At 67.8% G+C, this 57,671-nt stretch carries 53 protein-coding genes (2 of these 53 cut by a window edge); 33 read left to right on the forward strand and 20 right to left on the reverse strand.

All coding sequences use genetic code 11. The annotated features are described in order from the left end of the window. Positions 1-937, reverse strand: the 5' portion of a protein-coding gene (aceA, locus tag RHA1_RS10355; protein ID WP_009474796.1) for an isocitrate lyase. Its footprint begins 353 nt before the window's first position; the window shows 937 of its 1,290 coding nt (coding positions 1-937); its start codon is at positions 935-937; its stop codon lies beyond the left edge, outside the window. A gap of 332 nt (positions 938-1,269) precedes the next feature. On the opposite strand from aceA, the gene RHA1_RS10360 reads away from it, so the two are divergent. The 14 genes from RHA1_RS10360 (at position 1,270) to atzF (ending at position 18,697) form a co-directional block, all read left to right on the forward strand. Then, positions 1,270-1,629, forward strand: coding sequence for an FmdB family zinc ribbon protein (locus RHA1_RS10360; protein ID WP_041811331.1), 360 nt, complete (start codon positions 1,270-1,272; stop codon positions 1,627-1,629). Positions 1,630-1,650: 21 nt separating this feature from the next. Further along, positions 1,651-2,910 (forward strand): formamidase, encoded by a 1,260-nt coding sequence (gene fmdA / locus RHA1_RS10365; protein WP_011594946.1) that lies wholly within the window; start codon positions 1,651-1,653, stop codon positions 2,908-2,910. Between the two features lie 139 nt (positions 2,911-3,049). Further along, entirely contained in the window at positions 3,050-4,462 is a 1,413-nt protein-coding gene (ramB, locus tag RHA1_RS10370; RefSeq protein ID WP_007301354.1) for an acetate metabolism transcriptional regulator RamB, read from the forward strand. Positions 4,463-4,733: 271 nt separating this feature from the next. Continuing rightward, positions 4,734-5,987, forward strand: coding sequence for an urea ABC transporter substrate-binding protein (gene urtA, locus RHA1_RS10375; protein WP_005563339.1), 1,254 nt, complete (start codon positions 4,734-4,736; stop codon positions 5,985-5,987). Positions 5,988-6,031: 44 nt separating this feature from the next. Beyond that, positions 6,032-6,916 (forward strand): urea ABC transporter permease subunit UrtB, encoded by an 885-nt coding sequence (gene urtB / locus RHA1_RS10380; RefSeq protein ID WP_005251836.1) that lies wholly within the window; start codon positions 6,032-6,034, stop codon positions 6,914-6,916. Further along, a complete protein-coding gene (urtC, locus tag RHA1_RS10385) occupies positions 6,913-8,031 on the forward strand; it encodes an urea ABC transporter permease subunit UrtC (RefSeq protein ID WP_005261082.1) in 1,119 nt (372 codons plus the stop codon). Before urtB ends, urtC begins: the two co-directional genes overlap by 4 nt. Next, a complete protein-coding gene (urtD, locus tag RHA1_RS10390; protein WP_009474801.1) occupies positions 8,028-8,873 on the forward strand; it encodes an urea ABC transporter ATP-binding protein UrtD in 846 nt (281 codons plus the stop codon). Before urtC ends, urtD begins: the two co-directional genes overlap by 4 nt. Beyond that, entirely contained in the window at positions 8,860-9,573 is a 714-nt protein-coding gene (gene urtE, locus RHA1_RS10395) for an urea ABC transporter ATP-binding subunit UrtE (protein ID WP_011594948.1), read from the forward strand. The genes urtD and urtE overlap by 14 nt, the downstream gene beginning before the upstream one ends. Beyond that, positions 9,573-10,271, forward strand: coding sequence for a GntR family transcriptional regulator (locus RHA1_RS10400; RefSeq protein ID WP_011594949.1), 699 nt, complete (start codon positions 9,573-9,575; stop codon positions 10,269-10,271). Before urtE ends, RHA1_RS10400 begins: the two co-directional genes overlap by 1 nt. 99 nt (positions 10,272-10,370) lie before the next feature. Next, positions 10,371-11,207 (forward strand): SDR family NAD(P)-dependent oxidoreductase, encoded by an 837-nt coding sequence (locus RHA1_RS10405; RefSeq protein WP_011594950.1) that lies wholly within the window; start codon positions 10,371-10,373, stop codon positions 11,205-11,207. After that, positions 11,204-11,737 carry a carboxymuconolactone decarboxylase family protein gene (locus RHA1_RS10410; protein ID WP_009474805.1) on the forward strand — a complete coding sequence of 178 codons (534 nt, stop codon included), beginning with the start codon at positions 11,204-11,206 and terminating at the stop codon, positions 11,735-11,737. Before RHA1_RS10405 ends, RHA1_RS10410 begins: the two co-directional genes overlap by 4 nt. A gap of 33 nt (positions 11,738-11,770) precedes the next feature. Next, entirely contained in the window at positions 11,771-13,210 is a 1,440-nt protein-coding gene (locus RHA1_RS10415; RefSeq protein WP_009474806.1) for a short-chain fatty acid transporter, read from the forward strand. A gap of 91 nt (positions 13,211-13,301) precedes the next feature. Next, positions 13,302-16,952, forward strand: coding sequence for an urea carboxylase (uca, locus tag RHA1_RS10420; protein ID WP_011594951.1), 3,651 nt, complete (start codon positions 13,302-13,304; stop codon positions 16,950-16,952). Then, positions 16,952-18,697 (forward strand): allophanate hydrolase, encoded by a 1,746-nt coding sequence (atzF, locus tag RHA1_RS10425; RefSeq protein ID WP_011594952.1) that lies wholly within the window; start codon positions 16,952-16,954, stop codon positions 18,695-18,697. Before uca ends, atzF begins: the two co-directional genes overlap by 1 nt. Here atzF and RHA1_RS10430 read toward each other — a convergent pair. Then, on the reverse strand, positions 18,694-19,551 hold the full coding sequence (locus tag RHA1_RS10430; RefSeq protein ID WP_011594953.1) for an SDR family oxidoreductase: 858 nt from the start codon (positions 19,549-19,551) through the stop codon (positions 18,694-18,696). The two genes, atzF and RHA1_RS10430, sit on opposite strands and share 4 nt — an antisense overlap. Before the next feature lie 124 nt (positions 19,552-19,675). Between RHA1_RS10430 and RHA1_RS10435 the strand changes: the two genes are divergently transcribed. Then, positions 19,676-20,086 carry a winged helix-turn-helix transcriptional regulator gene (locus tag RHA1_RS10435; protein ID WP_011594954.1) on the forward strand — a complete coding sequence of 137 codons (411 nt, stop codon included), beginning with the start codon at positions 19,676-19,678 and terminating at the stop codon, positions 20,084-20,086. Here the strand turns inward: RHA1_RS10435 and RHA1_RS10440 are convergent. Further along, positions 20,079-20,528, reverse strand: a complete 450-nt coding sequence (locus RHA1_RS10440; protein WP_016882725.1) for a DUF5709 domain-containing protein — start codon at positions 20,526-20,528, stop codon at positions 20,079-20,081. The two genes, RHA1_RS10435 and RHA1_RS10440, sit on opposite strands and share 8 nt — an antisense overlap. 112 nt (positions 20,529-20,640) lie before the next feature. Then, positions 20,641-22,041, reverse strand: coding sequence for a dihydrolipoyl dehydrogenase (lpdA, locus tag RHA1_RS10445; protein WP_011594956.1), 1,401 nt, complete (start codon positions 22,039-22,041; stop codon positions 20,641-20,643). Between the two features lie 55 nt (positions 22,042-22,096). Between lpdA and RHA1_RS10450 the strand changes: the two genes are divergently transcribed. Further along, entirely contained in the window at positions 22,097-24,187 is a 2,091-nt protein-coding gene (locus RHA1_RS10450; protein ID WP_011594957.1) for a prolyl oligopeptidase family serine peptidase, read from the forward strand. Between the two features lie 8 nt (positions 24,188-24,195). Here RHA1_RS10450 and RHA1_RS10455 read toward each other — a convergent pair whose 3' ends face one another. After that, entirely contained in the window at positions 24,196-25,029 is an 834-nt protein-coding gene (locus RHA1_RS10455) for an alpha/beta hydrolase family protein (protein WP_029539301.1), read from the reverse strand. 73 nt (positions 25,030-25,102) lie between these two features. Beyond that, positions 25,103-26,146 carry an alpha/beta hydrolase gene (locus tag RHA1_RS10460; protein ID WP_009474815.1) on the reverse strand — a complete coding sequence of 348 codons (1,044 nt, stop codon included), beginning with the start codon at positions 26,144-26,146 and terminating at the stop codon, positions 25,103-25,105. 780 nt (positions 26,147-26,926) lie between these two features. Between RHA1_RS10460 and RHA1_RS10470 the strand changes: the two genes are divergently transcribed. Continuing rightward, a complete protein-coding gene (locus tag RHA1_RS10470; RefSeq protein ID WP_005251806.1) occupies positions 26,927-27,133 on the forward strand; it encodes a PspC domain-containing protein in 207 nt (68 codons plus the stop codon). A 178-nt stretch (positions 27,134-27,311) separates the two neighbouring features. Here RHA1_RS10470 and groL read toward each other — a convergent pair whose 3' ends face one another. The 5 genes from groL to RHA1_RS10495 form a co-directional block, all read right to left on the reverse strand. Beyond that, entirely contained in the window at positions 27,312-28,937 is a 1,626-nt protein-coding gene (groL, locus tag RHA1_RS10475) for a chaperonin GroEL (RefSeq protein WP_005263938.1), read from the reverse strand. 229 nt (positions 28,938-29,166) lie between these two features. Next, a complete protein-coding gene (locus RHA1_RS10480) occupies positions 29,167-29,721 on the reverse strand; it encodes a DUF6764 family protein (protein ID WP_011594960.1) in 555 nt (184 codons plus the stop codon). An 80-nt stretch (positions 29,722-29,801) separates the two neighbouring features. Then, positions 29,802-30,581 carry an HAD-IIA family hydrolase gene (locus tag RHA1_RS10485; RefSeq protein WP_011594961.1) on the reverse strand — a complete coding sequence of 260 codons (780 nt, stop codon included), beginning with the start codon at positions 30,579-30,581 and terminating at the stop codon, positions 29,802-29,804. A 59-nt stretch (positions 30,582-30,640) separates the two neighbouring features. Then, positions 30,641-31,534, reverse strand: a complete 894-nt coding sequence (locus RHA1_RS10490) for a universal stress protein (protein WP_011594962.1) — start codon at positions 31,532-31,534, stop codon at positions 30,641-30,643. A gap of 12 nt (positions 31,535-31,546) precedes the next feature. After that, positions 31,547-32,548: a zinc-binding alcohol dehydrogenase family protein gene (locus RHA1_RS10495; protein WP_193384947.1), complete on the reverse strand. Its 1,002-nt coding sequence runs from the start codon at positions 32,546-32,548 to the stop codon at positions 31,547-31,549. A 147-nt stretch (positions 32,549-32,695) separates the two neighbouring features. Between RHA1_RS10495 and RHA1_RS10500 the strand changes: the two genes are divergently transcribed. Together RHA1_RS10500 and RHA1_RS10505 are read left to right on the forward strand one after the other, a co-directional pair. Next, positions 32,696-33,859 (forward strand): helix-turn-helix domain-containing protein, encoded by a 1,164-nt coding sequence (locus tag RHA1_RS10500; RefSeq protein WP_029539299.1) that lies wholly within the window; start codon positions 32,696-32,698, stop codon positions 33,857-33,859. An 85-nt stretch (positions 33,860-33,944) separates the two neighbouring features. After that, positions 33,945-35,201, forward strand: coding sequence for an NAD(P)/FAD-dependent oxidoreductase (locus RHA1_RS10505; RefSeq protein WP_050787279.1), 1,257 nt, complete (start codon positions 33,945-33,947; stop codon positions 35,199-35,201). A 7-nt stretch (positions 35,202-35,208) separates the two neighbouring features. Here the strand turns inward: RHA1_RS10505 and RHA1_RS10510 are convergent, their stop codons facing one another. Together RHA1_RS10510 and hutH are read right to left on the reverse strand one after the other, a co-directional pair. Next, the gene (locus RHA1_RS10510; protein WP_011594966.1) at positions 35,209-36,072 is read right to left on the reverse strand and encodes an alpha/beta fold hydrolase; all 864 of its coding nucleotides are present in this window, start codon (positions 36,070-36,072) and stop codon (positions 35,209-35,211) included. Positions 36,073-36,143: 71 nt separating this feature from the next. Beyond that, on the reverse strand, positions 36,144-37,691 hold the full coding sequence (gene hutH / locus RHA1_RS10515; protein ID WP_011594967.1) for a histidine ammonia-lyase: 1,548 nt from the start codon (positions 37,689-37,691) through the stop codon (positions 36,144-36,146). Between the two features lie 475 nt (positions 37,692-38,166). On the opposite strand from hutH, the gene RHA1_RS10520 reads away from it, so the two are divergent. The 6 genes from RHA1_RS10520 (at position 38,167) to RHA1_RS10545 (ending at position 44,040) form a co-directional block, all read left to right on the forward strand. After that, entirely contained in the window at positions 38,167-38,622 is a 456-nt protein-coding gene (locus RHA1_RS10520; protein ID WP_009474827.1) for an SRPBCC family protein, read from the forward strand. A gap of 34 nt (positions 38,623-38,656) precedes the next feature. Next, complete coding sequence (locus RHA1_RS10525) at positions 38,657-39,181, forward strand: tetratricopeptide repeat protein (RefSeq protein WP_011594969.1); 525 nt, start codon at positions 38,657-38,659, stop codon at positions 39,179-39,181. Beyond that, complete coding sequence (locus RHA1_RS10530; RefSeq protein ID WP_050787280.1) at positions 39,156-40,193, forward strand: DNA polymerase III subunit beta family protein; 1,038 nt, start codon at positions 39,156-39,158, stop codon at positions 40,191-40,193. The genes RHA1_RS10525 and RHA1_RS10530 overlap by 26 nt, the downstream gene beginning before the upstream one ends. Positions 40,194-40,255: 62 nt before the next feature. Beyond that, positions 40,256-40,969: a phosphatidylserine decarboxylase gene (locus RHA1_RS10535; protein WP_050787281.1), complete on the forward strand. Its 714-nt coding sequence runs from the start codon at positions 40,256-40,258 to the stop codon at positions 40,967-40,969. Then, the gene (gene pssA, locus RHA1_RS10540) at positions 40,966-41,829 is read left to right on the forward strand and encodes a CDP-diacylglycerol--serine O-phosphatidyltransferase (protein WP_005251763.1); all 864 of its coding nucleotides are present in this window, start codon (positions 40,966-40,968) and stop codon (positions 41,827-41,829) included. Before RHA1_RS10535 ends, pssA begins: the two co-directional genes overlap by 4 nt. Positions 41,830-41,856: 27 nt before the next feature. Beyond that, on the forward strand, positions 41,857-44,040 hold the full coding sequence (locus RHA1_RS10545; protein ID WP_009474831.1) for an AAA family ATPase: 2,184 nt from the start codon (positions 41,857-41,859) through the stop codon (positions 44,038-44,040). 39 nt (positions 44,041-44,079) lie between these two features. Here the strand turns inward: RHA1_RS10545 and RHA1_RS10550 are convergent, their stop codons facing one another. After that, positions 44,080-44,832 carry an isocitrate lyase/PEP mutase family protein gene (locus RHA1_RS10550; protein WP_009474832.1) on the reverse strand — a complete coding sequence of 251 codons (753 nt, stop codon included), beginning with the start codon at positions 44,830-44,832 and terminating at the stop codon, positions 44,080-44,082. Positions 44,833-44,944: 112 nt separating this feature from the next. Here RHA1_RS10550 and RHA1_RS10555 point away from each other — a divergent pair, with 112 nt between their 5' ends. Next, positions 44,945-46,285, forward strand: coding sequence for a hypothetical protein (locus RHA1_RS10555; RefSeq protein ID WP_009474833.1), 1,341 nt, complete (start codon positions 44,945-44,947; stop codon positions 46,283-46,285). On the opposite strand, the gene RHA1_RS10560 is transcribed toward RHA1_RS10555, so the two are convergent. Continuing rightward, the gene (locus RHA1_RS10560) at positions 46,282-46,698 is read right to left on the reverse strand and encodes an NUDIX hydrolase (RefSeq protein ID WP_009474834.1); all 417 of its coding nucleotides are present in this window, start codon (positions 46,696-46,698) and stop codon (positions 46,282-46,284) included. The two genes, RHA1_RS10555 and RHA1_RS10560, sit on opposite strands and share 4 nt — an antisense overlap. A 196-nt stretch (positions 46,699-46,894) precedes the next feature. Between RHA1_RS10560 and RHA1_RS10565 the strand changes: the two genes are divergently transcribed. From RHA1_RS10565 to mnhG, 6 genes are read left to right on the forward strand one after another with little or no spacing between them, the layout of a single operon-like run. Continuing rightward, positions 46,895-49,729 carry a Na+/H+ antiporter subunit A gene (locus RHA1_RS10565; RefSeq protein WP_011594973.1) on the forward strand — a complete coding sequence of 945 codons (2,835 nt, stop codon included), beginning with the start codon at positions 46,895-46,897 and terminating at the stop codon, positions 49,727-49,729. Further along, on the forward strand, positions 49,726-50,295 hold the full coding sequence (locus tag RHA1_RS10570; protein ID WP_007301319.1) for a Na(+)/H(+) antiporter subunit C: 570 nt from the start codon (positions 49,726-49,728) through the stop codon (positions 50,293-50,295). Before RHA1_RS10565 ends, RHA1_RS10570 begins: the two co-directional genes overlap by 4 nt. Continuing rightward, positions 50,292-51,914 (forward strand): Na+/H+ antiporter subunit D, encoded by a 1,623-nt coding sequence (locus tag RHA1_RS10575; protein WP_009474836.1) that lies wholly within the window; start codon positions 50,292-50,294, stop codon positions 51,912-51,914. The genes RHA1_RS10570 and RHA1_RS10575 overlap by 4 nt, the downstream gene beginning before the upstream one ends. Further along, positions 51,911-52,483, forward strand: a complete 573-nt coding sequence (locus tag RHA1_RS10580) for a Na+/H+ antiporter subunit E (protein WP_009474837.1) — start codon at positions 51,911-51,913, stop codon at positions 52,481-52,483. Before RHA1_RS10575 ends, RHA1_RS10580 begins: the two co-directional genes overlap by 4 nt. Next, the gene (locus RHA1_RS10585; protein WP_005264390.1) at positions 52,480-52,740 is read left to right on the forward strand and encodes a monovalent cation/H+ antiporter complex subunit F; all 261 of its coding nucleotides are present in this window, start codon (positions 52,480-52,482) and stop codon (positions 52,738-52,740) included. The genes RHA1_RS10580 and RHA1_RS10585 overlap by 4 nt, the downstream gene beginning before the upstream one ends. Next, positions 52,737-53,075 (forward strand): monovalent cation/H(+) antiporter subunit G, encoded by a 339-nt coding sequence (mnhG, locus tag RHA1_RS10590; RefSeq protein ID WP_005251747.1) that lies wholly within the window; start codon positions 52,737-52,739, stop codon positions 53,073-53,075. Before RHA1_RS10585 ends, mnhG begins: the two co-directional genes overlap by 4 nt. Here mnhG and RHA1_RS10595 read toward each other — a convergent pair. From RHA1_RS10595 to napA, 5 genes are all read right to left on the reverse strand, one after another. Then, positions 53,044-54,327: a phosphatase PAP2 family protein gene (locus tag RHA1_RS10595; RefSeq protein ID WP_011594974.1), complete on the reverse strand. Its 1,284-nt coding sequence runs from the start codon at positions 54,325-54,327 to the stop codon at positions 53,044-53,046. The two genes, mnhG and RHA1_RS10595, sit on opposite strands and share 32 nt — an antisense overlap. A 118-nt stretch (positions 54,328-54,445) precedes the next feature. Then, a complete protein-coding gene (locus tag RHA1_RS10600; RefSeq protein WP_007301315.1) occupies positions 54,446-55,570 on the reverse strand; it encodes a glutamate--cysteine ligase in 1,125 nt (374 codons plus the stop codon). Positions 55,571-55,645: 75 nt separating this feature from the next. Then, on the reverse strand, positions 55,646-56,347 hold the full coding sequence (gene sodC, locus RHA1_RS10605) for a superoxide dismutase[Cu-Zn] (RefSeq protein ID WP_011594975.1): 702 nt from the start codon (positions 56,345-56,347) through the stop codon (positions 55,646-55,648). A 73-nt stretch (positions 56,348-56,420) separates the two neighbouring features. Continuing rightward, entirely contained in the window at positions 56,421-56,972 is a 552-nt protein-coding gene (locus tag RHA1_RS10610) for a LytR C-terminal domain-containing protein (RefSeq protein ID WP_011594976.1), read from the reverse strand. Between the two features lie 24 nt (positions 56,973-56,996). Then, positions 56,997-57,335, reverse strand: coding sequence for a nucleoid-associated protein NapA (gene napA / locus RHA1_RS10615; protein ID WP_011594977.1), 339 nt, complete (start codon positions 57,333-57,335; stop codon positions 56,997-56,999). A 178-nt stretch (positions 57,336-57,513) separates the two neighbouring features. Here napA and RHA1_RS10620 point away from each other — a divergent pair, with 178 nt between their 5' ends. Continuing rightward, positions 57,514-57,671, forward strand: the beginning of a protein-coding gene (locus tag RHA1_RS10620; protein ID WP_011594978.1) for a peptide deformylase. It continues 433 nt past the right edge of the window; the window shows 158 of its 591 coding nt (coding positions 1-158); the start codon lies at positions 57,514-57,516; its stop codon lies off the right edge, out of view.

Raw genomic sequence — 57,671 nt, forward strand, 5'->3', positions numbered from 1 at the left:
TGTACGCGAGCAGCTGGTCCGGGAACTCGCTGCGAACCGACTCGGCGAACTTCTTGGCGACCTCGAGGTCCGGCACGCCGGTCTCCATCCAGATGAGGTCGGCGTACGGGGCGTAGGCCTTGGCGCGCGCGATGCAGGGCTCGATGCCGTTCTTGATACCGAAGAAGCCCTCGGCGGTGCGGGTTCCGTCCAGGAACTGCTGGTCGCGCTCGTCGACGTCGGACGTGATGAGGGTCGCGGCCTCGGCATCGGTGCGGGCGATGACCACGGTGGGAACGTCCGCGACGTCGGCGGCGAGGCGAGCCGAGGTCAGGGTGCGGATGTGCTGCTGCGTGGGGACGAGGACCTTGCCACCGAGGTGGCCACACTTCTTCTCCGACGCGAGCTGGTCTTCCCAGTGCGAACCGGCGACGCCGGCCGCGATCATGGCCTTCTGCAGCTCGTAGACGTTGAGCGCGCCACCGAAGCCTGCTTCTCCGTCGGCGACGATCGGGGCGAGCCAGTTGTCGACGGAGGTGTCGCCCTCGACCTTGGCGATCTCGTCGGCACGCAGCAGCGCATTGTTGATGCGGCGCACGACCTGCGGGACCGAGTTGGCCGGGTAGAGGCTCTGGTCGGGGTAGGTATGTCCGGACAGGTTCGCGTCACCGGCGACCTGCCAACCGGACAGGTAGATGGCCTTGAGGCCTGCACGGACCTGCTGAACGGCCTGGTTGCCGGTCAGCGCGCCCAGCGAGTTGATGTAGTCCTCGTTGTTCACGAGGTCCCAGAGGATCTCGGAACCACGGCGTGCGAGGGTCTGCTCTTCGACAACGGTGCCCTGGAGCTTGGTGACCTGCTCCGCCGTGTAGTTGCGGGTTACTCCCTTCCAGCGCGGGTTGGTGTCCCAATCCTGCTGGATTTCAGCTGCGGTCTTCGGGGTGCCGGTGGTCGACATCAAGACTCCACTCTCTTCGATCTGCTGGTCCGGTACGGATGTACTGCTTCACATCCTTGCCAGGCCCTTCGTATGTACTTACCGAGAATGACACACGCAAAAAGTGCCGTCTACCTGTTGCTAATGCCAATCTTGGCTAGCTTTTCACAGAGCTTTGCAAAGACTGTTAAGAAAGTTCGGTGCCATACCTGCCCGATCGGAGAGGAAAAATACTCGCCAGTAGCAAAAAGCCGCAGGTGGTGAACCAAATGCACGCAACTGGCCGTACACAGATATTTCCGCCCCAGCGACCCTCGCCTTCCCGCCGCGGCACACCCCGCGACGCGCCCGTTGTGACTGCAATCACCAATCAGGTCGGTTACCGTGACCTCGAATGGTCTCCTCCGGCGAAGGGCACCACGTTGCCGCTGTACGAATTCCGATGCGCCGCCGACTGCGGCCCGTTCGAGCGGTCGTTCCCGATGGCCGACGTACCCGGCACCACCCGCTGCCCCCGGTGCGATCGCGACGCCGTCCGGCGTGTGTCCCCGCCGCGGCTCGGACACGGGTCGTCGTCCGCGATGAACCTCCTCGACCGCACGAAGAGGTCGGCTCACGAACCGGACGTCATAACCGGTCCGCCGCCCCCGGCCACGGCCGGACGTTCATCCGTCACGAGCAATCCGCTGCACCGCCGACTTCCTCGTCCCTGACCGGCCACCGAAGGAGCGCACATGCCCGAACTGCTGTTTCCGCTCGATTCCTCGAAGAAGTTCACCGATCAGGCGATCGTCGGCCACAACCGCTGGCACCCCGACATCCCGCCCGCGGTCACGGTGAAACCGGGCGACTCCTTCCGCGTCCACTGCCGCGAATGGTTCGACGGCGCCATCCACAACGACGACTCCGCCGACGACATCCTGAACGCGCCCCTCACCACGGTCCACACGTTGTCCGGGCCGTTCGCCGTGGAGGGCGCGAAGCCCGGCGACCTGCTGATCGTCGACATCCTGGACGTCGGACCCATCCCCCAGGAGGATTCCGGCCCGCTGGCCGGCCAGGGATGGGGATACACGGGGATCTTCTCCCGCCACAACGGCGGCGGATTCCTCACCGAGCAGTTCCCCGACGCCTACAAGGCCGTCTGGGACTTCTCCGGTCAGACCGCCACGTCGCGGCACGTCCCGCACGTCTCGTTCACCGGCATCGTCCACCCCGGACTGATGGGCACCGCGCCGTCGGCCGCCCTTCTGTCGAAGTGGAACGCGAGGGAGGGCGCGCTCATCGCCACCGACCCGGGCCGGGTTCCCCCACTCGCCCTGCCGCCCGAACCGCAGGACGCCGTCCTCGGGTCCCTGTCGGGCGCCGACTTCGACCGCGTCGCCGGCGAGGCCGCCCGCACCGCGCCCCCACGCGAGAACGGCGGCAACCAGGACATCAAGAACCTCACCAAGGGCAGCCGCGTCTTCTACCCCGTGTTCGTCGACGGCGCGAACCTGTCCGTCGGCGATCTGCACTTCTCCCAGGGCGACGGCGAGATCACGTTCTGCGGCGCCATCGAGATGGGCGGCTTCATCGACCTGCGTGTCGACATCATCAAGGGCGGCATGGACACGTATGGCGTGTCCGAGAACGCGATCTTCATGCCCGGTAACACCGATCCGCAGTATTCGGAGTGGCTCGCGTTCTCCGGAACGTCCGTCACCCTCGACGGGGAACAGAAGTACCTCGACTCGCACCTGTCGTATCAGCGGGCGTGTCTCCACGCGATCGACTACCTCACCAAGTTCGGGTACAGCCCCGAGCAGGCCTACCTCCTGCTCGGCGCCGCCCCGATCGAGGGCCGGTTGTCGGGGGTGGTGGACATTCCGAACTCCTGCTCGACGGTGTACCTGCCGACGGCGATGTTCGACTTCCCCGTCGCACCGTCCGCGTCGGGTCCGTTCCGGATCGACCCGGGCGTCGGCGCGCCGCGCTCGGAGAACAAGGCCTGAGCTGCGGGCGAATGTACCTTTCAGCGCCTCCAGTGCGCCCAGAGGTACATTCGCCTCGCGTCACCGCGTCCCGACCCGCGCGAGTAAATCTTGCGAAGGTTCCGTTCGCACATCTGACCTGCGCCGGTACCATTGCCGTATGTCCAAGACCTTCGTCGGCACCCGGTTGCGTCAGCTCCGAACCGAGCGTGGACTGAGCCAGGCGGCGCTGGCGAAGACGCTGGAGATCTCCGCCAGCTACCTCAATCAGATCGAGCACGACGTGCGGCCACTGACGGTGCCGGTGCTGCTGCGGATCAGCGAGGTGTTCGGCGTCGACACCACGTTCTTCTCGTCCCAGGACGACACGCGCCTGATCGCGGAGATGCGCGAGGTGGCGCTGGATCAGGAGATGGGCATCGACGCGGACGCCCAGGAGATCGCCGAGATGGTGGCGTCGCATCCGGGCCTGGCGAAGGCGATGGTCAACATGCACCGCCGCTTCCGCAACACCACCGCGCAGCTGGCGCTCGCCACGGAGGACCGCTACAGCGACGGCAGCGGTAGCGGCTCGATCACGATGCCGCACGAAGAGGTCCGCGACTACTTCTATCAGCGGCAGAACTATCTGCACGAACTGGACACGGCGGCGGAGGAACTGACCGCGCGCATGCGATTCCACCGCGGCGACGTCGGCGGTGAGATCGCCCGCAGGTTGCAGACCGTGCACGACGTGCAGATCGTCAAGCGCATCGACCTGGGCGAGAACGTCCTGCACCGGTACGACCCCGAATCCCGGCTGCTGGAGATTTCGCCGCACCTGTCGGGCGGCCAGCAGGTGTTCAAGTTCGCGACCGAGCTGGCGTTCCTCGAATACGGCGACCTGCTCGACAAGCTGGTCGCGGAGGGTGGCTTCACGAGCGACGAGTCCGTCGCGCTCGCCCGGCTCGGGCTGGCCAACTACTTCGCTGCGGCCACGGTGCTGCCGTACGGCCAGTTCCACGACGTGGCCGAGGATTTCCGGTACGACATCGAGCGGCTGTCCGCGTTCTACTCGGTGAGCTACGAGACGATCTGTCACCGTCTCTCGACGCTGCAGCGTCCGAAGCTGCGCGGTGTGCCATTCATGTTCGTCCGTGTCGACCGGGCCGGGAACATGTCGAAGCGGCAGTCCGCCACGGGGTTCCACTTCTCCACCAGCGGCGGCACGTGCCCACTGTGGAACGTGTACGAGACGTTCGCATACCCCGGCAAGATCATGAACCAGATCGCACAGATGCCGGACGGCCGCCGGTACCTGTGGATCGCCCGGACCGTCGAACGTCGCGCCCAGCGCTACGGCCAGCCGGCCAAGATCTTCGCGATCGGGCTCGGCTGCGAGATCCGGCACGCCCACCGCCTCGTCTACGGCGACGGTCTCGACCTCGACGATTCCAACCCGGGCACTCCGATCGGCGCCGGTTGCCGGGTGTGCGAGCGTGTCAACTGCCCGCAGCGCGCATTCCCGCCGCTCGGCAAGCAACTCGATATCAGTGAGCACCAGAGTTCGGTCTCCCCGTACCTGATCCGCTGACTCCTCATGGTTCGTCCGATGTCATATCGCTTCAATCCGACTGAACCGGTGTGACGTTGGCCGCAGCGGCAACAGCATCCGGCCCCGCCGGGAGCGCTGTGAGCGCTTGTTCACGTAACCGTAATTCGCGTCACGAACACGTCACCGACAGACATTCAGGCGCAACAACGGCCGCTTAATGTTCGCCCCACGAATACACCTCTGTATACGTGGGGCGGATACATGTCCCGGGTTGCGGAGGTCCCAAGTCCTCCGACGGAAAGGCCCGTACATGCGCACCTTCTCCAAGCGCGCCCTCGCTGCACCGACCGCGCTCGCCGCCATCGGGCTCGTGCTGACCGGTTGTGGCAGCAAGGCGTCCGACACGGCAGGCGAGTCCACCGCGGCGTCCTGTGTGGACACCTCCGGGGACACGATCAAGGTCGGGTCGCTGAACTCGCTGTCGGGCACGATGGCCATCAGCGAGGTGACCGTCCGGGATTCGATCGCGCTCGCGGTCGACGAGATCAACAACTCGGGCGGCGTGCTCGGCAAGAAGATCCAGATCGTCGCGGAGGACGGGGCCTCGGAGCCCACCGTGTTCGCCGAGAAGGCGGAGAAGCTGATCAGCAGTGACTGCGTCGCAGCCGTGTTCGGTGGTTGGACGTCGTCGAGCCGCAAGGCGATGCTGCCCGTGTTCGAGGACAACAACTCGCTGCTCTACTACCCCGTGCAGTACGAGGGCCTCGAGGATTCGAAGAACATCTTCTACACCGGGGCGACCACCAACCAGCAGATCGTGCCCGCCCTCGACTACCTGAAGGAGAAGGGCGTCAAGTCGCTGTACCTGGTGGGCAGCGACTACGTGTTCCCGCAGACCGCCAACCGCATCATCAAGGCGTACGCGGAGGCCAACGGCATCGAGATCAAGGGTGAGGACTACACCCCGCTCGGCTCCACCGACTTCTCGACCATCGTCAACAAGGTCCGGTCCGCCGATGCGGACGCCGTCTTCAACACCCTCAACGGCGACTCCAACGTCGCGTTCTTCCGCGAGTACGCGAACGTCGGCCTGAAGCCCGCCGACATGCCCGTCGTGTCCGTGTCGATCGCCGAGGAAGAGGTCGGCGGTATCGGCGTCCAGAACATCGAGGGCCAGCTGACCGCCTGGAACTACTACCAGACAATCGACACGCCGGAGAACAAGAAGTTCGTCGACGCGTACAAGGCCCGGTACGGCGCGAACAAGCCGACGTCCGACCCGATGGAAGCCGCCTACACGTCCGTGTACCTGTGGAAGAACACCGTCGAGAAGGCGAACTCCTTCGCCACCAAGGACATCCAGGACAACGCGGACGGCGTCACGTTCGCCGCGCCGGAGGGACTGGTCACCATCGACGGGTCCAACCATCACATCACCAAGACCGCGCGCATCGGTGAGATCCGGAACGACGGCCTGATCTACACGGTCTGGGATTCGGGCACCCCGATCCAGCCCGACCCGTACCTGAAGTCCTACCCGTGGGCCGAGTCGCTGGGTAGCTAGAACACGGTCCGACGAGCACGAGGGAAGAGAGAGGACACACATCGATGGATGTAGTGATCGGACAGCTGTTCACCGGGTTGAGTATCGGATCGATCCTGTTGCTCGCGGCGCTGGGGCTGTCGTTGACGTTCGGCCAGATGGGCGTCATCAACATGGCCCACGGCGAATTCATCATGGCCGGCTCGTACACGGCCTACGTGGTGCAGCAGGTGGTGTCGAGCGCCACCGGTTCTCTGTTCATCTCTCTGCTCGTCGGCTTCGTGGTCGGTGGCGCGATGGGTGTCCTCCTCGAGGTCACCCTCGTCAAGCGGATGTACCACCGGCCGCTGGACACGCTGCTGGTGACGTTCGGTGTGGGATTGATCCTGCAGCAGCTGGCGCGGGACGTCTTCGGTGCGCCCGCCGTCAACGTCGCCGCACCGGAGTGGCTCTCCGGTGGTGTGGAGATCCTGGGCGCGGTGGTGCCGAAGACGCGCCTGTTCATCCTGGTTCTGGCCGTCGTTGCCGTCGTCGCGCTGTCGCTGGCGATGCAGAAGTCCCCGATGGGACGCCGTATCCGCGCCGTCGTGCAGAACCGTGACCTCGCGGAGACCAGCGGGATCTCCAGTCGCCGAACCGATGTGACGACGTTCTTCATCGGTTCCGGTCTGGCGGGTGTCGCGGGTGTGGCGCTCACCCTGATCGGCTCGACGAGCCCGACCATCGGGCAGAGCTACCTCATCGACGCGTTCCTGGTGGTCGTGGTCGGCGGCCTGGGGCAGATGAAGGGCGCGGTGATCGCCGCGTTCGCACTCGGCATCCTCAATTCGTTCGTCGAGTACTCGACCACGGCGTCGATCGCCAAGGTCATCGTGTTCGTGGTCATCGTGGTGTTCCTCCAGGTTCGGCCGCAGGGCCTGTTCGCCGTCAAGACGAGGAGTCTCGTATGAGCATCCTGACGAGTGGCCGCTACCGCGCGTGGGCGGGATTCGCACTGGCCGCACTGCTTCTGTTCGTCGTCGCCCCCGCGGTTCTCAGCGACTTCCGGCTGAGTCTGCTCGGCAAGTTCCTGTGCTTCGCGATCGTCGCGGTCGGTATCGGCCTGGCGTGGGGCCGCGGCGGCATGCTCACCCTCGGCCAGGGTGTCTTCTTCGGGCTGGGCGCCTACATGATGGCGATGCATCTGAAGATCGCCGACGCCGAACTCCGCGGCGACACGGTGCCCGACTTCATGCAGATCGCGGGCATCCGGGAGCTGCCGGGCTACTGGGTGCCGTTCACGTCGCCGATCGTGACGATCCTGGGAATCCTGCTGATCCCGGCGCTGGTGGCGTTCGTCCTCGGGCTCGGGGTGTTCAAGCGCCGCGTCAAGGGCGCGTACTTCGCGATCCTCAGCCAGGCGCTCGCAGCCGCGTTCGCGATCCTGCTGGTCGGTCAGCAGAGCACCGGAGGAAGCAACGGCCTCAACCGGTTCCGCACGTTCTTCGGTTTCAACCTGAACGATCCGGCCAACAAGCAGATGCTGTTCTTCATCGCCGCCGGCGTGCTGCTGGCCGTGGTCGCGATCACGCGGCAGTTGATGAACAGCCGCTACGGCGAACTGCTCGTCGCCGTCCGGGATCAGGAGGAGCGCGTCCGCTTCCTCGGGTACGACCCGGCGAACATCAAACTCGTCGCCTACGTGACGGCCGCGTTCTTCGCGGGCCTCGCCGGCGCGCTGTTCGTGCCGATCGTCGGCATCATCTCCCCCGCCGACGTCGGGATCGTCCCGTCGATCGCGTTCCTGATCGGGGTGGCCATCGGCGGACGTTCCACGCTCCTCGGCCCGGTGCTCGGCGCCATCGGGGTGGCGTGGGCGCAGAGCGCGTTCTCGGAGTCGTTCCCGTCCGGCTGGACGTACGCGCAGGGCCTGCTGTTCATCGTGGTCGTCGGATTCTTCCCGGCCGGTGTCGCGGGACTGTTCGCGCTGCTGAAGCGGAAGAAGAAGGCCTCCTCCGACGAACCTGCCCCGCCCGGACCGGAAGACGAGACCGAGCCGACGGAACGAATGGAGATGGCCCGATGACGATTCCCACCACGGCCAAGGTGCCGGTGCTCGGCGGCAACGCCGGAATGTCCAGCGAGTATCTCGAGGTCCGGGACCTTCGGGTCAGCTTCGACGGCTTCAAGGCGGTCGACGGCGTCGACCTCACCCTGATGCAGGGCGATCTGCGGTTCCTCATCGGTCCCAACGGCGCCGGCAAGACCACTCTCGTCGATGCCATCACCGGGCTCGTCCCCGCGACGGGATCGGTCACGAAATCCGGTGTCGAGTTGATCGGCAAGAAGGTGCACCGCATCGCCCGGCTCGGTGTGGGCCGCACGTTCCAGACCGCGAGCGTGTTCGAGGAGCTGACGGTTCTCCAGAACCTCGACATCGCGGCGGGCGCGGGCCGGTCCGCACTCACACTGCTGCGCCGACGCAAGACGGTGCTCCCCGTCATCGAGGAGGCGCTCGACGTCACGGGTCTCGGCACGCTGCGCGACACCCCGGCGGGAATCCTCGCGCACGGACAGAAGCAGTGGCTGGAGATCGGAATGCTGCTGGTGCAGAACTGCTCCGTCCTCCTGCTCGACGAGCCGGTGGCCGGCATGAGCCACGAGGAACGCGACGAGACGGGAAACCTGCTGCGCCGCATCGGCGGTGAGCGGACCGTCGTGGTGGTCGAGCACGACATGGACTTCATGCGCGCGTTCGCGACGTCAGTGACCGTGCTGCACGCCGGGAAGGTGCTGAGCGAGGGAACCGTGGAGCAGGTGCAGGCCGATCCACGGGTGCAGGAGGTGTACCTCGGGACCGCCGCGGCCGGTGCCGCCCCCGAACTGCAGCCCGAGGTTTCGAAGGAGGACAGCGATGCTCGAGCTTGAGAACATCCGGGCCGGGTACGGCCGAACCGAAGTGATCCACGGAGTCTCGCTGACGGTCCCGTCGGACGGTGTGGCCGCGGTGATGGGACACAACGGCGCGGGCAAGACGACGCTTCTGCGGGCCGCGGTCGGACTGATCAAGGTCGACTCCGGGCGGGTGCTGTTCGACGGCGAGGACGTCACGGCGCTGCGGCCGAGCGCCCGGGTGGCGCGCGGCCTCGCCTACGTGCCGCAGGGCCAGCAGTCGTTCGGTCAGCTGACCACCGCCGAGAATCTTCAGGTGGTGGCAGACGGCCGCAAGCGCGGAAAAGAACTCGTCGGCGAGGTGCTGGATCTGTTCCCGGCTCTGCGCGGCCTGCTCGACCGGCGTGCCGGTCTCCTCTCCGGCGGGCAGCGTCAGCAACTCGCCATCGCGCGGGCCCTGATCACGGAACCGAAGATGCTGATCCTCGACGAACCCACGGAAGGCATTCAGCCGTCCGTCGTGGCCGAGATCGAGCGCACCATCATGGAACTCACCCGCCGCGGCGGACTCGGAGTCCTGTTGGTGGAACAGCACATCGGGTTCGCTCTCGAATCCGCCGAGAGCTACCACGTCCTCGAGTCGGGGCGGGTCACCTCCTCCGGCGCCGGTGGCGCCGCACCCGGCTCCGACGTCCGTACCGCGGTCTCCGACGTCCGCGCGGCGATGGCCATCTGATGGCACGCCGAGAACCGGCCGGCTCCCTCAGCGATCACGTGTATCTGTCGCTGCGCACCGACCTGATGAGCGGCCGGATCCCACCGGGACAGCGTCTCGGCGAGGAGCGTCTCGCCGACACCTACGGGGTGTCGCGGACGCCGGTGCGGGAGGCCCTGGCCCGGCTCCTCGCCGACGGACTCGTCCAGCGCGACGTGGGCGGGTTGTTTCCGTACCGCCCCCGCATCGACGAGCTGGCCGGACTGTACGAACTGCGCATCACGCTCGAGCTCCAGGGAATCGCCCGGGTCCGCGCCGACGAGTCGCTGTCGCACGACCCGGACGTTCTGGGACCCGAGCTCGACCGGTGGTACGCGTTGCGGAAGGAGAACCCCGAGCCGGACGCCGGGTTCGTGGCGCTCGACGAGCAGTTCCACACCGTTCTGCTGCGGTCCGCAGGGAACCGGGCGCTGTCGGATGCGCTCGTCAACGTGAACGCGAAGGTGCGGCCGGTCCGGATGTTCGACTACCTCACCCCCGACCGCATGAGCGCGACCGTCGACGAGCACATCTCGGTGGCCGAGCTCGCCCTCGACGGCAAGCTGGATTCCGCGTACGACACGCTGCTCGCGCACATCAGCGAGTCGCGTGAGGTGGTCATCGAGCGTGCTGAGCAGGCACTTTCCCTCGCACGGATGGCGTGGGCGATCCGGGATTGAGACAGTTGTCCAACTCTGGTGGACATTTTTCCCACCAATGAACCGAGCGGGTGCTAGCGTCTTGCTACCGCTCGGTAACACAGGTTGGGAACTCGCTTCATGTCACGCACTCTCGAAGAGAATCTGGTCGGACGCCGCGTCCTGATCACCGGCGCAGCCCGGGGTATCGGCGCCGGACTCGCCAGAAGACTTCACGAGCGGGGCGCCCGTGTCGGGCTGCTCGGCCTCGAACCCGAACTCCTCGAACAGACCGCCACCACGTGCGGCCGGGCGCCGTGGCGTCGCTGCGACACCCGCGACCGGCGAGCCGTCGAGGACTCGTTCGACTACCTCACCGACCGGCTCGGCGGCCTCGACGTCGTCGTCGCCAACGCGGGCGTGACGCCCCCGGCGCACATCGTCGAGGGTGATCCGGAGGTGATGCGGTATGCCATCGAGGTGAACGTGTTGGGGACGTACCACACGTTGCGGGCCGCGGGACCGTACATCGGGCACCGCAACGGGTACGCGCTCGTCGTGGCGTCGTCGACGACGTTCAGCCCGCTGCGCGGTGTCCACGGCGCCACGAGAGGCGGTGCCGAGGAACTCGGCGAGGCCCTGCGGGACGAGATGAAATCGCTGGGGACCCGGGTCGGCATCGCCCGCCTCGGCGAGATCGACACCGACCGGACCCTGATCGATTTCGACGGCGTCGCGGTTCCTCCACCCCGCGGCAGCGCACTGACCCGGACCTCCTCGATCACGGTGGCGGTCGACGCACTCGAGCGGGCAATCGCGGGACGGAAGAATCGGATATACGCGCCGTCCCGGGTACCCGGGACGGATTCTGTGCGTATGCTCGCACTTCGGGCCACGGAGATGACCCGTTCGATCGAACTACGCGCGCACGCAGCCGTTCCCACGAGGGGACGAGTAGAAGGAGAGGGGGCGGCGTGACCGCACGCATTCCACCCGGACGCCTGAAGGAACTCGGCCCCGTCAACTGGGTGTTGTGGCGAATCATCTCCCGTGTCGCCGGTGTGCCGGACGCACATCTGTTCAGCACGGTGGGCCGCACGAGGGGCCTCTTCCGTGCGTGGCTGCAGTACTCCGGCAAGCTGATGCCGGGCGGGCAGATCTCCCGGTACGAGACCGAACTGATCATCCTTCGCGTGGCACACCTGCGGAAGTGCGGCTACGAGATGGATCACCATGTGCGCCTCGGACGCCGGGCAGGCGTCACCCCGGCGCTCCTCGAACAGGTGCTGGAAGGTCCGGGTGCGGAGGGCTGGGACGCGCGCCGCCGCGCCATCCTCACCGCCGTCGACCAACTCGTCACCACCGACAACCTGGACGATGCCGCGTGGTCGGCGCTGAGCATCCACTTCGACGACCGCCGGATGATCGAATTCTGCTTTCTGGTGACCCAGTACGACGCCCTGGCCACCACCATCGGGACTCTGAGGATCGAACGCGACTATTCGTAGGTTCCGCATCGCGTAGAGAAGAGGAACGGCCGCATGACATCCGCTACCGAAGAAGTCCGTTCCGAGAAGGGACTGGCGCGGGTCGCGCAGTCGCTGGCCGGCTGGACGGAGAAGTGGTTTCCGGACGCCTACGTCTTCGCGCTCGTCGGCGTCTTCGTCGTCTCGGTGGCCGCACTGGCCAACGGTTCGTCTCCGCAGACGGTCGTGGACGCGTTCGGTGACGGTTTCTGGGATCTGACGGCGTTCACCCTGCAGATGGCGATGGTGGTGCTGACCGGATACGTCGTCGCCACGTCCCCGCCGGTCGCCCGGCTGATCGATCGCCTGGCACTGGTGCCTCAGTCGGCGCGCACCGCAGTCAGTTTCGTCGCGTTCCTGTCCATGTCGGTCTCCTTCCTGAACTGGGGGCTCAGTCTGGTGTTCGGCGGGCTGCTCGCCCGGGCGATCGCCCGCCGATCCGACCTGCGAGTGGATTACCGTGCGCTCGGCGCGGCGGCCTTCATGGGTCTGGGCGCCGTGTGGGCGCTCGGCATGTCCTCGTCCGCCGCGCAACTGCAGGCCACCGCCGCGTCCCTGCCGCCGGCGCTGCTGGAGATCACCGGCGTCCTCGACTTCGGGACCACCATCTTCACCTGGCAGTCGCTGCTGATGTGCGTGATCATCATCGCCCTGACCGTGGTCATCGCCCACTTCTCCGCGCCGAGGGGTGCGGCCGTCACCACCGCACAGGATCTGGACGTCGACCTCGACGACCGGCCGAAGGAGGTGGCACCCCGAACGCGACCGGGAGAGTGGCTCGAGTACAGCCGGATCCTGCCGGCGCTGGCCGGTCTTATGACGTTGGGGTGGCTGATCTCCCAGCTGGTGACCAAACCCGTGCTCACCGTCGTCAGTAGCCTGAACGCCTATCTGCTGGTCTTCCTCATGCTGGGATTGGTGCTGCACGGGACGCCGCGCAAGTTCCTGCAAGCCGTCGCGCTGGCCGTCCCCGCCACTGCGGGCATCCTGGTCCAGTTCCCGCTGTACGCCGCGATGGCCGCGATCCTCACGAAGGCCGAGGGCAGAAACGGCCTCACCATCTCCGAGCACCTGGCCGAGTTCTTCACGAACATCGGCAGCGGCGGAGGCTTCACCGTCGTCATCGCCCTCTACACGGTGGTGCTGGGTCTCTTCGTGCCGTCCGGAGGCGGAAAATGGCTGGTCGAGGCGCCCTACGTCATGCAGTCGGCCACCGACGTCGGGATGAACCTGGGCTGGACGGTCCAGGTGTACAACGTCGCCGAGGCGCTGCCGAACCTGATCAACCCGTTCTTCATGCTGCCCCTCCTCGCGGTGCTGGGGCTCAAGGCGCGCGACCTGGTGGGATTCACGTTCCTGCAGTTCATGTTCCACCTGCCGGTGGTCCTGCTCCTGGTGTGGTTGCTCGGGACGACGTTCGAGTTCGTGCCCCCGGTGCAGCCCTCCTCACCGTGACCCGGTTCGCGCGGCCCGTGAGAGGTCTTACTAACCCACGCTTTACCTCGAGAAATCTCGGTGAAACACCCCGTCCTTAGCGTATACAACCATGTCCACAGGGATGAATACGCCGCCGATCGAGTACTCCTTCGACACTCTGCTCGTCGCGAACCGGGGCGAAATCGCCTGCCGCATCATGCGATCCGCGCACATCCTCGGGCTGAAGACGGTCGCGGTGTACTCCGACGCCGATTCGGCGGCCGCGCACGTCGAGATGGCCGACGTCGCCGTCCGGCTGGGCCCGGCTCCCGCCCACGAGTCGTATCTGCGCGCCGACGCCGTCGTGGAAGCCGCCCTGGCGACGGGCGCGGGCGCGATTCATCCCGGATACGGCTTCCTCTCGGAGAACGACACGTTCGCCGCGGCGACCGAATCCGCCGGGATCGCGTTCGTCGGCCCCACCCCCGCACAGCTCCGCACGTTCGGGAACAAGCACACGGCGCGCGAGGCCGCCCGCGCCGTCGGCGTCCCGCTCGTCGCGGGCAGCGGACTCCTCGACTCCGTCGACGCCGCCCTGTCCGTGGCCTCCGACGTCGGCTATCCGGTGATGATCAAGGCGGTCGGTGGCGGCGGGGGCATCGGGATGCAGGCGTGCTTCGACGCCGCCGAACTCCGCGAAGCCTACGATCGCGTCCAGCGCCTCGCCCAGGCCAACTTCTCCTCGTCCGGGGTGTTCCTGGAGCGCTTCGTCGCCCGCGCCCGGCACATCGAGGTACAGGTGTTCGGCGACGGGCTCGGCCGCACGCTGAGCCTCGGCACCCGCGACTGCTCACTACAGCGCCGCAATCAGAAGGTGGTCGAGGAGGCCCCGGCGCCCGGGCTCTCCGACGACGTGGTGGAACAACTGCTCAGCTCATCCCGCAGCCTCGCGTCGTCGGTGCACTACCGGTCCGCGGGAACCGTCGAGTTCGTCTACGACGTGGACCGCGGTGAGGCGTCGTTCCTCGAGATGAACACGCGACTGCAGGTCGAGCACCCGGTGACCGAGGAGGTCACCGGGGTGGACCTCGTCGAGTGGATGCTCAGGCTCGCCCGCGGGGACGGTTCCATGCTCGACGGGCTCCCCGACTCCGGACCCGAGATCAGGGGCACCGCCGTCGAGGCCCGTATCTACGCCGAGGACCCCGGCCACGACTACCGTCCCAGCGCCGGACGACTCACGGGGGTCGAGTTCCCGGCTCACACGCGGGTCGAGACGTGGGTCGACACGGGCACCGAGGTGAGTGCCTACTACGACCCGATGCTGGCGAAGGTGATCACCCGCGGGCACCGGCGCAGGGCGGCGTTCGCCGCCCTCGCGGAGGCACTCGCCGACACGCACATCTACGGGGTCCAGACGAACCTGCCCCAGCTGCGGCGGATCTGCGTCGCCGACACGGTTCTGGGCGCCGAGCACACCACGCAGTCGCTGGCCGATCTGCGGCCCACCGGCCGCCGCGTCGACGTGCTCCGCGCCGGGACGATGACCACCGTGCAGGACCATCCCGGCCGAATCGGACTGTGGGAGGTCGGAATTCCGCCGTCGGGACCGATGGACGACCTGTCGTTCCAGTTGGTCAACACCGCGGTCGGCAATCCGGTCGGCGCACCGGGGCTCGAATGCACTCTGCAGGGGCCGCGACTCGTGTTCTCGGATGCCACCGTGATCTGTGTGGGTGGCGCGGACACCCCGGTCACTCTCGACGGCGAACCGGTCGCCCTGTGGGAACCGGTGGAAGCGCCGGCCGGATCGGTTCTCGACGTCGGCACTCCGGCGGACACCGGCCTGCGCACGTACGTCGCGTTCCGGGGCGGCATCGACGCGCCGCTGTACCACGGCAGCGCGTCCACGTTCACACTCGGCGGGTTCGGCGGCATCACCGGCAAGGCCGTCACCACCGGTGACGTGCTGGGACTCTTCGACGACTCGCTGTTCGAGAACACCGCGGGTCTCGGCGCACCGCATCCCGTCCCGGAGGACTCGCGTCCCGAGTTCACGCACGTGTGGCATCTCGCCGTCACCGAGGGACCGCAGCCGGCGCCCGCCTACTTCACCGACTCCGACATGGCGCAGTTCTACGACACCACCTGGAAGGTCCAGACCCACGCGAACCGGACCGGCCTCCGACTCGACGGCCCCAAGCCGGTCTGGTCCAGGACCGACGGCGGCGACGCCGGGCTGCACCCGTCGAACCTGCACGACAACCCGTACAGCATCGGAGCGCTCAACGTCTCCGGCGACACCCCGATCCTGCTCGGCCCCGACGGACCGAGCCTCGGCGGCTTCGCGTGCCCCCTCACCGTGGTGAAGGCGCACCGGTGGAAACTCGGACAGATCAGGCCCGGCGACGAAGTGCGGTTCGTCGCCGTCTCCGACGACGGTGCGCACGAGCTGCGGGCGTCGGATTCGTCGCGCAAACTGGATCTTCCGCCCACCGCAACCCGCTCGTCGAACAGCGACGGCGGGGTCCTGCGCCGCCTCCCGCCCGTACTGGACCGTCCCGAGGTCGCGTACCTCCGCGGCGGGGACGACAACATCCTCGTCGAGTACGGCGACCGGGAACTCGATCTCGGACTCCGCATGCGCGTCCACGCACTGTCGGAAGCGCTGGTCCGGCGTCGTGTCCCGGGCATCATTGACATCACTCCGGGTGTGCGCTCCCTGCACCTGCATTTCGACGCCGACGAACTTCCCGCCGGCCGGTTGCTGGACATCCTCCAGGACATCGAGGAACTGCTGCCCGCGACACACGATCTGGTGGTGCCGAGTCGCACGGTCCGGTTGCCGCTGTCGTTCGCCGACCCGTCCATCGCCGAGGCCATCGACCGGTACCGCAGCGGTGTCCGCGACGAGGCGCCGTGGCTACCGTCGAACACCGAGTTCATCCGGCGCATCAACGGTTTGGGCAGCGTCGACGACGTCCGCGACGCCGTGTTCGACGCCGAATACCTGGTGCTGGGGCTCGGCGACGTCTACCTCGGCGCACCACTGGCCGTGCCCCTCGACCCCCGGCACCGCCTGGTCACCACTAAATACAACCCGGCGCGCACGTGGACGCCGTCCGACGCGGTCGGGATCGGCGGCAAGTACCTGTGCGTCTACGGCATGGAGTCGCCGGGCGGCTACCAGCTGATCGGGCGCACCGTCCCGATCTGGTCCGGTTACCGGCAGCACCGCCCCTTCGACGAGGGCACACCGTGGATGTTCCGGTTCTTCGACCGCATCGTGTGGGAACCCGTCACCCCGGAACAGCTGCGCGAATACCGCGAGCAGGCCGTCGCGGGGCGGTTCGACGCGGAGATCTCCGACGGCACGTTCGCGTTCGCCGACCACCTGAAGTTCCTGCGGGACAACGCTCAATCCATCGCCGAGTTCGACTCCCGGCAGTCCGCGGCGTTCGAGGCGGAGAAGTCCGCGTGGCGCGCGTCGGGCGAATTCGACCGCGTCGAGCAGGCGCCCGCACCCGAGCCGTCGGCACGGGTCGACCTTCCGCCCGGGGCTGCCGTCGTCGAGGCTCCCATGGTCGGCACCGTGTGGCGCGTCGAAGTCGAAGCCGGGCAACGAATCGAACCGGGCCAGAACGCCGTGGTACTCGAGGCGATGAAACTCGAGATGCCGGTTGCGTTCGCCACGTCCGGAACAGTCCTCGAAGTCCTCGTGTCACCGGGCGCGATCGTCGAACCGGGCACCCCCCTCGTCGTGATTGGAGCAGAAAACTGATGACTGTCGATGCCGTGAACCGCGGACAGACCACCCTCTCCCCCACCGCCCGTGTCGAGGACGCCTTCCGGCGGATCGCCGAGGTGGACCGTCCGGAGGTGTGGATCACCCTCCGGCCCGCCGAGGACGTGCACGCGGATGCCGTTGCCGTGCAGGCCCGTCTCGACGCCGGCGAACACCTCCCCCTGGCCGGGAAGGTCGTGGCGGTCAAGGACAACGTCGACGTCGCGGGACTGCCGACGTCGGCCGCGTGCCCCGAGTTCGCCTACCTCCCCGACGTCACCGCGAGCGCTGTGCGCCGCCTGGTCGAGCAGGGCGCTGTGGTGCTGGGGAAGACGAACCTCGACCAGTTCGCGACCGGGCTGGTCGGGACACGCAGTCCGTACGGCGCCGTCCGGTGCTCGTGGGATCCCGAACGGGTGTCGGGCGGATCCAGCTCCGGTTCCGCCGTCGCCGTCGCCCTCGGCATCGCCGACATCGGAATCGGCACCGACACAGCGGGATCGGGCCGGGTCCCGGCCGCGTTCAACGGTCTCGTCGGAATCAAGGCGACACTCGGCGTCATCCCCGCCGACGGCGTGGTGCCCGCCTGCGTCGACTACGACTGCGTCACCGTCTTCGCCACCGAACTCGACACGGCCGTGACCGCCGCCCGCATCATGTCGGGCCCGGCGAGCGCGGACCCGCGGAGTCGCGCGTGGCCGTCCGACGTCCGCCTGGCGGCGCCCGCACAGCCGAGGGTCGCGATTCCCGCGGAAGAGAACCTCGCGCTGCTGACACCGGAGTACCGCGCGGCGTTCGTCGCCACGGTGGCATCTTTGACGGACCGAGGTTTCTCCGTCGAGGCGGTCGACATCTCCCCGCTCCTCGACGCCGCCCGCCTGCTGTACGACGGCGCCGTCGTCGCCGAGCGGTACACCGCTGTCGGGAAGTTCCTCGACACCGCACCGGCGGGCGCCGATCCGGTGGTCACCGCCATCGTCGAGTCGGCGAGGAAGCCGGCGGGCCACGAGTTCGCCGCCGACCTCGACACGCTCACCCGCGTCAAGGCGCAGACGCGGGAACTGCTGGCCGGTTTCGACGGCCTCCTGCTGCCCACCACCACCGAACACCCGACCATCGCTGCCGTGCAAGCCGATCCGATCGACATCAACCGACGGATGGGCACGTACACGAACTTCTGCAACCTGCTCGACATGGCCGCCGTCGCGGTCCCGGGCGCCCCGACCGCCACCGGCGACCCGTTCGGTGTCATGTTCGTGGTGCCGGCGTTCGCCGATCAGGTGGCCGTGGACCTCGCGGCCCGTCTCGTCGGTGCACCGGCGCCCACCCTCGTCGAGGACGGTGTGGAACTGGCTGTGTTCGGAGCCCACCTGCGCGGACAGCCACTGCATTTCCAGCTCGAGGACATCGGTGCACGGTTCGTGGACACCGTCACCACCACGGACGCGTACCGACTCACCGCGCTCGCCACCACGCCGCCCAAGCCCGGCCTCGTCCGTCGCGGCCCCGGCGCCGGAGCGGCGATCGTCGGGGAACTGTTCCGGGTGTCACCCGCCGGGCTGGGCACCTTCCTCGCCGCACTACCTGCCCCGATGGCGCTGACGAGCGTCGAATTGTCCGACGGCCGCGCCGTGGTCGGCTTCAGCTGCACCCACGACGCGGTCGACGGGGCCACGGACATCACCGAGTTCGGCAGTTGGGTTGCTTACGCCCGTGAGTACTTGTCAACCGCCCGCGGTTAAGAAGTACTCACGGCAAGGACGGTGGCGGCGCGAGTCGAGTTGCGGCCGATCAGCTTCTGCAGGTCGCCACTCTCGGTGTCGAGAGCGCCGACGGCGACTCCCGCATCGGAGTCGGCGAGCATGCTCGCGATCGGTGCGGGCAGTCCGGCGCCCTCGAGCGCCGCGGCGTACTCAGCCTGCGGAAGGTCCTTGTACGACACAGGCTTTCCGAGGACGGAGGAGATGACCTCCGCCAGTTCGCTGTACGTCAGGCGCTCGTCGCCACCCAGCTCGTACACCTTGCCTGCCGGCCCGTCGGCGAGCAGGACCGCGGCGGCGGCCTCGGCGTAGTCCTTGCGGGCGGCAGCGGCGACGACACCCGTTCCGGCACTGCCGAACAGCGTACCGGTCTCGGCCGCGGCGGGAGTGCTGCCGAGGTAGTTCTCCCAGTACCAGCCGTTGCGGAGCAGCGCGAAGTCGATTCCGGACTGCGTCAGCCGGTCCTCCGTGGCACGGTGTTCGACGGCCAATCCGATCGGGCTGTTCTGCGCGTCGAGGATGCTGGTGTAGGCGACGAAGCCGACTCCGGCGGTGTTCGCGGCGTCGATCACGTTGGCGTGCTGGGCAACCCGCTGACCGACCTCGCTGCCGGAGACGAGCAGCAGCTTGTCGACGCCGGCGAAGGCGGACTCGAGTGCGGCGCGATCACTGTAGTCCGCCTGCCTGATCTCGACGCCCTTGTCGGCGAGGTCTGCGGCCTTGGCCGGGGTGCGGACGACGGCGACGATGTCGCCCGCGGGGGTGCCCTTGTCGAGTAGTGCCTCGACGACGAGTCGACCGAGGTGTCCGGTTGCTCCTGTGACGGCGATGGTCATGACGAACTCCTAGCGCGTGAGTGGGTGAGGTTGACTGTTCAAGCTCACTTATCATCATGCACTAATTTTTCGTAAGTGCAAATGTTAGAGTAAGCACTTCCTTCGTGTGGGGTAGACTGGACGTATGTCCGAGCTCGCACAGCCAGCACAGGAAGCCGAGGACGTCACCCTCGAGGCAGACGTCTTTGCACGCAACTGCGCGTCGCGCGAGACCCTGCAGACGATCACCGGTCGCTGGGGGGTGCTCGCACTCGCGGCGCTGACCGAGGGGAACTACCGATTCAGTGCACTCCGCCGACGCGTCGACGGCGTCAGCGAGCGCATGCTGTCGCAGACGCTGCAGGCCCTCGAACGAGACGGCCTCGTCGTTCGCGAGGTGCTCGAGGCCATTCCACCCAAGGTCGAATACAGCCTGACACCGCTCGGCGCCGAGGTCGGTTCACGCCTCATCGGCCTGATCGAACTGGTCGAATCGCGCGTGCCCGACGTTCAGGCAGCACAGGAGAAATACGACGCCGGACGCGGCGTCAGCTGAGTTCGTCGAGTTCGGTTTCCTCGTCGACGATGTGGACCGCGGCCTCCTCGGCCGACGCCGCTCCCCCGTCGATGCCGATGTCGGACGCCACGAGGTCCTTCTCCTCGTCCTCGCCCACACCCTCGTCCTCCGCGACGAGCCGGCCCGACCGCAGCCGCCCGACCTCGTTGTCGTCGAGGATCTCCGCGTTGTCGTCGTCTTCCAGAGCCGGGTCCGGCTCCTCCTCCGCGAGCCGCTGATCGAGGGTCTCCCCCTCGCGCTGCTCGGCGGCCGTCGTCCCGTACGCGTCCAGCCCGAGCGGCCTCTCCGGAGGCGAATAGCCCTCGTCGAGAACGTCGTCCACACCTCGGTCGACCAACGTGTCTTCCGGCTGCAACTGGTCCTCTTCGTCCAGGCTGTACTCGCCCTCGGATCCTTCTGGCGTGCTGTCCGGCATGGTCATCTTTCCCACGATGCCATCGCAGCGGACAGTTCGCCATCGGATCGCGGAAGCAACTCGGTGAGAAACGAAAAGAGCCCGCACAGAGACTGTGCGGGCCCTCTCGGTGTTCGGGTCAGAAGTTGATCATGTGCCCGGCGAGACCGTGGATGGCCTCCTGCAGGGCTTCGCTGAGCGTCGGGTGCGTGTGCACGTTGCGGGCCAGCTCGTTGACCGTGAGGTCCCACTTCTGCGCGAGGGTCAGCTCGGGCAGCAGCTCGGAGACGTCGGGTCCGATCAGGTGTCCGCCGAGCAGTTCGCCGTACTTCTTGTCTGCGATCAGCTTGACGAAACCGGTCGGGTCACCGAGGCCGTGCGCCTTGCCGTTGGCGGTGAACGGGAACGTCGCGACCTTCACGTCGTAACCCTCGTCCTTGGCCTGCTGCTCGGTCAGACCGAAGCTCGCGACCTGCGGCTGGCAGAACGTGGCCCGCGGCATCATCCGGTAGTCCTCGATCGGCAGCGTCTCGACGCCGGCGATCGTCTCGGCGGCCACGACGCCCTGCGCCTCGGCGACGTGCGCCAGCTGCAGCTTCATCGTGACGTCACCGATGGCGTAGATGTGCGGCACCGACGTCTGCATCGTGTCGGTGATGCCGATCGCACCACGATCGAGCTGCACACCGGTCTTCTCGAGGCCGTAGCCCTCGACGCGGGGCGCGAATCCGACCGACTGCATCACCTTGTCGACCACGACGGTCTCGATGTCGCCGGACTTGTTGTTCTTGATCGAGACGGTGACCTTGCTGCCGTCGTCGTCGATGCTCTGGACGGCGGCACCGGTCTTGATCGTGACGCCGAGCTTCTTGTACTGCTTCTCGATCTCCTTGGAGACGTCCGCGTCCTCGTTGGGCAGCGCACGGTCGAGGAACTCGACGATCGTGACGTCCACTCCGTAGTTCTTCAGGACGTACCCGAACTCCATGCCGATCGCGCCGGCACCGACGATGAGGATCGACTCCGGGAGATCGCGGGTGAGGATCTGCTCCTCGTAGGTGACCACGTTCTCGCTGAGCGAGGTGCCCGGCAGCAGCTTGGTGGTGGAACCGGTGGCGATGATGGCGTTGTCGAACGTCACCGTCTCCGTCCCGCCCTTGGACAGCTCGACCGAGAGGGTGTTGGCGTCGGTGAACGACCCCTTGCCGTCGTACTCGGTGATCTTGTTCTTCTTCATCAAGAAGTGAACGCCCTTGACACGCCCGTCCGCGACCTTGCGGCTGCGGTCATAGGCTGCGCCGAAATCGAAGGACGCCTCTCCCGAGATGCCGAACGTCTTGGCCTCTTTCGTGAAGAGATGCGCAAGTTCGGCATTGCGGAGAAGTGCCTTGGAGGGGATGCAGCCGACGTTCAGGCACACACCGCCCCAGTACTTCTGCTCGATGATGGCGGTGCTCAATCCCAGCTGTGCCGCGCGGATAGCAGCGACGTACCCACCGGGACCGGCTCCGAGGACAACGACGTCATAGTGTGAGGTCACGGTTGTTCAGGGTAGTCCCGTCCGGAATCGCTGTCGCCACGCGGTCGTATTACCCATGAGTAGCCTCACCCGTCACACCTTTGCCGCCGCGACCAGGCATGACACCGCCTGCAAGAATGGCGCCATGACGGATCCCTTCCTCTGGCTCGAAGATGTCACCGCGGAACGGTCGCTCGACTGGGTGCGGGAGCGCAACGCCCGCACTCTCGCCGAGTACACCGAGACCGCCGAGTTCTCCGGGCTCGAGAGCCGGATCCTGGACGTACTCGACACGGACGACCGGATCCCCTACGCCGGCATGCGCGGCGAGTATCTGTACAACTTCTGGCGCGACGGCGACCACAAGCGCGGCATCTGGCGGCGCACCACGCTCGAGCAGTACCGCACCGAGAACCCCGAGTGGGACGTCCTGCTCGACGTCGACGCCCTCGCCGAACGGGAGGGTGAGAACTGGGTGTGGGCCGGGGCCAGCGTGCTGCGACCCGAGCAGTCGCGCGCCCTTTTGTCGTTCTCGCGCGGTGGCGCCGACGCGTCCGTGGTGCGCGAATTCGACATCGAGAAGCGCGAATTCGTCGGCGGTGACCACGCATTCGACGTCCCCGAGGCGAAGACCAGCATCAGCTGGATCGACAAGGACACCGTGTACGTCGGGACCGACTTCGGTGAAGGCTCGATGACCGATTCCGGCTACCCGAGAATCGCGAAGCGCTGGCATCGCGGCACCCCGATCACCGAGGCGGTCACCGTCTTCGAGGGCGAGACCACCGACGTGTCCGTCGGCGCCTCGTACGACGACACTCCCGGATACGAGCGGCACTTCGTCGGCCGGTCCATGGACTTCTACAATTCCGAGCGCTACCAGCTGCTCCCGGACGGCTCGAAGGTCCGGATCGAGACCCCCGACGACGCGGGCTCGTCCGTGTACCGCGACTGGTTGACCATCCGTCCGCGCACCGACTGGGACGTGGACGGCACCGTCTACCCGGCCGGGTCGCTGCTCGCCGCGAACTACGCCGACTTCCTCGCCGGGTCACGCGAGCTGACGCCACTGTTCACCCCGGACGAGCACACATCACTGGAGCAGGGAACGTGGACCCGGAACCACCTCCTCCTCGTGCGATTGTCGGACGTGCAGACCAAGCTGTCGGTGCTCACACCGAACGACACCGGGTGGGAGGAGAAGCCTCTCGACGGCGTACCGGAACTCACGGCGAGCGGGATCATCAGCACCGACCCCCGCAACAGCGACAGCTTCTTCGTCAACTCCAGCGGATTCACGACGCCGGCGACGCTGCTGTACGGCACGGTCGGCGGACCGCTCGAACCCGTCAAGCAGGCGCCGTCGTTCTTCGACGCGGACGGCATGTCGGTGTCGCAGCACTTCGCGGTGTCCGACGACGGAACCGAGATCCCCTACTTCGTAGTGCGCCGTGACGACGTCACCGGGCCCTGCCCCACCATGCTGTACGGATACGGCGGCTTCGAGAACTCGATGGTCCCGGGGTACAGCGGTTCGGTCGGGTTCGCGTGGCTCGAACGCGGCGGCGCGTACGTGGTGGCGAACATCCGCGGCGGCGGCGAGTACGGCCCGTCATGGCACACCCAGGCGGTGCGGGAAGGTCGCCACAAGGCGTTCGAGGACTTCGCCGCGGTCGCTCGCGACCTCGTGGCCCGGGGCGTCACGACGTCGAAGCAGCTCGGGATCCAGGGCGGCAGCAACGGCGGACTCCTCATGGGCGTCATGCTCACCCGCTACCCGGAACTGTTCGGGGCGATCGTGTGCCAGGTTCCGCTCCTCGACATGAAGAGGTACCACCTGCTGCTCGCCGGGGCGTCGTGGATGGCCGAGTACGGCGATCCAGACAACCCCGACGACTGGAAGTTCATCAGCGAGTACTCGCCGTATCAGAACACCGACGCGACCGCGGACTACCCGCCGATCCTCGTCACCACGTCCACCCGCGACGATCGCGTCCACCCCGGCCACGCCCGCAAGATGACGGCGCTGCTCGAGGAGCAGGGCCACGAGGTCTGGTACTACGAGAACATCGAGGGCGGGCACGGCGGGGCCGCGGACAACGCCCAGGCCGCGTTCAAATCGGCGCTCACGTTCACGTTCCTGTGGGAGCAGCTCACCCGCCCGTGACGCACCGGTCAGGTGTGGTCGCGGACCCACTCGACGATCCGGTCGACGGTGCCGGCCGGGTCGCGGATCCAGCCGTTGTGGCCCAGCGGCTCCGGCTGGTGCCACTGCGTGACGTCGGCGTTGGGGAGTTTCGCGAGGAGGTTCTTCGCCGAGGATTCCGGAGCCAGATCGTCTCCTTCGACGGTCACGGACAGCACCGGAAGTTTCAGCCGGGCGATGCGTTCCTCGTAGTCGATGTCGGCGCCGTCGGGTTCGATCCTGCCGGTGCGGGCGAATCGCGACCAGTCGGTGATCAGCGCCTTCGACTGCCGCCCGAACCCGCCGATGTCGAGTTTGTCGCCGGGCCAGAACCCCGCCAGGTTGGCGGTCATCGACATCGCCGCGGCGCCCACCAGCATCCGAGGGGCGTGTATCCCTGGGAATCCCCGGTGATACGGCGACCCGGACGCGACGAGCACGATCCCGCCGAGCCGGCCGCGGATCCGGGCCGCGTACATCACGCCGAGCTGACCACCCATGCTGTGTCCCAGCAGGAAGGGCGTCGCGGCGGGAAAACGCTCCCGCACCACTTCGAAGATCGCGGGGAAGTCCAGAGCCACCAGTTCGTGGTAGCCGTACGTGCTGGTGCTGCTCGGACGGGGACGGCTGTCGCCCTGGCCACGGAGTTCGCCGATCGCCGCGTTGAACCCCCGGGACACGAGCTCGTCGGCGAAGGGTTCGTAGTAGCCGGCGGGAATTCCCAGGCCGGGAAACACCACGATGACGGGGGCCTCGTCCGGACCGGGAAACAGGCGAACCGGAGTGGTGGTTCCGTCGGGCATCTGGATCGGTACTGTCTCCACTTCGTCAGACTAGACGGCTCGACCCCCGCAGATCCGGGATCTGCGGGGGTCGAGTCTCATCCGAGACCGGTGACTACAGGCCGATCGACGCAGCGAGCATCGGCCACGACTTGTGCAGGTCTTCTTCCCAGTACGACCACGAATGCGTCCCGACGGGCCGGAAGTCGAAGGTGGCGGGAATCTGCAGTTCATTCAGCTTGTCCGCGAGCGCGTGGGTGCACTGGTTGGTGGCCGCCTCGATGGCGCCGCCGAGGAGGATCTGGTTGGCGAGCGTGCCGACGTCGCCGTTGATCCCCGGTCCGTTCAGCTGGTCGCCGGGCCCGGGCAGTCCGGATCCGTTGCTGACGTAGATGTCGAGTCCGCGCAGCTTCTCCGCGTTGACGTACGGGTCGTTCGCCGTCCAGCCGGGGCCGTCTTCCGGCCCCCACATGTTGGAGGTGTCGCCGCCGCCGCGGCCCTCGACGACCAGCCGCACGTACGTGCGGCCGGGGTCCGTGCTGGTCATCGCGCAGCCGCTGTAGGCGCCGACGCTCTCGTACAGGCCGGGAGCCGACTGTGCCAGGCTCAGCACCGAACTGCCCGCCATCGAGATACCAGCGATCGAGTTGACGCCGTTGGTGCCGAGCGCGGAATCGACGATCGGCGGAAGTTCCTGCGTGAGGAACGTCGTCCACTTGTTGTTGCCCAGTTCCGGGTCGGTCTGCTCCCAGTCCGTGTAGTAACTGAACGCGCCCTCCATCGGAGTGACCACGTTGACGTTCTTGTCGGCGAAGAAGCCGACGACATCGGTCCTGGCCTGCCACGTGGCGGAGTCCTCGCCGCCGCCCGCCCCGTTGAGCAGGTACAGCGTGGGCCTCGGTTCGCTCGTGTCCGCGGGGGTGATGACCCGCAGCGGGATCTCCCGGTCCATGGAGGCCGAGTACACCTGCATGGTCAACTGCCGGTCGTCGATCTCGTCGGTGCTCACCAGGTGGGAACCACCGTCCGCGACAGTGGCATCTCCGGTGGGATCGGCGGAAGCGGACGCCTGGACTCCGAGGCACGGAATCGCCGCCGTCAGGGCGACCGCGAGCGCAAGCCGCACCCCGTACCTACCCGCTGCAGTGCGGTTGACCATCGTTCTCCTTCGCTGCGACGTCACCTGCCCGACTCCGAAGAGGCGAGAGCTGGAGCCCACATGATGTCATGTGGACTCCAGCTCTCGTCGAGAAGTGGGGCCGAAACGGAGTGCCCCTATCCTTCGACGGACCCGAGGAAGCCGATGAGGGTGGTGAGTGCGTCGAGCAAGGACGTAATGATGGTCGACATATTTCTTACTCCTTTTGGCGATTCAGCGGATTCGAAATCCCCCACCTTCAGGGGCTCCGTCATTTGTACCCGAGTTTTTACGTCGAATAAGCACAAAGTGGTAAACATTTGCAATCGTTGACTTAACGACGAACCCGCAAATCAGCACTGGTTACTTCTCAATTATCTTCAGGACATGCTCATTTACCTGCGGATATGCGGTGACTAGGATCTCCGGATCCACGTTCTCGTAATCGAAGAGCGACAGAACATACCTCGCTGCATTGTTTCCGGACTTTTTCTTGCCACTGCCCTTGAATTCTCCTGCGGAGTAACGAGGCGTGGACGAATTCGAGCATCTCCTTTTGCCCGGTGAACGCATCCTCTTTGCCTCGCAATTCATAATTAGATGGCAAAAGTTTCAATCTTGGCATCTAATTGACCCCAAGTGTGGGATATCGAGTTTTTCGGCGCGGCGCGGACACGGAGGGCGATCGACTCGAGGCACGAGCATCCGGCGGCATGGAGCGGGCGCTCAGGGTGAAAGACCAGGGTCGAGATCGGGGTACATCCCGATGTGCCGGCAGGTACCGCCGAACAGAATGGACGCATGACATTCGACAGCAACACTCCCCGCCAGTTCACCCGTTCCGACAACCAGAAGATGCTCGCAGGCGTCTGCGGCGGCATCGCCGAATACTTCTCGGTGGACGTCAACCTCGTCCGTCTGCTCACCGTGGTCGCCACGCTGGTCACCGGCGGCACCGCAGCCCTCGTCTACCTCGCCGCCTGGATGCTGATGCCTGCCGGACACTGACACCGACCCAGGCGGCAGCACCGAAAAGCACTGTGGCCGTGGAAAGAATCCACGGCCACAGACAAGAAAGAGCCCGGGACACCAGATGGTGTCCCGGGCTCTTTCGGAGCACTTCGTGCCCGTGCGTGGTGGGCGAGTCCGGGGACTCCTCAACCACTCACGGGAGGCGTAGCCGCCTTTAGAAGTCCATACCGCCCATGCCGCCGGTCGGGTCGCCCACGGGCGCTCCGGCCTTCTCCGGCTTGTCGGCGACGACGGCCTCGGTCGTCAGGAACAGAGCCGCGATGGACGCTGCGTTCTGCAGCGCGGAGCGGGTGACCTTGACCGGGTCGTTGATGCCGGCTTCGAGCAGGTCGCCGTACTCGTTGGTCGAGGCGTTGAGGCCGTGACCTGCGGGCAGGTTGCGAACCTTCTCGGCAACGACGCCGGGCTCGAGGCCCGCGTTGAAGGCGATCTGCTTCAGCGGTGCTTCGAGGGCGACGCGAACGATGTTCGCACCGGTGGCCTCGTCACCTTCGAGCTTCAGGTCGTCGAGCGCGGGAGCCGACTGCAGCAGAGCCACGCCACCACCGGCGACGATGCCCTCTTCGACGGCAGCCTTGGCGTTACGCACGGCATCTTCGATGCGGTGCTTGCGCTCCTTGAGCTCCACCTCGGTGGCAGCGCCGGCCTTGATGACTGCAACGCCACCGGCCAGCTTGGCCAGGCGCTCCTGCAGCTTCTCGCGGTCGTAGTCGGAGTCGCTGTTCTCGATCTCGGCGCGGATCTGCGCCACGCGACCGGCGATGGCCTCGGGGTCTCCCGCGCCTTCGACGATGGTGGTCTCGTCCTTGGTGATGACGACCTTGCGTGCCTGGCCGAGCAGCTCGAGTCCGGCGGTCTCCAGGGAGAGGCCGACCTCTTCGCTGATGACCTCGCCACCGGTGAGGATGGCGATGTCGGCGAGCTGAGCCTTGCGACGGTCACCGAAGCCGGGGGCCTTGACGGCCACGGACTTGAAGGTGCCACGGATCTTGTTGACCACCAGGGTGGACAGGGCTTCGCCCTCGACGTCCTCGGCGATGATGACCAACGGCTTGCCGGACTGGATGACCTTCTCCAGCAGCGGCAGCAGGTCCTTGACCGTGGAGATCTTGGAGCTCACGAGCAGGATGTACGCGTCCTCGAGGACGGCTTCCTGACGCTCCGGGTCGGTGGCGAAGTACGCCGAGATGTAGCCCTTGTCGAAGCGCATGCCCTCGGTGAGCTCGAGCTGCAGGCCGAAGGTGTTGGACTCCTCGACCGTGATGACGCCTTCCTTGCCGACCTTGTCCATGGCCTCGGCGATGAGCTCGCCGATGGACGGGTCGCCTGCGGAGATACCAGCGGTAGCAGCGATCTGCTCCTTGGTGTCGATCTCCTTGGCGGTCTCGAGCAGACGCACGGTGACGGCCTCGACGGCCTTCTCGATGCCGCGCTTCAGACCCAGCGGGTTGGCGCCGGCAGCGACGTTGCGGAGACCCTCACGGACGAGAGCCTGGGCGAGAACGGTAGCGGTGGTGGTTCCGTCGCCGGCGACGTCGTCAGTCTTCTTGGCGACCTCCTTGACCAGCTCGGCACCGATCTTCTCGTAGGGGTCCTCGAGCTCGATCTCCTTGGCGATGGAAACACCATCGTTGGTGATCGTGGGGGCGCCCCACTTCTTCTCGAGCACGACGTTGCGACCCTTGGGGCCCAACGTCACCTTGACTGCGTCGGCGAGGGCGTTGAGTCCCCGCTCGAGGCCGCGACGGGCCTCTTCGTCGAACGCGATGATCTTGGCCATTGCGAAGTGATCCTCCGGATTGGGGGTGACACACAAGGCGACCGCTAGTCGGGTCGCCTCATTTACGCCTTCGGCCGAGTTCGGTGCCCGCGACGGACGACCAGGGGTGTCTTTGGTTCCCGGTCTCACCGTCCCGACCTGGCACTCACGCGTCGTGAGTGCCAAGTGCATTTTTAGCACTCGGACAGGGTGAGTGCAAGGTCGGGACGGAACCGGTGCGCCCGGGCGATCAGCGCATCGCGCAGACCTGGCCGGTGTTCACGTTGAACGCGAGGGACAGGGCACCGACGCAGTCGACGCCGTTCGCATCGGCAGTCGCGCCCGAACCCCAGCCGGCGATCGCGACGGTGGTGGTGCCGTCGGCCGCACCGGAGCGAGCGATGCCACCGCCGAGCGCGAGCGCGTAGGCCTGACCCGAGCCGGTCGACGCACCGAGCGACGTTCCGTATCCGTTGGCGTACGTCGTGGCGCCGCTGTGTCCGTTGGCGACACTCACCGCGGTGCCGCTGTCCGCGGCCATCGCGTGGGCAACGCCGGCCTCGGACGCCTTGGCGCCGCAACTCGCGGTGTCCGACACCTGGACGTCGTTGGCCGACGGCGGGGAGACACAGTTGACGGGGGCGGCACCGGCGACGCCCGCACCGGCCACCGAGATTCCCGCCGCGACGCCCAGACCCACGGCCATAGCCGCTCCCACGCGTGCCAGCCGTCGGCCGAACAGAGTCGAGATACGAGTACGAGATACCGAGGCGGTCGAGGTGACGGGCGTGGAGACAGCGAGCATGGAAGCTCCTTCTGGGAACGACGAATTGGAGGATTCGCCGCGAGAGTACCCGCTCGCGGCCGGTTAGTCCCGGACCGCGGTCAGGCGAGTTCGTCGAGGAGCTTCGGCAGCTGCGCGACGGAGTCGACCACGTGGTCCGGTCGCTGCGGGGCGAGGTCCAGAACCGACTGGCGGAACTTGCCCGTCCGCACCAGAACGCCGGTCAGTCCCACCCGCTGCGCGGCGAGGACGTCATTCGTCAGATCGTCACCGACCATCACTGTCACGTCCGGTTCCGTGCCCATCAGATCGGTGGCGGTGAGGAACGCCGCGAGCGACGGCTTGCCCACCGACACGACGTTGGTTCCCGCGACCTCTTCCATACCGGGCAGATACGTGCCCGTGTCGATGCGCAGCCCGTCGTGGGTGGCCCATGTGGTGGCCCGGTGCATCGCGACGACGGGGACGCCGTCGAGCATCAGCTCCACCACGCGGCTCAGAGCGTCATGCGTGAATTCCGGCCCGGCGCCACCGAGGATCACCACCTCGGGGTCCTCGTCGTCCAGTTCGATCCCGGACAGATCGGCCACGATGTCGCCGCTGTTGAGGACCCAGGCCCGCGCCCCGGGGTAGGTCGACCGGACGTACTCCGCGGTGAGCCGGGCCGCCGTGACGATCTCGCCGGAGTCGGCCTCGATGCCCGCCGAACGGAGGGCGTCGGCGATCTCGTCGCACGTCCGGGACGTCGTGTTGGTGAGGTAGGCGCACGCGAGTCCGCGCTCGCGCACCTCCCGCACCGCCGCCGCGGCCCCGTCGATCGGATGCCACGAAGTAACCAGAACCCCGTCTATATCGAGCAGGACACCCTCGACCCCAGCCATGACAGGAGCCTATCCGCGCGGCTCGGACGGTGTCACTGCCGAGCCCGGCTCGGACGGTGTCACTGCCGAGCCCGGCAGACGAGGACGGGGCAGGGAGCGTGGTGCACCAGATTCTGGCTGACGGATCCGAGCAGGGCACCCATCACCTTGCCCCGGCCGTGGCTTCCGACCACCAGCAGTTGCGCCGTCGTCGCGTGCCGCAGGAGGACGTCGGCGGACACCCCCTGTGTCGTCACCTCGTTCACCGGCACGTCCGGGTACTCGTCCCGGATGCCGGCGAGGCATTCGGACACGACGGCCTTCTCCCCTTCCTCGTAGGCGGTCCAGTCCACGTACTTCGACGCATGGGCGAGGCCGTGCTGCTTCTCACCGCTCCACGCGTGCACCACGTCCAGACCCACGCCGAACGCGGACGCGAGTGCGAACGCCTCCTCGACGGCCTTCTCGCTGACCTGGCTGCCGTCCACGCCGACGACGATCGGTCGGGTGTCCGGTGAGGCCGTCGCGGGCGCTCCCCGGACGACCGCGACGGGACTGTGCGCGTGGTTGACCGTCCGGAGCACCGTGGACCCGAGGAGGTAGTCGGTGACCGCGCCGGCACCCTGCGCGCCGAGCGCCACGATCCGCGCCGCCCTCGACAACTCGATCAGGTGGGACGCCGCCGACCCGGATCGGACGTCGCGCTCGACGGCGAGTCCGGGGTGGTCCTGCAGGACGGCAGCGGTGGTGGCGTCGAGCATCGAGTTGCCGTCCTCGCGCAGTTCCTGGATGAACTGGGCGTCGATCATCATCGCGGTGCCGTTGTAGAACGTGGCCTCGTCCGGGTAGGTGTGGGCGAGCAGGAGTGGGGCGTCGAGCCGGACCGCCGTGCCCGCGGCCCAGCGCGCCGCGTCGAGCGCGGCGCGTGAACCATCGATACCGACGACCACGGGCGCCCCTGCATGTTCGCTCATATCTCTCTCCCTCTACGGCTCGAGAACTGCTGCACCGCTGAACTTTCCGCCGGCCAGGTCGCGCAGGGCCCGGTCGGCGCGGTCGAGTGGGTACGGGTGGATGTCGATACTCAGCCGGTGTTCCGCTGCGATGCGCAGGAATTCGACGGAATCCGAACGGGTATTGGCGGTGACGCTGCGGATCTGCCGTTCCCGGAACAGATGCTTCTGATACTCGAGCGCGGGAATGTCGGTGAGGTGGATCCCCGCGACCGCGAGGGTGCCGCCGTCGGCGAGCGCCTCCATCGCCACGGGCACCAGATCGCCTACCGGCGCGAACAGAATCGCGGAGTCGAGGGGTTCCGGCGGCACGTCGCGCACACCCTGCACGGACGTCGCCCCGAGTCGCTGCGCCAGCGCACGGGCCTCCGCCCCACGCGTCATGACGTGCACGCGGGCGCCGCGGATCGACGCGACCTGGGCGGTGAGGTGCGCGCTGCCGCCGAACCCGTAGACGCCCAGTGCGCCGCCGTCGGGGACCGTGGCACGTTCGAGTGCCCGGTAGCCGATGATCCCGGCGCACAGCAGGGGTGCGAGTTCGGCGTCCGAGTAGCCCTCCGGCAGGTGCAGCGCGTAGTCGGCCGGGACCGTCGCGAATTCGGCGTATCCGCCGTCCGCGTCCCATCCCGTGTACTGCGACTGCCTGCACAGGTTCTCCGCGCCGCGCAGGCAGGCCGCGCAGTGTCCGCAGGTGTGACGCAGCCAGGCGATTCCCACCCGGTCGCCGACAGCGAAGGACCCCGACACCGAATCGCCCAGTGCGGCAACCTCCCCCACCACCTCGTGGCCGGGAATCACCCGGGGCCGGTGCACGGGCAGGTCCCCTTCGGTCACGTGCAGGTCGGTGCGGCACACTCCGCACGCCAGCACCTTCACGAGAAGTTCGCCCGTTCCCGGCTCGGGAACCGTCTCGCGTCCGAGTTCCACCGGGTGGCCCGCGACGGGGCCCGGCGCGACCACGCGCCACGCGGCCATCGTTCCGGTTCCGCCCTGCGCCGCCGCCATACCCCCACAATGCCCGTGCGGGGTGGCCACCGCCAGGACCAGGAGGCCCGTGTCTCGAGGACACGGTGTCGCCGCGAAGACCGGGCCGGACCGTCCCCGGCAACTAGGCTCCCAGGCATGGACCTGCGCGGTGAAGACCTGTTCACGGTGGCGGGGTCGCTGGCCGAGCTGATCGGCGCGCCGATCACGATCGAGGACGAGAACTCGACGGTTCTGGCCTATTCGAGCGGCGAGCAGGCCGTGGACCAAGCCCGCATCGAGACCATTCTGGGACGGCAGGTGCCCGGGAAGTATCGGCAGCTCCTCGCGGACGCCGGCGTCTTCGAGCGCCTGCACCGCGACACCGACGTCTTCTACGTGGACATGCGGATGCCGAACATGACTCCCCGCGCGGTGATCGCGGTGCGGGACGCGGGACGGTCGGTCGGGTCCATCTGGGCGGCGATGACGTCCGCCCCCACCCCGGAACAGGAATCGATCCTGCGGTCCGCGGTGCCTGTCGTCGCAGAGCACATCGCGGCGGAGCGCGAACGGGTGGACGTGACGCGCCGGATGCAGGTGGATCGGGTGCGTGCGCTGATCAACGGCGGCGAGCCCGCCTTCCGCGCCGCCGACGACCTCCGGTTGGAGGGAAGGCTGACCGTCGCGGCGGCCGCCCCGGTCACGATCGGGCGCTCGCTGCCGTCCGGTTTGCTCGCCTCCCTCGGCCTGTACCTCGACACGTTGGCGGTCGATTCGGTCGCCGCCCAGCTCGACGACGTCATCTACGTGGTCATCGCCGCGTCGGAGAAGGACGTCCGGCGCCTCGCCGAGAACTTCCTCGGTCGCGCCCGCAGCGGGGCGGCGTTCGTGGTCGCCGTCGGACGCGAAGTGACGACGGCCAGCCAGGCTCACCTGTCGCGAGGGGACGCCGACCGGGTCCTCACCGTCCTGCAGCACGCCCGGTCCGGCGGTGTCGTCGGGACGATGCGGGACAGTCTCGCGTCCGTGCTGGCGTTGCGTGTCGCGGACATCTTCGACGGCCTGGGCGAGCTCACCCCGCTCGCCGCGCTCACCCGGCACGACGAGCAGCACGGGACCGATCTCGTGGCCACGGCCCGCGCCTTCCTTACCCACGGCGGCGACGTCGCCGATGCGGCGGCCGCGCTGCACGTGCACCCCAACACCCTGAGGAACCGGCTGCGACGCTGCGTCGATTCGTGCGACGTGGACCTCTCCGACGCGGACACCCGGCTCATCCTGATGTTGCACCTGAAGCTGACGGGACTGCGGGCCATGTGACCCCTGGCCGATTGCACAGGGGGCACTGTCGGGGACTGGCCGAACGGCTACTCCCCCGGCGCCGTCGCCGACCCATGATGGAGTCATGAGCACAGTGAAGCGCCCTGACCACGTCGCGATCGTCGGAGCAGGCGTCGTCGGATTGTCCACGGCATGGTTCCTCCAGGAGCGCGGCGTGCGCGTCACGGTCGTCGACCGTGAGAGTGTCGCGTCGGACGCGTCCTGGGGCAACGCGGGTTGGCTCGCACCGGCATTGACGCTGCCGCTGCCCGAGCCCTCCGTGTTGAAGTACGGGCTGCGCGCAATGCTGAATCCGTCGTCGCCGGTCTACGTTCCCTTCACGACCGATCTGCGCCTGGTGCGTTTCCTCGTCGGCTTCGCCCGGCACTGCACGCCCTCCCGGTGGGAGGACGCGATGAAGGTGTACGCCGAGGTCAACCGGATCTCCCTGGGCGCCTACGACGAACTCGCGGACGGCGGCGTGCGGGAGCACACGCATCTCGCCGACCCGTTCCTCACCGCGTTCAAGTCGGACGAGGACCGCGAAACGCTCGTCGACGAGTTCCGTCACGTCGAGGCCGCAGGCGGCGAGGTCGAGTACGACCGCGTCGACAGGGACGAGATCCATTCTCTCGAGCCGAGTCTCGGCGACGGCGTGCACTCCGGTCTGAGGCTGCGCAACCAGCGCTTCATCGACCCGCCGCGCTTCGTGCACTCACTCGCCGACGCCGTCCGGGCCCGGGGCGGCGACATCAGGTCCGGTTTCGACGTGGCCGCTGTGCAGGATCGAGGACGGTCGGGGGTCAGCCTGGTCTCGGCCACCGGCGACGCGGTCGCCGCCGATGCCGTCGTCATCGCCAGCGGCGCACGCCTCAATGCTCTCGCCCGCCCGTTCGGTGTCCGCGCCCTGGTACAGGCCGGCCGCGGCTACAGCTTCAGCGTCCAGCCCGAGCAGATGCCGAAGAACCCGATCTACTTCCCCACCCAGCGAGTGGCGTGCACGCCGCTGCACGACCGTTTCCGTGTCGCCGGAATGATGGAATTCCGCAGTCCCGACGCACCTCTCGACCCGCGTCGGGTCCGGGCGATCATCGAGGCCGCGACGCCCATGTTCACCGGCATCGACTGGGAGTCGCGTCAGGAGGAGTGGGTCGGATCCCGGCCCTGCACCACCGACGGACTTCCGCTCGTCGGCGCCACCCGCTCCCCCCGCGTGCACGTGGCGGGCGGTCACGGAATGTGGGGCATCGCCCTGGGCCCGCTCACCGGGCGCATGATGGCCGACTCCATGACCGGCGGCGAGGTTCCCGGCGTCATGCGGCATTTCGACCCGCTGCGCTGAGCGCGGCTCAGGAACGAGCTGCCCAGAATCTGCGCAACTCGACGACCAGTTCGCGCGAACGTTCGTCGGGGAAGAACAACTTGCCACCCCGGATCTCCACGACTTCCCGTGCTCCCGGGATGAGGTCGCGCAGCCAGTAGGCCCACTTCGTCCGGAAGAACCTGTCTCCGGTGCCCCACACGACGAGTGTGGGGACCTCGAGTGCCGCGAGGTCCGGCTCGACCGCGAGTAGGTCGCGTGGATGGAGGGACGCGATCCAGCGCTGGAAGAGCAACGCTCGGCCGTGGGTGCCGAGGAGCGGCTCGACGTACGAGGCCACGACTTCCTCCGGCAGTGATCGCACGTTCTGATACCCACTGCCGTACAACAGTTTACGAGCCCTCGACACGTTCCTCGCCAGTGGTGGCGCAATCCGGGCGAGCAGTCCCGCCCGCGCGAGCAGCACGGCGGGAAGGAACGCCTTCGGCGGCACGTTGTCATGGGTTTCGCAGTTCGTCAACGTCAGCGACGACAACCTGTCGGGGTGCCGGGCCGCGAAGATCTGCGCGACCGCTCCGCCGGTATCGTTGGCAACCACGTCGACCTCGAGCAGCCCCAGGGCGTCGCACGTGGCCGCGACGACGTCGGCGAGTGCGCCCAGCGTGAAGTCCTGATCGGGCGCGGCGGGGGTGTGACCGTGCAGCGGAAGGTCGAGGGCGACGCACCGTCTATCTCCCTCGAGCTGACTGATCACGTTGCGCCAGAGGTAGCCGGAGGTCCCGACGCCGTGGATGAAGAACGCCACACGGCCGGTGCCGGAATCGAAGTAGCTGACCGGACCACGGTCCGTGCCGACGGTCTTCCTGCGTGTGTCGAACTCCGCGAGAGTCATGAGGACCATCTCCTGCATTCCACGGTAGTTCGCAAGACTCGCGACATCAACGGAGCCGTCGAGCGCCCCGGTCAGTCCAGCTTTCCCACCACCGACTCCGCGCTCGCGACCAGCGCGCCGGACGAGGCGAGGGTGACTGCGGCCTCGATCTCCGGCGCGAGGTGACGGTCGGTCCCCGGTCCGGCGACGTGCTCACGGATCGTGTCCCGCACCGCACCCGTCGCCGGTGACGGTGCGAGCGGGGCACGCAGGTCGAGCGCGCGAGCCGCTGTCAACGCCTCGATGGCGAGCACCCGGGTCAGTCCGTCGATGGCCCGGCGCAGCTTCCGGGCCGCCGACCACCCCATCGACACGTGGTCCTCCTGCATCGCCGACGACGGAATCGAGTCCACACTCGCCGGCGCCGCCAGCCGCTTCAGCTCCGAGACGATCGCCGCCTGGGTGTACTGCGCGATCATGTGGCCGCTGTCCACCCCGGGGTCGTCGGCCAGGAACGGGGGCAGCCCGTGATTGCGGGCCACGTCGAGGAAGCGGTCGGTGCGGCGCTCGCTCATGCTCGCCACATCCGCGACGACGATCGCCAGGAAGTCCAGCACGTACCCGACCGGCGCCCCGTGGAAATTGCCGTTCGACTCCACCCGCCCGTCCAGCGTCACCACCGGGTTGTCGATCGCGCTCGCCAGTTCCCACGACGCCACCCGCTCGGCGTGCGCGAGCGTGTCCCGCGCCGCCCCGGCGACCTGCGGGGCGCACCGCAACGAGTAGGCGTCCTGCACCACGGTGCAGGACGGATTGGCGTGACTCTCGACGATCTCCGAGCCGGCGAGCAACCGGACCATGTTCGCGGCGGCGTGGGCCTGTCCGGGGTGCGGCCGGAGCGCCTGCAGGTCCGGGGCGAACACCCGGTCGGTGCCCAGCAGCGCCTCCACGCTCATCGCCGCCGTGACGTCGGCCAGTCGGAGGAGCCCGTGCAGGTCCTCGCACGCCAGCAGCAGCATGCCGAGCATGCCGTCGGTGCCGTTGATAAGGGCGAGACCCTCCTTCTCCTCGAGCACGACGGGTTCGATGCCGGCAGCGGACAGTGCCGTCGCCGCGGGCACGAGTGCTCCGTCCGCATCCCGCACCGTGCCCTCACCGATCACCGCGAGCGCGACATGGGCCAGCGGCGCCAGATCGCCCGAGCATCCGAGGCTCCCGTATTCGTGGACCACGGGTGTGATGCCGGCCGACAGGAGCGACGCGTACACCTGCGCGACTTCCGGCCGCGCGCCGGTCCTGCCGGTGGCCAGGGTCGACAGCCGCAGCAGCATCAGCGCCCGCACCACCTCGCGTTCCACCTCGGGGCCGTTTCCGGCGGCATGCGAGCGGACCAGGCTGCGCTGCAGCTGCGTCCGGAGCGCAAAAGGTATGTGCCGGGTGGCGAGGGCCCCGAAACCCGTCGAGATCCCGTACACGGGCTTCGGGTCCTCGGCCTGCGCCTCGATGCGCTTCCGGGTTTCCGCCATGGCCGACATCGCGTCCCGTGAGATCCGCACCGGGGCGCCTCGACGCGCCACTCGGATCACTTCTTCGGCGGAGACCGCTCCGGTCCCGACCACGACAGACTCTTCGGCTCCCACAACCCCAGTCTCCCCCGGGGCCGGAAGGAGCGTGACGAGATTGCGGGAGCGACGACGGCGTCTACAACCGGCCGCGGAGAGCTTCCTCGATTTCGCGTGGCGTCATCAGACGTTCGAGTTTTTCACTCGGCCACGAGGACGGACGTCCTTGCAATCGGGCTGATTCGAGTAGAGGGAGAGGGCTGCGGTCCCACCGCAGGATCGAATGAACATTCACTACCGATCACTTCCGAACACCGACTCGACAACTTTCCATTTGCGCCATTGCACCGGCGACATTTCGTCGCGCTCTTGACTCATCGCCCATCGTGCCCCTTTGGTTACACGGTTTCGATGAGGCGCGCGGAAGTGCTGGAAAAACTGCGGTCGGAGGAGAATTCAGTGACCTACCGCACACAGCCCGGGCCCGAGCGCCTAGTATGGCGCCAAAGTAATTGTTACCTTACGTACCACCTTCCCTGACTGGAGACAGCCGATGGCAAACACCCTCGAAGCAAGCATCGACATCGACGCGACCCCGCAAGACGTGTGGGCCGTCGTGTCGGATCTGAAGCGGATGGGCGAATGGAGCCCCCAGTGCCGCACGATGCGCGTCCTCGGTGGCGTCGTCGAAGAGGGCACCAAAACCGTCAACATCAACCGCAAAGGCTTCCTCGTGTGGCCGACCACGTCGAAGGTCGTGAAGTTCCAGCCGAACAAGGCCATCGCGTTCCGGATCCTCGAGAACCGCACCATCTGGTCGTACGAACTCGAGCCGACAGCGGGCGGAACCAAGGTCACCGAGCGCCGCGAAGCCCCGACCGGGACGTCGAAGGTGTCTCAGTTCCTGGTCAAGACCGTCCTCGGCGGCAACGAGGACTTCGAGGTCGACCTCGTGAACGGCATGAACACCACCCTCGCCCGCATCAAGTCGGCAGCCGAGCGCACGTAGTCCGGTTGACCCTCGACCTGGTCGAGGCCCCAGCGTGGTCCGCATGGACACACCGGACGCCGTCATGGCGAGGATCGCGCAGGGGCAGGAACTGGCAGTAGCGGGTGACCGGGAGGGCGCCCGGCGCATCTTCGAGGAGGTGTGGGACGCCCTCGCCGGTCCCGGCGCCGACACACCGGACCCGTTGCACGTCGTCACGCTGGCCCACTACATGGCGGACGTCCAGACCGACCCCGTCGAGGAGCTGCGCTGGGATCTGCGAGCCCTCCACGCCGCCGACTCGCTGACCGACGACCGAGCTCGGCAGCACCACTCCTCGCTGCGGGTCGCGGGGTTCTACCCGTCGCTGCACCTCAACGTCGCGGCCGCTCATCACGCGCTCGGCCAGACGTCCGAGGCACGCCAGCATCTCGATCGGGCCACACAGAGCTGCGAACACCTCACCGACAACGGATACGGCCGGATGATCCGCGGGGCCGTCGAGCGACTCCGCGCAGAACTCGACGCCGAGGCTGTCGGACCGCAGGGGCAGAGTGAGCACCGTGCTCAGCATCGGTGAACTCGCCCGGGCGTCCGGTCTGTCGGTCAGCGCGCTGCGGTTCTACGACAAGGCGGGCGTGCTCACCCCGCACGCGGTCGACCCGCGGACGGGCTACCGCTGGTACGCCGACCGGCACGTGGACGCCGCGGTCCTCGTCGCCGCCATGCGCCGGGTGGGTGTGCCGGTGAAGGACATGGCGGCCGTGCTGAGCGGGACGGACGCCCACGGACTCCTCGACCGGCATCTCGGCCGGCTCGAGAAGGGGCTCGACGACGCCCGGCGCGAACTGACGAAAATTCACCGCCTGCTCGACGCGCGAGCGACCCGGGAGTGCACGGTCGTCCTCCGCACCACCGACCTCCTCACCGCGTTCGGCTCGGTGCGGTTCGCCGCCGACCCGCACTCGGACTTCCCGGTGTTGCGCGGCTGCCTTCTCGAAACGGACCACGACGTGCTGCGGCTCGTCACCACCGACCGCTACCGGCTGGCGGTGGGAACGGCGACCCTCCTCGAACCGCTGGACGAGCCGATCTCCGCCGTCGTCCCGTGCACGTTCCTGGACGACGCGGCCGGGCTGCTGCGTCGCCACGACACGGTGACCGTCGTCGTCGGCGCCGACAGCATCACCCTCCGCTGCGGCGGCGAACAGCTCGGCACCCGTCTCGTCGACGGTGCGTTTCCCGACCATCGCAGTCTGTCGCCCCTCGACCGCGGAATCGAGTACACCTTCTCCTCGGCGGACCTGCGCGCACTTCTCGCCGACGCCGGCGACCGGGTGGATCTCGGTGTTCTCGAGTCGGGCGAGATCGTCGTCGGCAGGCAGGGAACGGAGCAGCCCGTGCTCTTCCAGGTGCAGGTGAATGCCGGTTTTCTCCTCGAAGCCGTCGACGCGCTGCCGGGTGAGCAGTTGACGTTCCAGGTGGGTGAACCCATCACGCCCCTCGCCATCCGGCCACGATCGATTCACACATCGGACCCCGCGAGTGCGTACTCTCTCCTGATGCCGTTGCAGCCGGTAGCGCTCACGTAATCTGTGGGTGCGGCGCGATGGCGCGCAGGCAGCACGTCCGTCCGACACAGTTAGAGGAGCCCGTGGCACGCAAGCCCACACCCCCCGGAACCCAGCAACCCACGAGCGTCGGGCACATCCTCGACCTCGTCCGCGGAGCAGTTCCGCCCCTGCACCCGGCCGGGCTGCCCTTCGTCCTCGCACCCCTCGGTGTGGCCGTCCTCGGCCGCAAGCGCAAGTGGGTCCGGCGCGGAGCGCTGACCTCCGCCGCAGCGTGCGCCGCGTTCTTCCGGCATCCGCACCGCGTTCCGCCGAACCGCGTCGGCGTCGTAGTCGCACCCGCCGACGGCGAGGTCGCGCTCGTCGACTCCGCGGTCCCGCCGGCCGAACTCGACATGGGCACCGAGCCGCTCCCCCGGGTCAGCATCTTCCTGTCCGTGCTCGACGTGCACGTCCAGCGCAGTCCTGTCGGCGGTGAGGTCACGAAGGTCGTCCACCGGCCGGGCCAGTTCCTCTCCGCCGATCTCGCCGACGCCAGCGAGGTCAACGAACGCAACAGCATGCTGCTGCACACCCCAGAGGGCCACGACGTCGCCGTCGTGCAGATCGCCGGTCTGCTCGCCCGCCGGATCGTCTGCGACGCCAAGGTCGGCGACACCCTCCCGATCGGTGACACATACGGCCTGATCCGGTTCGGTTCCCGCGTCGACACGTACTTCCCGGCGGGCACCACGTTGCTCGCCGAGCGAGGGCAACGGACGATCGGTGCCGAGACCGTCATCGCTCAACTGCCGTGATCGCCAACGCGAAGCAACAGCGGAGAGGTCGACCCCAGCAGGCGGTCCGGCTCCTGCCGAGCGTGGTCACGATCCTCGCGCTGTGCGCGGGGCTGTCCGCCGTCAAGTTCGCGCTCGACGGCGACCTGGGAACAGCGTTGGCCATGATCGGTGCGGCCGCGGTCCTCGACTCGCTCGACGGCCGGATCGCGCGGATGCTCGACGCCACCAGCAAGATGGGTGCCGAACTGGATTCGCTCGCCGATTCCATCTCGTTCGGCGTCGCCCCGGCCCTCGTCCTCTACGTCACGCTGCTCGACGGTCAGAGTTTCGGCTGGATCATCGCCCTGATCTACGCGGTGAGCATCGTGCTGCGGCTGGCCCGGTTCAACACGCTCCTCGACGAGGACGACATGCCCGGCTACGCCAACGAGTACTTCACGGGTGTCCCGGCGCCCGCGGGTGCGCTGGTCGCGCTGACCCCGCTGGCTGCCGCGGCGCAGTGGGGCGACGGCTGGTGGTCGTCGTATCCCGTCGTCGTGGCGTGGACCGTGATCTCCGCGGCGCTGATCGTCAGCCGGATCCCCACACTCGCGCTGAAGACGGTGTCGGTGCCCCCGCACATGGCGGCCGGTCTGCTCGTCCTCGTGGCGCTCGCGGCGGCGGCTCTGGTCACCTACCCGTACATCCTGCTGATCGCGCTCGTCGCGGTGTACCTCGGGCACATTCCGTTCGCGGTCCACTCCAAGCGGTGGGTGGCCGCGCGACCCGAGACGTGGGACATCAAGCCGTCCGAGCGGCGGGCCATCCGGCGTCAGCCCGACGCCCGCGGCAGGCGATCCGCCGCACGGCTCGGACTGCGCCGTCCCCGGGCCCGATAGTTCGCTCCCGCACGTAGGCTCGACGGCGTGACCTCACCGGAACTCGCGCTCACAGTCCGACTGAACACCTCGGCCGCCGACACCCGGCGCGGCGTGGTCCGGCTGCATCCGGAAGCCCTGGCCGCGCTCGGCCTCCGCGAGTGGGACGCGATCGCCCTCGTCGGCGCGCGCCGCACCGCCGCGGTGGCGGGTCGCGCGCCCGCCGGAACCCCCACCGGGACTGCACTCCTCGACGACGTGACGCTGTCCAACGCCGGGCTGACGGAGAACAGCACGGTCGTCGTGACACCGGTGACGGTGTACGGCGGGAAGACGGTGACGGTCAGCGGGTCGAATCTGGCCGTCAACTCCGTCTCCGACGTCACCCTGCGTCACGCCCTGCTCGGCAAGGTCCTCACGGTCGGCGACACGGTGTCGCTGCTCCCCCGCGATCTGGGCCCCGGCACCAGCACCGCCCCCGCGACGCAGGCACTGTCCCGGACGTTCGGTGTCGCGTGGACATCGGAGTTGCTCACCGTCACCGGGGTCGACCCGGCCGGCGGTCCGGTGAGCGTGCAGCCCAACACCGCGGTCGGGTGGGGCGAGGGTGTGCGCGCAACGGTGTCCGCGGCCCCGACCCGGTTGCCCGCGCCGCCCGTCCGGCCCGCCGAGGAGGTGCCCCCGGTTCCGGTCGAGGACCTGGTGGGTGCCCACACGCAGGCAGCCAAACTCACCGAGTGGCTCGGACTGGCACTCGACGAACCCGAACTGCTCCGCAAGCTCGGGGCCTCACCCCATCTGGGTGTCCTGGTGACCGGGCCCGCCGGTGTCGGGAAGGCGACGCTCGCCCGAGCGGTACTCGCATCCCGGCGACTGGTCGAACTCGACGGGCCCAGTGCCGGCGCGTTGGAAGCCGACTCACGGTTGCAGCGGGTCACCGCGGCGGTCGACGCGATCCGCAGCGGCGGCGTCCTGCTGATCACCGACATCGATGCCCTGCTGCCTGCCACCCCGGAGCCGGTGTCCGCGCTGATCGTCGAACAACTCCGCCGCGCAGTCGACACCGTCGGGGTCGCGTTCGTGGCGACGTCGGCGCACCCGGAGTCGGTCGACGCCAGGTTGCGCGGGCAGGACCTGTGCGACCGTGAACTCACCCTGACCCTGCCCGACGGCTCCACCCGCCGGGCGCTGCTGGAACTGCTTCTGCGGAAGGTCCCCACCGACGGCATCGCCCTCGAGGCGATCGCGGCCCGCACACCGGGATTCGTCGTCGCTGACCTCGCCGCGCTGTGCCGGGAAGCGGCCCTGCGCGCCGCTTCACGCGCGGCCAGGAAACCCGTCGACCCGGCACTCACACAGGACGACCTGCTCGGCGCACTCGACGTCATCCGCCCGCTGTCGCGGTCGGGCAGCGAGGAACTCGCGATCGGCACCCTCACCCTCGACGACGTCGGGGACATGGTGGAGACCAAGCAGGCGCTGACCGAGGCGGTCCTGTGGCCGTTGCAGCATCCGGATTCGTTCGCCCGCCTCGGCGTCGATCCCCCGCGCGGAGTGCTGCTGTACGGTCCGCCCGGTTGCGGCAAGACCTATCTCGTTCGGGCGCTGGCAAGTTCGGGACATCTGAGTGTGCACGCCGTCAAGGGCGCCGAGCTGATGGACAAGTGGGTGGGCGCGTCCGAGAAGGCGGTCCGCGAACTGTTCCAGCGGGCACGGGATTCGGCCCCGTCGCTGATCTTCCTCGACGAGGTGGACGCCCTCGCGCCGCGGCGCGGCCAGAGCTCCGACTCCGGGGTGTCCGACCGGGTGGTGGCCGCCCTGCTCACCGAACTCGACGGCGTCGAACCGCTGCGCGACGTGGTGGTCGTCGGTGCCACCAACCGTCCCGACCTCATCGATCCCGCGTTGCTGCGCCCCGGCCGCCTGGAGCGGCTGGTGTTCGTGCCGCCGCCGGACGGCGAGGCCCGCCGCGCGATCCTGCGCACATCCGGGAAGTCGGTGCCCCTCGCCGACGACGTCGACCTCGACGCCCTCGCCGACGACCTCGACGGCTACTCGGCCGCCGACTGCTCGGCGCTGCTGCGGGAAGCCGCGCTGGCCGCCATGCGCCGGAACATCGACGCGGCCGACGTCACCGCGGCCGACGTGGCCGAGGCACGCGAAAAGGTGCGCCCCTCACTCGATCCCGAGCAAGTGGCGCACCTCGAGTCCTATGCGCTGTCGCGCCCGTGAGTACTTGTTAACCGCGGGCGGTTAAGAAGTACTCACGGGTCAGGACCAGCGGCCGAGCAGCGTGGCCGCGTGTGCGGCGAGGGCGGCCTGGAAGAACGGCCCGAAGCTCACCCGAGCGACGCCGAGCGGCCCGAAGCTCGCCGGATCGTCCTGATCGGGCAGACCGATGGCGTTGACGGGCAGCGGCAGCTCCGACGTGAGCCGCTTCTGGGTGGCGTCGTCGTGACGGCCCACGGGGTACAGCACGTCGGCCCCGGCCTCGGCGGCGAGCTTCAGCCGAGCGATCGCGCGGTCGACACGGTCGGACTCGTCGCCCACCTGCTTCACGAACAGGTCGGTGCGCGCATTCACGACCACGTGGACCCCGGCGGCGTCGGCCGCCTGCCGCAGCCCTCCGACGAAGTCGGCGTGCTCCTGCGGTTCGCGGAGACGCCCGCCCTCGCTGTGGACCGTGTCCTCGATGTTCAGGCCCACGGCTCCCGCGCCGATCAGACCTTCGATCAGCCGGGCGGGCTCGAGCCCGTATCCCGATTCGATGTCGACCGACAGCGGCAACTCCACCGCTGCGGTGATCTGCGAGATGCGGTGCAGCAGCTCGTCGAACGTGATCCCCTCGTTGTCGGGCTTGCCGATCGAGTCGGATACCGGGTGGCTTCCGACTGTCAGCGCCTGAAACCCAGCGGACACAGCCAGATTCGCGGACCAGGCATCCCACACGGTGGGCAGGATGACGGGGTTGCCGGGCTGGTGCAGCCCCAGCAGGGTGGTGGCCTTCTCGTTGATCGACGTCATAGGTGGGCTCCTCGCCTCGGTTGTATTCGATCGGAGTCGTTCTCGGGCACGCCTTCGGTGCCAACGCCGGGTTCGCCATTTCCATTCCTACCCGCTCGAGTACCGTGAGCGAATGGACTTCCGGGAACCTCTGTCGGCCGCAGCTGCTCTCGCGTCCGGTGCACTCGCCGGTTTCGTCCTCACCAATCCCCGCAACCGGGCCTGGACGATCAACGCGTCCGACCGGGAGATCGAGCGGTGGCTCAGCAGCCAGCCGACGGGTGTGGTGGTGGCTCTCGTTCTCGCCGTCGTCGCGGTGGCCGGTCTGCAACGGTCCGGCTCCCGGCGAGTGTCGTGGATCCTGGCGGCGGCGTGCGCGCTCGCCCTGATCGGCGCGCGCTGGGCGGTGCCGAATGCCGGCGGGGTCGACACGCTGATCGCCCTGCACTTCGCGAAGACCGCGACCGCCGGGTTCCTGCTCGGCGCGGCGGTCGCCGCGGTGTGGGGTCGCTGGGTGTCGCAGCTGGCGCTGACTCTCGGTGTCACGAGCGCGTTCCTTCTCGCGAGTGTGCAGCGACTGCCGCGCAGTGACACCGCGTATGTCGAGCCCGCGAGTATGAGCACCTCCGCGATCGGCGAACCCCCGCAGTGGCTGCTGCTCGGAGTTCTCGTGCTCGCGCTCGCATCGGCCGTGGTGGCGCGGTCGCAGTTCCGGGTGCAGCGTCCGGACCGGAAGACTCTGCTGACCGCGTTGGTCGGGGCCCTGGCTCTCGCCCTGCTCAACCGGTTGTTCGGGGCGTGGATCGACGATCAGGAATTCGGCGAACCCCTGACGGTCTGGCTGATCGTCGCGTTCTCGCTCGCCGTGATTCTGACGGCCACGGTGCTGATCGCACGCCGGTTCCCGGGGATCGACGGACGCTTCCTTCTCGCCGCGACCGGTGTCACCGCCGCGGCCGTGCTCGTCCTCGACGACCTGCGGACTCCGCGGGTGACGACGCCCGCGCCTGCGTTGCTGGCGGTCGGCGTCGTCGCTCTCGCCGCGGGTATCGCGGTGGCGGTCCGGGTCCCGCCGAAGTGGCGGCGCCCGCAGTGGGGACTCTGCCTTGCCGCCGTCGTTCCGCTGCTCGCCGCCGTGTGGCCCGACTTCGGCGACGACGGAGTCGCTCTGCTGATCCGGCTGGCCGTGCTGGGTTGCGGTGCGGGTTTCGCGCTCGCCGCCGCGCTGCCGGGGTCGGCACCGGTCGCGGTACTCGGTTTCGCGTTGCCGTTCGCGTCGCTGGTGTTCGTGGCGGCGACCACTGTTCCCCGCAGCCGGGTGGTTTACTCGGGTGCGAGCAGCGAACACCGTCTGCCATCATCGCCTGCCTCGACCGCCGCGTCCGACCATCTCGTCGGCTTCGTGATGCTGCTCGTCGTCGCGTTCTGCGTCTACTCGGTGCACGAGCGGCGCAGTACGCCGGACGGCAGCTAGTCGAGGAGGCCGAGCGCCTGCAGCCGGCGGAACACGAGCATCGAGCCGGGCGCGACGTCGGGCATGGCCGCGTATTCGTCGACGGTGAAGTACCGGAGTTCGGCGATCTCGCTCGTCGGCCGCGGCTCGGCGCTCAGTTCGGCGAGGAAGCAGGTCATGTGCAGGTCGGTGCCCTCGGGATGTCCGTACGCGGGCGCCTCGAAGACCCCCAGATGTTCGAGCGTCCCGTCGACGATTCCGGCGTCGAGTTCCTCCCGGATCTCGCGGTGCAGAGCCTGTTCGGCATTCTCGCCCGGATCGATCTTTCCGCCTGCCATGTAGAACGCGGTCTTCCCCACCGATCGGGTCTGGAGGAGTTTCCGGTCGCGGATGTGGGCGAGCGCGGCGGTTCGGATCTCGGCAGGCACCGTCACAAGATAGAACAATCCGGCAGGCCGCCCATAACACAATGCGCCCCATTAGTCCGATTTGCCGCGATTGTGAGTCCGAATAATCGACCCAGTAGGATGTACCCCGTAGCCCAATTCGCTAGCTAAGCGAACGGTCTACACGACTCGGTTCGTTTCGTTCCGACACCCCGCCGCCCGCTGACCCCCGACGGAGTGCCTTTTGCTTGCTGTTCTGCTCGCCCATGCCGTTGCCGCCGTTCTGGCTCCGCTTGTGGTGCGCAAGTTCGGCCGCAACGGTTTCTACCCTCTCTCCCTCGTCCCGCTGGCGTCACTCGGATGGGTGATCGCGAACTGGGGCACGGAGCAGACCGTGTCCATCGTGTGGGCTCCGGGCCTGTCGATGGACCTCGACTTCTGGTTCGATCCGCTGGCCGCGATCATGTCGGTGCTGGTGCTGGGCATCGGCACGCTGATCCTGGTCTACTGCTCGCGCTACTTCACCGACGACGAACCCCGGCTCGGCATCTTCGCCGCCGAGATGGTGGCCTTCGCCGGCGCCATGTTCGGCCTCGTCGCCAGCGACAACATGTTGCTGCTGTACACGTTCTGGGAACTGACGACGGTCCTGTCGTTCCTGCTGGTCGGGCATTACGCCGAACGCGCGTCGAGTCGCCGGGCGGCGACGCAAGCGCTGCTCGTCACCACCGCGGGTGGTCTGGCCATGCTGGTCGGCATCATCATCCTCGGCCAGGTGAGTGGCACGTACAACCTGTCCGAACTGATCGAGGTCGCACCTCGCGGCTGGCTCGCCGGTGTCGGCGTCGTGCTGGTCCTCATCGGCGCCCTGTCGAAGTCCGCGATCGTGCCGCTGCACTTCTGGCTGCCCGGAGCGATGGCCGCCCCCACCCCGGTCAGCGGCTACCTGCACGCCGCGGCCATGGTGAAGGCCGGCATCTATCTCGTGGCCAGACTGTCGCCCGGTTTCGCCGACTCGGCGCCCTGGCGATTCACGATCATCACGCTCGGCCTGCTGACGATGGTCCTCGCCGGGTGGCGGGCGATGCGCGCCTTCGACCTCAAACTGGTGCTCGCGTTCGGCACCGTCAGCCAGCTCGGTTTCATGATGGTGCTCGTCGGCCTCGGCACCCGCGACGCCGCGCTCGCCGGCATGACGATGGTGGTCGCCCACGCGATGTTCAAGGCCGCGTTGTTCATGGTGGTCGGCATCATCGACCACACGACAGGCACCCGCGACCTCCGCAAACTCGCGCACCTCGGTGACCGTGCGCCCGCGCTCGCGGTCGTCGCCGCACTGGCCGCGGCGAGCATGGCCGGGCTTCCCCCGTTCCTCGGGTTCGTCGGCAAGGAAGCCGCATTCGACTCCCTGCTGAGCACGACCGTCCTCGCCGACCCGGCGCGGATCGTCACCGTCGGCGTCGTGGTGTTCGGTTCGATCCTGACGCTCGCCTACAGCGTGCGGTTCATGTGGGGCGCCTTCGGTCGCAAGCGGCTCGCGCGGCCGAGCCCGGCCGTGCTGGGCATGCACGCACCCGGACCGTTGTTCCTCGCCGCGCCCGCCGTTCTCTCGGTGCTGAGCCTGGCGGCGGGACTCGCGGCGCCGCAGCTCGAGAAGCTGCTGACGCCGTACTCGCAGACCCTGCCCGCCGAGGGCGTCTCCGACTACCACCTCGCCCTGTGGCACGGCATGAACACCGCGCTGGCACTCACCCTGCTGGTGTTCGCCGTCGGCACCGCGCTCTTCGTGGCGCAGCGCTGGGTCAACCGGTTGCGGTTCGAGCATCCGCCGCTCGGCAACGCCGACCGCATCTACGACGCGACGCTACGCGGGATGGACGCGCTGTCGATGCGGCTGACCGGCGCCACCCAACGCGGTTCGCTGCCGCTGACCCAGGCGACCATCCTCGGCACCCTCGTGGTGGTGCCGCTGGTACTGCTCGTCGTCGGCACGAATACCGGCGCCGACGTCCGGTTGTGGGATTCGCCGGTGCAGTTCGTGATCGGGCTGATGATGGTCGCGGCCGCGCTCGCCGCCACGGTGATGCGCAACCGTCTGGCGAGCGTGATCCTCGTCGGTCTCAGCGGCTACGGCTGCGGTGTGCTGTTCGCCCTCCACGGCGCCCCCGACCTCGCACTCACCCAGTTCCTGGTGGAGACGCTGACCCTCGTCATCTTCGTGCTCGTGTTCCGGAAACTGCCCGCCGAGGTCGACGAGCGACGGGCCATCGGATTCAAGATTCCGCGGGCGCTGCTGGCGGTCGCGGTCGGTGCCACCATCACCACGATCGGCGCGTACGCCATCAACGCGCGGAACTCGGTGCCGATCTACGAGCGACTCCCCGACGCCGCGTACTACCTCGGCAACGGCAAGAACGTCGTCAACGTCCTGCTCGTCGACATCCGTGCCTGGGACACGCTCGGCGAGATCTCGGTGCTGCTGGTGGCGGCCACGGGTGTCGCGAGCCTGGTGTTCCGCAACCGCCGCTTCGGCAGCGCCCCCCGAGTGTCCGACGCCCCCGCGGTCACCGCCGATTCGTCGGCGTCGCATTCCGAGACCACGTGGCTGCTCGGCGGCGATCTCATCGATCCGAAACACCGGTCCCTGGTCCTCGAGGTGACGACCCGGCTGATCTTCCCGACCATCATGGTGTTGTCGGTCTACTTCTTCTTCGCCGGCCACAACGCACCCGGCGGCGGGTTCGCCGGCGGCCTCACGGCCGGTCTCGCGCTGGTCCTGCGATACCTCGCGGGCGGACGGTACGAACTCGGCGAAACCGTCCCGATCGACGCGGGCAAGATCCTGGGCCTCGGGCTCACCCTTGCCGCGGGCACCGCGCTGGCGTCGCTGTTCCTCGGCGCCCCGGCACTCTCCTCCGCGGTGTTCGAGGTGACGCTGCCACTGGTCGGCCACGTCAAGATGGTCACCGCCCTGTTCTTCGACCTGGGTGTGTATCTCATCGTGGTCGGGCTCGTACTCGACGTGCTCCGCAGTCTCGGCGCACGTCTCGACGCACAGATCGAGGTGAACCAGCGATGAGCGCGAACATCGGATTTCTCGTCATCATCGGCGTCCTGGTGTCGGCCGGCGTCTACCTGCTCATCGAACGCAGCATCACCCGCATGCTGCTGGGACTGCTGCTGTTCGGCAACGGCATCAATCTCCTGATCCTCACGTCCGGGGGTACGGACGGCAATCCGCCCATCGTCGGCCGCGAGTCCATTCACGAGTCGATGGCCGACCCGCTGGCTCAGGCGATGATCCTGACGGCGATCGTCATCACGATGGGCATCGCCGGCTTCGTGCTCGCGCTCGCGTACCGGTCGTTCAAGATCACCACGCAGGACGCCGTCGAGAACGACCCCGAGGACACCAAGGTCCTGCGGCGCCGGTCGCCCGCCGAGGCTCCCGACCGCGACCGCTCCGACGACCCGGTCACCGGCGAGCCGAGTTTCAGCGGCGACGCATTCGACAAGGACGGAAACCCCATTCCCCTGGAAGAGCTGAAGAACCTCGAAGACCTCGAATGCTACGAAGACCTGCACGAGGGTGACTTCGACGACGAAGAGGACTCCGACAAGGCCGGGATCGGGGAGAAGTCGTGACCATTTCCCCGCACATCATCACGGCCCTCGCGCCGCTGCCCGTTCTCGTCCCGATGCTCGCCGCGGCGGCCACGCTGGTGCTCGGCCGGCGTCCGCGGGCCCAGCGGATCATCACGCTCGTCGCGTTGATCGGTGTCCTCGTCGTGTCCGGACTGCTGCTGTTCCTCGCCGACCGCGACGGGACGACGGCCATCCAGGTGGGTGGCTGGGATTCGCCGATCGGCATCACGCTGGTGGTCGACCGGCTGTCCGCGATGATGCTGGTGGTCTCGTCGATCGTGCTGCTCGCCGTCATGGCGTACGCCGTGGGTCAGGGCATCCGCGACGGCGGTGAGGACCAGCCCGTCTCGATCTTCCTGCCGACGTATCTGGCGCTGACGGCGGGCATCTCCAACGCGTTCCTGGCGGGCGATCTGTTCAATCTGTACGTCGGCTTCGAGGTGCTCCTCGCCGCCAGCTTCGTGCTGCTGACGCTCGGTGCGAGCGCCGACCGCGTCCGTGCGGGTGTGTCGTACGTGATGGTGTCGATGGTGTCGTCGCTGATCTTCCTGGCTGGTATCGCGTTCGCCTACGCGGCCACCGGAACCCTCAACCTCGCCGACATGGCCACCCGCCTCGACGGCATCCCGTCCGGCACGCGCACCGCCATCTTCGGTGTGCTGCTCGTGGCATTCGGCATCAAGGCGGCGGTGTTCCCGCTGTCGACATGGCTGCCCGACTCCTACCCCACCGCGCCCGCCCCCGTCACCGCCGTGTTCGCCGGCCTGCTCACCAAGGTGGGTGTGTACGCGATCATCCGCGCGCACACGCTGCTCTTCCCGGAGGGCGAACTCGACAACGTGCTGATGGTGTGCGGCCTCCTGACGATGCTCGTCGGCATCCTCGGTGCGATCGCGCAGAGCGACATCAAACGACTACTGTCCTTCACCCTGGTCAGCCACATCGGGTACATGGTGTTCGGTATCGCGCTGTCCACCCAGTCGGGGCTGTCGGGGGCCATCTACTACGTGGCACACCACATTCTGGTGCAGACCACACTGTTCCTGGTGGTCGGTCTGATCGAACGCCAGGCCGGGTCGTCGTCGTTGCGACGTCTCGGCGGGCTCGCCGCGGCGAGCCCCGTCCTGGCCATCGTGTTCCTGGTTCCGGCCCTCAACCTCGGTGGCATTCCCCCGTTCTCCGGGTTCATCGGCAAGGTCGCGCTGCTGCAGGCCGGCTCGGCGGATGCGAGCGTGCTGGCGTGGATCCTCGTCGGGGGCGGCACCCTCACCAGCCTTCTCACGCTGTACGTCGTCGCCCGTGTGTGGACCAAGGCGTTCTGGCGGGCCCGCGCCGACGCCCCCGAGGGTGACCTCGCGGACGTCAGCCCGTCGGCGCTGCTCGACGAGTCCGAGGCCGACATCTCGTTCGACGACCGCGCCGACGTGGGCCGTATCCCCGCGATGATGCTCATCCCCACCGTCGCCCTCGTCGCCGTAGGGCTGGCGATGACGGTGTTCGCCGGCCAGATCATCCAGATCAGTGATCGCGCGGCGAGCGATCTGCAGAACCGGTCCATCTACATCGACGCCGTCCTCGGCGGGCACCCCGGCGGCGAAGCGCAGGAGGCACCGCGATGAAACGCGAGAGACTTCTCCAGTTCGGCGCGCTGCTGTGGCTGATGGCAGTGTGGATCCTGTTGTGGGGCAACGTCAGCTGGGGCAATATCCTCGGCGGGCTCGCCGTCGGCGCGCTCATCATGGTGCTCATGCCGCTGCCGCGGGTGCCCGTGGAAGGCCGGGTGCACGTCCTGCCGCTGCTCCGGCTGGCGGTGATATTCGTGTACTACTCGCTCCAGTCGAGCCTCCAGATCGCGTGGCTCGCACTCCGGCCCGGGCCGCCGCCCGTCACCGGGGTCCTGCGCTACCAGCTGGGAATCAAGTCGGACCTCGTCCTGACGCTGTGCATCGACGTGCTGAACCTGATTCCGGGCACCATGGTCCTCGAGATCGACCAGGTGCGGCGGATCGTCTACGTGCACGTCCTGGACATGGGATCGCAGAAGGCGGTCAGCCAGTTCTACCGCACGGTCGCGCAATTGGAGCGGTTGTTCATCGAGGCGTTCGAACGCGACTCCGACTGGAAACCGAGCCCCTGGCACAACCGCGACTTGCAATACGACGACCCCACTCAGGAGGGCAGCTCATGACAGTCGTCTCGGTCATATCCGGAATCGTCCTGGTCGTCGCCGGGGTCCTGACGACATTCCGGCTGCTCGACGGGCCCAACTCGCTGGACCGCCTCGTCGCCCTCGACACCCTGATCGCGCTCGCCATGTGCGGGCTCGCCGTGTGGGCCGCGTACACCGGAGACACGACGATCGTGCCCGCCATCGTCGCGTTGTCGTTGGTGGGGTTCATCGGTTCGGTGTCGGTGGCGCGGTTCCGGGTGAGTGACAAGTCGTGACCACCGTGCTGAACGTCATCGGGGCCACGCTCATGCTGTGCGGCTCCCTGCTCGCACTGACGGCCGCCATCGCCATCGTCCGATTCCCGGACACTCTGCGCCGCATGCACGCCGCCACCAAACCGCAGGTGGTCGGTCTCATCATGGTTCTCGCGGGCGCCGTCCTCGAACTGCGTGGCAACGTCGACATCTGGATGCTGATCCTCGTCGGCATCTTCACCCTCTTCACCGCGCCGGTCATCGCGCACAGCGTCGGCCGGGTCGCGTACCGGGAGCAGCGAGATCAGGACGGGCTGTTGATGATCAACGAGTTGGAGCCGCCAGAACATCAGTGACCGCTGCCTTCGCGCCGCTGCCCCACCGCGCGAGTGCGGTGTCGGGCCGGGCGAAGAACGTCGCGTAGAACCCGAGGCTCATTGCGGCGAGGGCACCGAGGACGAGCGGTCCTGACACCTCGGGGAATCGGCCCATCGGCACCGCGAGGTAGCGGTAGCTGAGGAGCAGTCCGGCCAGCACCAGCGCGCCGCCCCCGACGAGACGGACCCGGAACCAGCCCCACCCCCGTTCGGGGTCGCGCAACGCGGATTCGATGGTCAGGCACAGGACGACGCCGGCGACCAGGTCGACGCCGTAGTGGTAGCCGAAGCCGAGGGTCGCCGTCAGCGTGCACACCAGCCAGAACGTGCCGCCGAGGCGCAGCCACCAGGCGCCCTGCCGGGAGTGGATGAACAGGGCGAGGGCCCACGCCGTGTGCAGGCTCGGCATGCAGTTGCGGGGGGTCACCGAATCGAACGACATCGGTTCGGGCGCGAAGTCGGGTGTCGGGACGATGTTGGGCCAGTAGTCGCTGACCTGGAACCCCTGACCTTCGGTGCCGAACGCGAAGATCGGTCCGACCACCGGGAACAACACGTAGAACACGGGCCCGACGAGACCGATCAGCAGGAACGTGCGCACCAGGTAGTGCGACGGCCAGCCGTTCCGCAGTTGGTAGACGGCCACCGCGATGGCCGCGACCGGCAGTTCGATGTAGACCCAGTGGAGGATGCCGTAGCCGACGGGTCCGAGGGCGTCGACGAACTGCCCCAGGTGCCACGACGGGCTGCCCAGCGCGTGATCGGCCAGCTGGGCGTATTCGTCCAGGACCATCGGCCCGGCCATGATCGTGACCTGTAGCCAGGCGTCGCCGAATTTGGTCGCGAGAATCAGCAGCGCACCGAGGCCGACACCCCTGAGGGCGCTGCGCCGGTGGTCGCCGGTCCAGCGGACTGCCGCGTACACGCCCACCGCGGTGAGTACCCAGGTCGCGCCGTTTCCGACGGTCAGCGGTCCACCGGACAGGTAGCGCACCGCGGCGACCACGACGTCGATGCCGGCTGCGGCGGAGAGTGTGACGACGCGCTGGCGATTGGTGAGCCCGACCATCGCGAGCGCGAGGCCGGCCCACGGGACCGACGCCGACTTGGGGGTCAGGACGTAGTCGTGGAACAGGCTTTCGAGGGGACCCTGGAAACCCTGTATGGACGCCACCGATTGGACCACCACCAGCAGGATCGCCACACCGAGCGCCCCGCCCGCCACGAACATGCGGGAACGATCGACGGGCCCACCCGACCGTACAACGGCAACATCGTCGATCGACACCCGCCAAGTGTAAACAACACGTGAACGGGAAGTGGACGAGTGTCCTGCCCGAGACCGTCTTTCAGGTCCCGAGCTCCTTCACCAACGCATCGACCACGGCCACCAGGTCACCGCCGGTCGCCTCCGCGACCTGACGTTGCCGCTGGTAGGACGCTCCGCGACGGGGAATCTCGGCGACGGCGGCCAATTCGTCCGCACAGCCGAGACGCACGGCGGTCGGGGCCAGCTTCTCGAGCAGGTCGTTCAGGTCGTCGGTGACGAGCCGCTCGTTGCTGTCCTCGTCGAGAATGATCTCGGCGTCGAGCCCGTACCGCGCGGCCCGCCACTTGTTCTCCTTCACGTGCCACGGCTGCAGGTTGGGCAGGTTCTCACCCGCCTCGAAACGCCGGTCCAGGTCGACGATCAGGCAGTGCACGAGCGCGACGAGGGAACTGAGTTCGGCGCGGGTGGAGATGCCGTCGAAGACGCGGACCTCGATGGTGCCCCACCGCGGCGCCGGCCGGATGTCCCAGTGCATCCCGCCGATCTTGGTGATCACCCCGGTCTTCATCTGGTCGCTGATGAAATCCTCGTACTGCCCCCAGTTCGCGAACTGGTACGGCAGTCCCGCGGTGGGGAGTTGCTGGAACATCAGCGCACGGTTACTCGCGTACCCCGTGTTGACGCCGGCCCACATCGGTGAGGACGCCGACAGCGCGAGCAGATGCGGGTACCGCTGCAGCAGCGCATTGAGGATCGGGAACACCTTCTGCGGCGAGGACACACCGACGTGGACGTGCACACCCCAGATGAGCATCTGACGGCCCCACCACTGGGTACGTTCGATCAGCTCGTCGTAATCCGGTGTGCGCGTGACCAATTGGGTCGACCACTGAGCAAACGGGTGCGTTCCCGCGCAGATCAGATCCACGCCGAGCGGGTTCGCCGCCCGCCGCAACAGGTCGAGCGACTCGTCGAGGTCATCCATCGCCTCACCGACGGTGGAGTGGATACCGGTGACGAGTTCGACGGTATTGCGCAGCAACTCCTTGGTGATCCGCGGATCCTCGGGACCGGCGAGATTCGCCACCGCGTCGAATACCTCCGCGGCCGTGTTGGAGAGATCCCGCGTGACCCTGTCGACCAGCGCGATCTCCCACTCGACGCCCAGTGTCGGCCGCGGCGAACCGGGAAAAGGAACTACCACGGTTTCGATCCAACCACAGGCCGCAGTGCGCGGCAGCGCACCGACATCCCGGCCGAAGCCGGGATGTCACGCGACTCAGCTGGCGCCGATGACACCGCAGGCCACCCGGGAGCCTGCGTCCCCGGTGTTCAGGGTTTCCTGATCGGGGGCGGGTGCGTAACGGGTGGGGATGTTGGCGAAATTGTCGGGACCAGAGTGGATCATGACCGCGGTGCCGCTGTCGCCGTTCTTCAGGTCCTCGACCGTGAAGGCGTCGGTGGTGGTGACCAATTCGGCCGTGCCGTCGGCCAGCACCTGCAGCGACGTGAGGTCGCCGCTCGCGGGGTGCCCCGAGTGGCCCTCGGCCTGGAAGTGCCCGCCAGCCGACAGGAAGTTTCCGGGCGCACCCCCGGTCGGTGCCACCGAGTTCGTCTCACACTTGCCGACGGAGTGCACGTGGAAACCGTGGAATCCGGGCGTCTGATCCTTGACGGAAACGGTGACCTCGACGTGGCTACCTGCCTGCTTGAACGTGGCGGTGCCGACGTCGTCACCCTCGGCGTTCTTCAGCGTCGCGCTGACCGCGCCGCTCTCCGCGGATTCACCGGAACCGCTCTCGGCGTCGCCGGGAACGCCTGCGGCGCTGGGATCGGCGGCGCCGGTCCAGACGGGAGGAGTGGTTCCGGGAACGTCGGTCGGCTCCTCGTTGTTACTGCAGGCGGTCAGTCCGAGTGCCGCAATGGCCACCACCGGGGTGACAATGCGCCAGGACATCCGACGGGTAGAACTCGAGGCCATCAAACCGCTCCTTTGAGGTGGCGAAGAAGTGCATCTGATCATAACCGCGGCGACGGTGCACCGACCGTCCGGTCTACTGCGCGGAGGTGACGATGACGATCACACCGGCAGACGAATTCGCGATACCCGGGAACCGCGGCTGGGCCGACACCCCGAGCTGCGCGGCGATCTCCGTGGCCGCTTCCTTCTCGGCGGCGGAAGTCCCGTAGTACACCGTGGTTTCGGAGATGGTGCCGTCGCTGTAGTTGCCGGTTTCGGACACCGTCCACCCCGAGGACATCAGTTCGGTGGCCGTCTGGCTTGCGAGACCGGTGACATTGCTGTTGTTGAGCACCCGTACCGGGACCGACGCCGCGTCGGCGGACTTCGAGGTGCTCGAGGCGCCGGACGTGGTGCTCGCCGCGGACGCCGAGGTGGCACCCGCCGCTCCGGCGGCCGTCGTCGAGCGCGCGGCGGGAGTGGTCGTGGCGGCCGCCGTGGTCGTGACGGTGGCGGCGGTCTCCTCCGAGTCCGAGCCTCCGAGGGAGGCGAACCCGAGACCCGCGAACAGAATCGCGAGGGCGATCAGCACCATCGCGAGGGCGCGTAACGGCGGGCCGGACGATTCGGGTTTCGGAGTACTCACGATGTCGACCTTAGCGACCGGGTGCTACGTGACGTCGAACCCGAGGCGACGGGCGGCGCGGGCCTTCTGCCTGCTCGCGCGCAGCCGTCGCAGCCGCTTCACGAGCATCGGGTCGGCTGCCAGTGCCTCCGGCCGGTCCACCAGCGCGTTGAGAACCTGGTAGTACCGGGTGGCGGACATGTCGAACAGCTCTTTGATCGCTTCTTCCTTCGCACCGGCGTACTTCCACCATTGGCGCTCGAAGGACAGGATGTCGTGCTCGCGACGCGAGAGGCCGTCGTCGCCGACGTCCTTGACCCCCGCCGAGTTGTCGCCGTCGATGCGCTCGGACTGGTTCCGACTACGCGCTGTTGCGCCGTCCATCTCACTCCTCGACTACTAGCTCTCGCTCGACCTCAGCGAAACCACGTTCCCCCGGCTCCTCGATCGCGTGGCCGACCGAGCAACGAATTACACCGCTGTTCTTCAGCGACTATTCAACCATGACGAACGCCGCGGGCAGTGCGAACGGCTCGGGCGCGCCGCACTATCCTTGACGACCATGGCCATCCTCCCCATCCGGATCGTGGGCGACCCGGTACTGCACGAACCGACCGAGGCAGTGTCCCAGTCACCTGCGGAACTCGCTGAGATCATCGCCGACATGTACGACACGATGGACGCCGCCAACGGCGTCGGGCTCGCCGCCAACCAGGTCGG

Origin of the sequence: Rhodococcus jostii RHA1, assembly GCF_000014565.1 — a bacterium.
Taxonomy (GTDB): Bacteria; Actinomycetota; Actinomycetes; order Mycobacteriales; family Mycobacteriaceae; genus Rhodococcus_F; species Rhodococcus_F jostii_A.

Bases quoted from the DNA above. Each gene is read 5' to 3' on its own strand.
- fmdA (WP_011594946.1), top strand. From the start codon at position 1,651: ATGCCCGAACTGCTGTTTCCGCTCGATTCCTCGAAGAAGTTCACCGAT.
- ramB (WP_007301354.1), top strand. From the start codon at position 3,050: ATGTCCAAGACCTTCGTCGGCACCCGGTTGCGTCAGCTCCGAACCGAG.
- urtA (WP_005563339.1), top strand. From the start codon at position 4,734: ATGCGCACCTTCTCCAAGCGCGCCCTCGCTGCACCGACCGCGCTCGCC.
- urtB (WP_005251836.1), top strand. From the start codon at position 6,032: ATGGATGTAGTGATCGGACAGCTGTTCACCGGGTTGAGTATCGGATCG.
- urtC (WP_005261082.1), top strand. From the start codon at position 6,913: ATGAGCATCCTGACGAGTGGCCGCTACCGCGCGTGGGCGGGATTCGCA.
- urtD (WP_009474801.1), top strand. From the start codon at position 8,028: ATGACGATTCCCACCACGGCCAAGGTGCCGGTGCTCGGCGGCAACGCC.
- urtE (WP_011594948.1), top strand. From the start codon at position 8,860: ATGCTCGAGCTTGAGAACATCCGGGCCGGGTACGGCCGAACCGAAGTG.
- RHA1_RS10400 (WP_011594949.1), top strand. From the start codon at position 9,573: ATGGCACGCCGAGAACCGGCCGGCTCCCTCAGCGATCACGTGTATCTG.
- RHA1_RS10405 (WP_011594950.1), top strand. From the start codon at position 10,371: ATGTCACGCACTCTCGAAGAGAATCTGGTCGGACGCCGCGTCCTGATC.
- RHA1_RS10415 (WP_009474806.1), top strand. From the start codon at position 11,771: ATGACATCCGCTACCGAAGAAGTCCGTTCCGAGAAGGGACTGGCGCGG.
- uca (WP_011594951.1), top strand. From the start codon at position 13,302: ATGTCCACAGGGATGAATACGCCGCCGATCGAGTACTCCTTCGACACT.
- atzF (WP_011594952.1), top strand. From the start codon at position 16,952: ATGACTGTCGATGCCGTGAACCGCGGACAGACCACCCTCTCCCCCACC.
- RHA1_RS10430 (WP_011594953.1), bottom strand. From the start codon at position 19,551: ATGACCATCGCCGTCACAGGAGCAACCGGACACCTCGGTCGACTCGTC.
- RHA1_RS10435 (WP_011594954.1), top strand. From the start codon at position 19,676: ATGTCCGAGCTCGCACAGCCAGCACAGGAAGCCGAGGACGTCACCCTC.
- RHA1_RS10440 (WP_016882725.1), bottom strand. From the start codon at position 20,528: ATGACCATGCCGGACAGCACGCCAGAAGGATCCGAGGGCGAGTACAGC.
- RHA1_RS10450 (WP_011594957.1), top strand. From the start codon at position 22,097: ATGAGTAGCCTCACCCGTCACACCTTTGCCGCCGCGACCAGGCATGAC.
- RHA1_RS10460 (WP_009474815.1), bottom strand. From the start codon at position 26,146: ATGGTCAACCGCACTGCAGCGGGTAGGTACGGGGTGCGGCTTGCGCTC.
- RHA1_RS10470 (WP_005251806.1), top strand. From the start codon at position 26,927: ATGACATTCGACAGCAACACTCCCCGCCAGTTCACCCGTTCCGACAAC.
- groL (WP_005263938.1), bottom strand. From the start codon at position 28,937: ATGGCCAAGATCATCGCGTTCGACGAAGAGGCCCGTCGCGGCCTCGAG.
- RHA1_RS10480 (WP_011594960.1), bottom strand. From the start codon at position 29,721: ATGCTCGCTGTCTCCACGCCCGTCACCTCGACCGCCTCGGTATCTCGT.
- RHA1_RS10485 (WP_011594961.1), bottom strand. From the start codon at position 30,581: ATGGCTGGGGTCGAGGGTGTCCTGCTCGATATAGACGGGGTTCTGGTT.
- RHA1_RS10490 (WP_011594962.1), bottom strand. From the start codon at position 31,534: ATGAGCGAACATGCAGGGGCGCCCGTGGTCGTCGGTATCGATGGTTCA.
- RHA1_RS10495 (WP_193384947.1), bottom strand. From the start codon at position 32,548: ATGGCCGCGTGGCGCGTGGTCGCGCCGGGCCCCGTCGCGGGCCACCCG.
- RHA1_RS10500 (WP_029539299.1), top strand. From the start codon at position 32,696: ATGGACCTGCGCGGTGAAGACCTGTTCACGGTGGCGGGGTCGCTGGCC.
- RHA1_RS10505 (WP_050787279.1), top strand. From the start codon at position 33,945: ATGAGCACAGTGAAGCGCCCTGACCACGTCGCGATCGTCGGAGCAGGC.
- RHA1_RS10510 (WP_011594966.1), bottom strand. From the start codon at position 36,072: ATGACTCTCGCGGAGTTCGACACACGCAGGAAGACCGTCGGCACGGAC.
- RHA1_RS10520 (WP_009474827.1), top strand. From the start codon at position 38,167: ATGGCAAACACCCTCGAAGCAAGCATCGACATCGACGCGACCCCGCAA.
- RHA1_RS10550 (WP_009474832.1), bottom strand. From the start codon at position 44,832: ATGACGTCGATCAACGAGAAGGCCACCACCCTGCTGGGGCTGCACCAG.
- RHA1_RS10555 (WP_009474833.1), top strand. From the start codon at position 44,945: ATGGACTTCCGGGAACCTCTGTCGGCCGCAGCTGCTCTCGCGTCCGGT.
- RHA1_RS10570 (WP_007301319.1), top strand. From the start codon at position 49,726: ATGAGCGCGAACATCGGATTTCTCGTCATCATCGGCGTCCTGGTGTCG.
- RHA1_RS10580 (WP_009474837.1), top strand. From the start codon at position 51,911: ATGAAACGCGAGAGACTTCTCCAGTTCGGCGCGCTGCTGTGGCTGATG.
- RHA1_RS10585 (WP_005264390.1), top strand. From the start codon at position 52,480: ATGACAGTCGTCTCGGTCATATCCGGAATCGTCCTGGTCGTCGCCGGG.
- RHA1_RS10595 (WP_011594974.1), bottom strand. From the start codon at position 54,327: ATGTTCGTGGCGGGCGGGGCGCTCGGTGTGGCGATCCTGCTGGTGGTG.
- sodC (WP_011594975.1), bottom strand. From the start codon at position 56,347: ATGGCCTCGAGTTCTACCCGTCGGATGTCCTGGCGCATTGTCACCCCG.
- napA (WP_011594977.1), bottom strand. From the start codon at position 57,335: ATGGACGGCGCAACAGCGCGTAGTCGGAACCAGTCCGAGCGCATCGAC.